The following is a 55,125-nucleotide window of genomic DNA, read 5'->3' on the forward strand; positions in this document are numbered from 1 at the left end:
CGGGCAATCCAACAAGCCATGACTAAAAGAGTCTTGCTCGGCAGATTGTTCATGCCCTAACACACCGGGTACAAATCTTGAAACTGCATCCATTAAGACCATCGCAGGGAGTTCGCCGCCACTTAACACGTAATCACCAATTGACCATTCCTCGTCAACCTGTGTTTGTATTACCCGTTCATCGATACCTTCATACCGACCGGCTACTAGGATCAAACTTTCATTTTCAGAAAGCTGTTTCACCCCTGCCTGATCCAGCTTTTTCCCTTGGGGAGAAAGGTAAACCACTTTTGTTTTTCTTCGGCCAGCTGCTTTAGCTGCCAGAATAGCGTCTTTTAATGGCTGAACCATCATCAGCATGCCAGGTCCACCACCGTATGGCCGGTCGTCAACAGTGCGATGTTTGTCGAAAGTAAAGTCTCTTGGATTAAAACACTCTACTTGTAACAACCCGGTTTTCACCGCTCGCCCTACTACTCCCTGCTGGGTAAAAGTCTCAAACATTTCTGGAAAAAGACTAATAACACCATACCAACGACTCGGTTCCCGACTAGGTTCTTGCATTAAAATGCAGGATCCCAATCCACTGTGACCGTCTTCGCCTGCCGGTCCACTTGTTTAATCACTTGATCTAACAAATAAGGAACCATGCGTTCTTTTTGACCAAAAGCATCATTCAAGTTGGCTTTCACTAACAACACATCGTTAGCGCCGGTTTCGAATAACTCTTTAATCACACCCAAGTTGTAACCTTTATCGGTAACGACTTGCATGCCGACTAACTCACGCCAATAAACATCGCTGTCATCTAATTCAGGTAGCATTGCTGCTTTAATGGAAATCTCAAGATTTTTGATACCTTCGGCATCGTCTCGATTATCCACCCCAACCAGTTTGGCAACTAAACCTTTATTGTGGGTTCGCCACTGGTCTACGACATACTCTTTGCCTTCTTGCACTTGACCTAAAAGCCAAGGAGTGTAAGCAAACACGCCGTCTAAATCGTGGGTATAAGAGGTGATTTTGACCCAACCCTTCACACCGTAAGGTGCTCCGATAATGCCAATCACTAATGTGTCAGACGCAAGACTCATTTCTTAAACCTTTTTTTGCAACTGCAATTAAGCTGCTGCTTTTTGTGCATCTTTTACCAAGCGTGCAACACGGTCAGATAAGCCAGCGCCTACCCCAACCCAATGCTCAACACGGCCCAAATCCAAGCGTAAACGCTCTTCTTGACCCATTGCAGTTGGATTGAAAAAACCAATGTTTTCAATAAAACGGCCATCGCGTGAACGACGACTGTCTGCAACCACTACTTGATAAAATGGACGCTTTTTAGCGCCACCACGCTGTAAACGAATAGTAACCATATATGCCTCAGACTCGTTGTAGCGTTTTCGTTAACTTAATTTACCTTTAGTTCTGACAGTTTTTAGCCAGATAAAAGGCCGCCGTATTTTACGGGTTTGGAGCAGTTATGCAAGTATAATTAGCAGAAGAGGTAATATTATCGAGTCTGAATGACAGATATTGTTTTACAGCTTAATCTTGATAGGCACATTTTATGTTTTATCAAGAAAACCAGTAGATTATTAATAAGAAAAACCAAAATATAAGTTAAGGCATCCCCATAGATTTACGCAGCTAACAGCCTCCCACCCAAGGATTTAAAGCTTGGCTAAAAACAGCTCCGTGGATATAATATTCAAATTTTCAAGGGATCGTCACTCCAATTTTCTGCTCAGTAAGTTCAACTCCATATTAAATATTAAGGCAATTTTGCCTATCTTCAATACCCAACATACCTCACCAGAAAACAAAAACTGATCAACATTGTGTTGGGCTATAAACACATAATTTAATCAAGTTTATGCCCTGTAGTGGCATACTTCATTGTGTGAATGAAAGACACCAACCTGCTAGGCTATAAATGTTGTATTCAGACAAAAATATAAATGCAGTATAACTAACAGCAGTTAGGTATCAGGAGTACTGCCCCTCACAAATAGTGTTTTCAATAACCTGCCTCCTCATGACCATCATTCGCTGCAAAAACCTGTACCATAAATTAACAACCCTAAATAATTTAGAGATTGAGTAACCTTAGCTACTCAATATTTTAAGGGGTAATGACAAAGCACTTTATCTGTCTGTCCCACAAACCAAATAATGTCACTTAAGCCACCCAAAGTGATTACGTACCACAACATAGAAATAACTTGTGCATAAAGATTAAGGGGCAATAACTCACTTAGGTGCCTGCGTTTATATTCAAAGAATATTTCCACACTACCTATGGCAAGTAAAAAACCTAACAAAGCTAAACCAAAGTGATAACTGATATACACACCTAACATGGCTCCCAATGCGCAGGCGACGATACCCACTCGAGAGTTAATTGAAAAAGCGATACTTTTAAGCACATGGCCACCATCTAGAGGCAATACAGGTAACATATTAAATAAATTGAGCAGCGCATTAAATACCGCTAAACCTGCAAGTACTTCTATATCGGTAAGCCAATATCCCACTAAACAAACAATAGACAATATTAAGCCAAAAAATGGCCCCATAATTGAAATGACAATATCTTGCCAGCGTGTATTAATTTTGTCGTCGCTGAGAGCCAAACCACCCACAAAGGGAATAAGGTAAATACCTTTTGTTTTCAAACCAAAGTACTTCATCGCCTTGATATGACCATATTCATGAAACACCAAACACAATATAAGGGCTATGGCAAACTGAATAGAAAACAACCAACTATAAGCGGCTAAACTGCCTGCAGCAAATAACACTTTAATCACCTTGGCACTTTTAAAAAGTTTTAAACCCAGCCCCCCCATGCCAATAAAACTAAATTTCATCGGTTGCTTTTTACCTTGAATGACTTGCCTTTGCTCTATGTCTTTTTCGGTCAGTGTATTTTCATCTATGAGTTCATCATTCACTAAAAGTTGGAATTGCAGTTCAAAAGGCTGCCATTGCAAAGCGCCTTTTAGCAACACTTGAACGTCGCCCTGCTCACTTTGCAGGGAAAACTGATGTGAAAAATGTTCATTGTCGGCACTGGCACTCACTTGCGAAACGCATTGTTCCCCCCAGAACAATTGTTGCCACCCAGCCATTGAACCTTCTAACTTAAGTGTTTTACCTAAACACTCTATTGCTAATAATTGCACTCTATGAACTCAAAAAATAAAACCTAGCCTGATTATTGCTATATTTTTTGATGGGACAAGGTTTATCGACGATAAAGGTTAAAAAGCAGATAAATGCAGTGGATAGCTAAAAGCAAAAAATATTGAACCCCAGAGAAAATTGAGAGCACGGAGTAAGAATCAAGAGCTGAAATGTCTGGTTAATTTATCTTAATTTGGACTAGGCTACATTCAGTAAAAATAAATTACCGAAAGATTGAACTAAACCCGTTATTACTTCTCTGATTATATAGTTTATGTGTGTGTTCTCTTTTTAAGCCTGATGATTTATCAGGCTTTTTTTTGCCTACTATTTAACTGCCCTTAATCAGTAGTGACCATCACGTGAAATGTAGTGGTCAGCTATTGCATTGAATAGCTAAAGATGTTGAACCACAGTGCACACCAAGATCACTGATAAATAATCAACACAATACGATGACTATCCTGTTAGTTTTTGATGGATGCAGTGAATAGTAGATCGTAAGCGTCCGGTGATCCACGCCTAGCAGTCATCCATTATTCATTCGAAAATACTTCCTCACTGTAATGGGAGGTATTATGAAGCATAAAACACTAGATGAATGGCAGAAATTGATAAGCCAACAACAAACGAGTGGGTTAGCCATTGTTGATTTCTGTAAAGAGCACAGAGTTAGCACATCAAGTTTTTATAAATTTCGTGGGCGATTACAACAGCAAGTTAACCCGCCTCGTTTTGTAAAAGCTAGCAAGTCTGCTATCGACGCGACTATTCAACCATCAGTATCTGTCAGATTGGGCGAGGTTTCGTTATCTTTTTCGACGTCTTGCGAGCCTGTTTGGTTGGCAAGTTTCGTTAAGGCACTGCAATCATGAGAATGTTCGTTGAGCCAGATGACATTTATTTGCACCTTGAGCATGTTGATTTTAGAAAGTCGATTAATGGCTTGCTGGCGATTATCGAAAGTGAATTAACATTAAACGCATTCTCCGGTGCATTATTTATCTTCTGTAACAAAAAACAAGACAAACTCAAACTCTTATACTGGGATAAAACCGGGTTTGCATTATGGTACAAACGGTTGGAGAAACAACGCTTCAAATGGCCTAAGTGTGGCCAACTCAAACACACTAATTTGAGTGAGCAGCAGTTAACATGGTTGCTCGGTGGCTATGATGTCGTTGGACATCGCAGCTTGGATTACACGGCCTCTGGGTTATAACGTACGATCATAAGTAGCATTTAACGATCACGTTTTAATCTAATTGAAAACAGTCACTTAGGGTTATAATAAGTGACATGAATAAAGCCCAACTACGCCAACAAATAGCCGAGCTTAGCAAGCAAGTTGAACGATTAGAAAGTCGCAATCAGTTTCTTGAAGAGCAGTTTCGTCTTGCCCAACAAAAACAATTTGGGGCGAGTAGCGAAGGTCACCCTGGTCAAGGTGAATTGTTTAATGAAGCAGAAGAGCTGGTTGCTGAAACACCTGTCGAAAAAGAAGACATCAGCTACACACGCAATAAACCTAAGCGTAAACCATTACCAAAAACATTACCTCGTGAAGTGGTTATCCATGATATTGCACAGGAAGATAAAGTCTGTGCTTGCTGTAACAATGAATTGCACAAGATAGGTGAAGACAAGACTGAAAAGCTTGAATTCATCCCTGCTCAAGTTAAAGTGATAGAGCATGTTCGTCCTAAGTATGCGTGTCGTGTATGTGAAAAGGACGGCATTAGCAATCACATCAAACAAGCACCGGTGCCACCTTCAGTTATCCCTAAAGGTTATGCGACACCAAGCTTACTTAGTCAGGTAATCACCAGTAAATATCAATTTGGGTTGCCACTGTATCGTCAAGAAGCGATGTTCAAACAATACGGTATTGAACTGAGCCGCAAAACTATGGCCGATTGGATGTTGAGGTGCGCTGACTTGCTCACACCGCTATATGACCATTTACACGAATTGATACTTAAGCAAGGCGTCATTGCCGCTGATGAAACCACCTTAAAAGTCGTCAGCGAAGATAAAGCGAAATGCTATATGTGGGTGTATACCTCAGGCGCCGACTCACCTGAAGGGAAATTACCCAATACTGACATCCCAAATATCGTGCTGTACGACTATCAATCGAGTCGCGCGGGTCAATGTGCCGTGGATTATTTACAGGGTTACAACGGGTATCTACAAGTGGATGGCTATGCGGGTTACCACAAAACCCAAGCGACACTCGCAGGCTGTTGGGCCCATGCGAGACGTAAATTCGTTGAAGCCAAAACCGCACAGGGCAAAAAATCTAGCGGCAGAGCCGATTGGGCACTTAACCATATTCAAAAGCTGTATCGTATTGAAACGCAAATAAAAGCGAGTGCACCTGATAACAGGCGGAAAGTAAGGCAGGAAAAGAGCACTATATTGCTCAAACAGTTCGAAGCGTGGCTGATAAAATCAGAGTCGCAGGTATTGGCAAAAAGCAAATTAGGCGAAGCCATCACCTACTGCTTAAATCAGTGGAGTAAACTCAACACTTACACCCAATATGGTCACCTGAACATCGATAATAACCGCGCTGAGCGCGCGATAAAACCCTTCGTCATAGGCAGAAAGAACTGGTTGTTTAGTCAAACGGCCAAAGGCGCTAAGGCCAGTGCCATACTGTACAGCATTATAGAAACTGCAAAGGCAAACGGACTAACGCCGTTCGACTATATGATGCATTTACTTGAACAAGTCTCGGTTCAAAACACCGATATCGAGCCACTGCTACCATGGCGATTTGCTAAAGACTAGGTGGGATTGCCGGACGCTTACCTCACAGCGGCCTGATTCAATTCCCAAATGACTGCTTAGCCTAAGTAAACGGACTGTGGTGAAATACAATTTTTTGGTAATCTATCGCAGTAATATGGACATTAACGCTGCGCTCACCGGCAAGCTTTAAGCGCAGCGAGGAGCTTGTCCGAGTGAAGCGCCTTGTTAAATTTTCCATGACCCTTTATAAACTCATACATGACAATCTCTTCGGCTAAATATTGTCGAAGTTGTTTTTCGAGTTCATGGTCTAAAGAAGTAGAAAACTTAGGTGATATATTTTCATGTGGTATCTCGATTTCTCGCCCTATTTTTTTAGATAGAAAGTCAGCGACTAAGTCTAGCCTATTCATTGGCATTATATGATCTACGCCAATCTCCACCATTAGTCATAGTTAGGAAGTCGTATTGACTTGCCAAATTTGCAAATGGCTTCCTTTTTCCTTCAGAAATATATTCTTTGATATATTCATTGTAACTCATGCCACCGGTGTAATTTCGATGATTTGGATGATTCGGGTTTTTTAATTTCATCTCTAGTTTTATAGCGATACCTGCTTTCCATCCTTTCTAAAGGATCTCTTATCAAACTGAAAGATTCTATCTCTACATTTGGAAGCAGTTTCTTGTGCGCAGAAAATATTGTTTCAGAGAATAATTGAGCATTAATGTGTTTTAATTTGGGATGTCCCGAAAAATTTATATTGCAAAATGGTTGTATAGCCTTTTCAATAGATGTTGATGCACACTTTCGGCATGCACAAAAAAGCAATACCATACTTAGTAGACATCTGCATAACACGTATCCTGTAATTTAAACGCTTATTATCGAGCATGTCGTATATGTAACTCTCGATTTGATTTTTATTTTCGTCAATTTCAGTACTTACCTATTAATTTTTATGTGATATTTTTCACTTTCATGCCAGCAAGACCGCAAAGAATTGAAAAGCAAAAGGAGACCTGACTTTAACGCGACTTTTCTGCTTCCTATTAAAAACTATGTGAATAATATTTTCCATAATTAAATGAATAACTTAGCGTATTTTTGAAAAAACAAAACGAGACCTAAGGAATTTACATAATAGGAAGCAATCTTGGCATTATTTTAAAATATGCATTATATCTGTATATAAAAACAGTATGATTTGCAGAGGGTAATATTATGTCAAAGTCACCTTTTATAGAATATGTTTCGAACTATTTTGCGAACCAAAAGGTATAGCATAAAAACTGAAAAGGCCTACCTTCATTGGATTAGGCGATTTATTTATTTCAAACGGCAAGCGTCACCCTAAAGATATGTAAGCGTCCGGTGATCCACGCCTAGCAGTCATCCATTATTCATTCGAAAATACTTCCTCACTGTAATGGGAGGTATTATGAAGCATAAAACACTAGATGAATGGCAGAAATTGATAAGCCAACAACAAACGAGTGGGTTAGCCATTGTTGATTTCTGTAAAGAGCACAGAGTTAGCACATCAAGTTTTTATAAATTTCGTGGGCGATTACAACAGCAAGTTAACCCGCCTCGTTTTGTAAAAGCTAGCAAGTCTGCTATCGACGCGACTATTCAACCATCAGTATCTGTCAGATTGGGCGAGGTTTCGTTATCTTTTTCGACGTCTTGCGAGCCTGTTTGGTTGGCAAGTTTCGTTAAGGCACTGCAATCATGAGAATGTTCGTTGAGCCAGATGACATTTATTTGCACCTTGAGCATGTTGATTTTAGAAAGTCGATTAATGGCTTGCTGGCGATTATCGAAAGTGAATTAACATTAAACGCATTCTCCGGTGCATTATTTATCTTCTGTAACAAAAAACAAGACAAACTCAAACTCTTATACTGGGATAAAACCGGGTTTGCATTATGGTACAAACGGTTGGAGAAACAACGCTTCAAATGGCCTAAGTGTGGCCAACTCAAACACACTAATTTGAGTGAGCAGCAGTTAACATGGTTGCTCGGTGGCTATGATGTCGTTGGACATCGCAGCTTGGATTACACGGCCTCTGGGTTATAACGTACGATCATAAGTAGCATTTAACGATCACGTTTTAATCTAATTGAAAACAGTCACTTAGGGTTATAATAAGTGACATGAATAAAGCCCAACTACGCCAACAAATAGCCGAGCTTAGCAAGCAAGTTGAACGATTAGAAAGTCGCAATCAGTTTCTTGAAGAGCAGTTTCGTCTTGCCCAACAAAAACAATTTGGGGCGAGTAGCGAAGGTCACCCTGGTCAAGGTGAATTGTTTAATGAAGCAGAAGAGCTGGTTGCTGAAACACCTGTCGAAAAAGAAGACATCAGCTACACACGCAATAAACCTAAGCGTAAACCATTACCAAAAACATTACCTCGTGAAGTGGTTATCCATGATATTGCACAGGAAGATAAAGTCTGTGCTTGCTGTAACAATGAATTGCACAAGATAGGTGAAGACAAGACTGAAAAGCTTGAATTCATCCCTGCTCAAGTTAAAGTGATAGAGCATGTTCGTCCTAAGTATGCGTGTCGTGTATGTGAAAAGGACGGCATTAGCAATCACATCAAACAAGCACCGGTGCCACCTTCAGTTATCCCTAAAGGTTATGCGACACCAAGCTTACTTAGTCAGGTAATCACCAGTAAATATCAATTTGGGTTGCCACTGTATCGTCAAGAAGCGATGTTCAAACAATACGGTATTGAACTGAGCCGCAAAACTATGGCCGATTGGATGTTGAGGTGCGCTGACTTGCTCACACCGCTATATGACCATTTACACGAATTGATACTTAAGCAAGGCGTCATTGCCGCTGATGAAACCACCTTAAAAGTCGTCAGCGAAGATAAAGCGAAATGCTATATGTGGGTGTATACCTCAGGCGCCGACTCACCTGAAGGGAAATTACCCAATACTGACATCCCAAATATCGTGCTGTACGACTATCAATCGAGTCGCGCGGGTCAATGTGCCGTGGATTATTTACAGGGTTACAACGGGTATCTACAAGTGGATGGCTATGCGGGTTACCACAAAACCCAAGCGACACTCGCAGGCTGTTGGGCCCATGCGAGACGTAAATTCGTTGAAGCCAAAACCGCACAGGGCAAAAAATCTAGCGGCAGAGCCGATTGGGCACTTAACCATATTCAAAAGCTGTATCGTATTGAAACGCAAATAAAAGCGAGTGCACCTGATAACAGGCGGAAAGTAAGGCAGGAAAAGAGCACTATATTGCTCAAACAGTTCGAAGCGTGGCTGATAAAATCAGAGTCGCAGGTATTGGCAAAAAGCAAATTAGGCGAAGCCATCACCTACTGCTTAAATCAGTGGAGTAAACTCAACACTTACACCCAATATGGTCACCTGAACATCGATAATAACCGCGCTGAGCGCGCGATAAAACCCTTCGTCATAGGCAGAAAGAACTGGTTGTTTAGTCAAACGGCCAAAGGCGCTAAGGCCAGTGCCATACTGTACAGCATTATAGAAACTGCAAAGGCAAACGGACTAACGCCGTTCGACTATATGATGCATTTACTTGAACAAGTCTCGGTTCAAAACACCGATATCGAGCCACTGCTACCATGGCGATTTGCTAAAGACTAGGTGGGATTGCCGGACGCTTACATTCTAACGGCAGATAGAGTAACTGTTTTTTTGTGGCAGACAACGCGGAGCGCACAATGGCTAAATCCTCATCCGTAACCTCAGGACGATAAACATTGATCTGTTTTGAGGTTGGAGCAGATGTATCTACGCCCACACCATCGCGGCATTGATTGCTACCCTGGCCCCGCGCGCGGCTCATAACTCGCGGACAGTTGCTCAATACATCAGGGGAACCGTTTGCATCCACGGCAACCACCTCTTCAAAAATAATCCGCCCCCCATAATAGGCTTGCCCAGCATTAAGATATATAGGTGCAATCTTATCGCTAAGCAGATCATGTACTTTTGCATCATCTTTATTCATGCAGGTTACATCACCAAAAGTATAAGACCCTGAAGGCATCTCAACTGCGGCAAAGGCGCTTGAGCCATATCTGATGTGTTGGCGGGTATCATCTGCCTGTGAAATGAGCTCAATGTCTAGGGTTTCGCAACTTAAATTGCTGGAGACCTGTAAAATATAGGTCGCCGGAAAGGAATTTGCAGAAATAGCTACAATCGGAACGGTTCCAAGAAAAAAAATGATAGAAAACAAAACTAAACGGTCCATGTGAATACCTAATGTTTATACTGGGGTAATTTTTAACATAGTGATGCAGCAAATACTAGCTACACCCCATTAAAATAGCCATCGATGGTAGAAAACGTTTCATACCAAAAATGGACTCTAGTTCTTTAGATGAAGTTTTTTCCATGCCCTTACACACAATTATTAAGTCGACAACACCATCATCTTTTCGCCTTCCAGACTATTTAATTCTAAAGCCCAAATATCTTCGGGTCAGGTTCATTGAAAATCAGCATAGCTGATGCTTTTAAGCTATTGAGTTACCCTTAACGTATTATCTTGGCTATCCAGTTAATTTCACATGAGGGCAATTAAATGGACATCCATCTTAGGAGAGAAAGGTAATCGGTTTTTCGATATCCGTTCTAGTGGTTCCGCCACCACTTTACCGGACTTTAAAGAATCAACACAAAAAAGGTCTTGGGTTATACCAAGACCTTTTTTAATAATTGGTGCGGATGGAGAGACTCGAACTCTCACGGCCTAAGCCACAGCCCCCTCAAGGCTGCGTGTCTACCAATTCCACCACATCCGCAATTTAACGTTTAACTAATTTGGTACATCGTCTTCTTTAGGGACTTCTGCGACAGGTACATCGGCATCGGAAGAAACCGGAATTGACTGCTCAGTCGCTGGCACATCAGAATCAATAGTTTGATCAGCCACAGGTACTTCTAGGTTCTGCCATTCATCTACAGATTTTTCTTTATCTGCTGTTTGATTTCCCAAAATCAGACTAATAACAAAAAATAACGTCGCAAGTATAGCAGTTGTTCTAGTTAAAAAGTTGCCAGATCCTGTTGAACCAAATACAGTATTTGATCCACCGCTACCAAAAGATGCACCCATACCGGCACCTTTTCCTTGTTGTATCAGTACAAAACCAATCAACATAACCGCTACGATCAAATAAACGATAACTAATATTTCATAAAAAACCATGTGCTGCCTCTACTGATTTGCCGCTTGACAAATACTTAAAAAATCTTCTGGATTTAAACTGGCACCGCCAATTAAACCACCGTCTACATCTGCCTGAGAAAATAACTCTTGGGCATTGTTACCTTTAACGCTGCCGCCATACAAAATAACTATGTTGGCAGCAATATTGTCGTCTTGTTTTGCTAAATGCCCGCGGATAAAAGCATGCACTTCTTGCGCTTGCGCCGGACTTGCTGTTTTACCTGTGCCTATAGCCCATATAGGTTCATAAGCCAAAACCACATCGGAAAATTGGCTGATGCCAATTTTCAGCAATACTGCATCTAACTGCGCGGCGATATAATCGAATAATGTGCCGTCTTCTCGGACATTTTCAGGTTCGCCTACACATAAAATAGGGGTTAAGTGAGCTTTTAATGCCTGTTCAACTTTTAGCGCTACTAATGCGTTAGATTCATTGTTATCTGCACGTCGTTCAGAATGACCAATAATAACATATTGGCAGTTAAACTCATTAAGCATGGCAACAGATACTTCACCAGTGTGCGCACCAGAGTCAAATTGGCTGATATTTTGCGAACCCAATTTCACTTTGCCATCAAAAAGTCCCAAATACGGAAAAGGCGGACAAATCACAACATCCATATTTTTAAGACTGGCACTAGCAAATTGTTCCTGCATTTGCTTAACCAATGCTTTATCGCCATTCATCTTCCAATTACCAGCGACTAACTGTCTACGACTATTTAATTGCACGTTATGCTCCGTCATGTTCTACATCACACCAATAAAAAAGCGCGCGAGATATTAACTAACCCTATGACAATATACAAGTAGCTGAAACTAATATTGCCCTGTAAACCTGACTAATCGGTTACTTTACGCACAGCATCAGCGATATGTTCGGCCCAAGTACTGGAGTCTTGTGCATCATTCGCTTCTACCATCACTCTAACCAGCGGTTCAGTACCACTTTTACGTAACAATACTCGCCCTCTGTCGCCTAAAGCTTTTTCTGCCTCTAACACTGCAAGAGTGACAACTTTGTCTTGAAGTGGCTTGGTACCTTCAGAAAATCTCACATTGATAAGTGTCTGCGGATATTTAGTCATACCTCGACTCAATTCATTCAAGGTAAGATCCGCGTGTAACATAGCAGCTAAAACTTGCAACCCAGCCACAATTCCATCACCTGTAGAAGCTGCGGTCAAGTTCAATACATGGCCTGATCCTTCTCCTCCAATTGTCCATCCTTTCTTTTTAAGAAGCTCCATTACGTAGCGGTCGCCTACGTTACTACGTAAAAATGGCACACCTAAAGCGCCTAGAGCCACTTCCAAGCCCAAATTACTCATCACTGTGCCTACTACCCCACCTTGTAAACGCCCCCTTTTAAGAGCATCTCTGGCAATAATATAGACAATTTGGTCGCCATCAATCACGTTTCCTTTGTGATCAACTAACATGATGCGGTCACCATCGCCGTCAAGGGCAAAGCCTAAATCAGCCTTATTTCTGAGCACACTTTCAGTTACCGCCTTCATTGACGTCGCGCCTACTTTACGGTTGATATTCACACCGTCTGGCTCTGTGCCAATCTCTATGACCTCTGCACCTAGTTCACTAAGCACATTTGGCGCAATGTGGTAGGTTGCACCATTAGCGCAATCGACAACTATTTTTAACCCTTTAAGTGATAATGAAGAAGGAAAATTGCCTTTACAAAATTCAATATAACGACCCGCAGCGTCTCCAATACGTGTAGCTTTACCCAATTTATCTGACGCAACACACTCCATGGGTTTGTCCATTTTCTCCTCTATGGCAATCTCGATGGCGTCATCTAACTTCATACCATCGGCAGAAAAAAACTTGATGCCGTTATCGTAATAGGGGTTATGAGATGCACTGATCACTATACCCGCCTCAGAACGGAATGTTTTAGTTAAATATGCTATTGCCGGAGTGGGCATAGGTCCAAGCAAAACTATATTAATACCAGCTGCTGACAAACCAGCTTCTAATGCAGACTCCAACATATAACCAGAAATGCGAGTGTCTTTGCCAATCAATACTTTATTGGTGCCTTGGCCGGCTAAAACCTTACCTGCAGCCCAACCAAGTTTCATCACAAATTCAGGGTTAATGAGGTTTTCACCGACTTTTCCACGGATACCATCTGTTCCAAAATATTTTTTATCGCTCATTATTATTCCTGCAAGCATTAATTGTATTAATTATTTTAACAGCATCTGTTGTTTCTTTAACATCATGAACTCTTATTATTTGCGCACCTTTTTGAGCAGCTATGGTCGCAACTGCAACATTACCAGCTAAGCGTTGACCCATTTCTCGCTGTAACAAATTTCCAATCATTGACTTACGAGACATACCTGCCAAAACAGGTACATTTAATGTTTGAAACTCTTCAAGGTTGGCTAACATATGGTAATTGTGTTCAAGTGATTTGCCAAAACCAAACCCTGGATCAACAAGTATTTGTTCGTCAGCAATTCCAGCTTTGCGACAAATAGAGATACGTTGCTGTAAAAATGCTATCACATCCTTAACAACATCGACATAATAAGGGTTTTGCTGCATCACTCTAGGTTGCCCTTGCATGTGCATTAAGCATACAGGTACTTTGGCTGCAACAGCAGCATCTAACGCACCTTTTTCCTGTAGCGCACGCACATCGTTGATGAAGCTTGCGCCTGCATTAACTGCTTCAGTCATCACCTGAGCTTTACTGGTATCTATAGAGATAATGGTATCAAAACGCTGACATATTAACTCAATCATTGGGATAACACGATCCAGCTCTTGTTGTATAGAAACGTTTTGAGCACCAGGTCTAGTGGACTCACCTCCTATATCAATAATATCAGCACCTTCACTTAACATTATGCCTGCTTGAACAAGCCCGTCTTCGAGCATATTAAACACACCACCATCAGAAAATGAATCTGGTGTGACGTTCAATATTCCCATCACTTTTGGTGTAGATAAATCTAAAAACTTATCTTTGCATTGCATAAACGCTCAACTTTTTATTCCCCGGGGCAACAGCCCTCATAAAAAAACGCCCTGCTGAATAAACAACAAAGCGTTTTAATTATACCCATTATTCTTAGTTAGTTGCGTCGCCTGGGTTACCTACATTAGGCTGAACTGGCTTTTCATCTTTTGTGTTTGTATCTACTACAGGGGCTCCGCCCGAAGGTTTGCCGCTGTCGTCTTTTTTGTCACGCACCCAATCTGCAGGAGGTCTTGGTTCTATTCGTGCCATTAGGTCATCAATTTGTTTGGCGTCGATAGTTTCATATTTCATCAAACAATCTTTCATTGTTTCCAAAACGTCTCGGTTTTCAACCAGTATCTTTTCTGCACGCTCATAGTTACGGTCAATGATAGATTTAATTTCAGCATCGATAGCTCGGGCGGTATCATCAGACATATTCTGAGATTTTGACATACTGCGCCCCATGAATACTTCACCTTCTTCTTCAGCATATAACATGGGCCCCATTTTCGAAGATAAACCCCATTGAGTAACCATTTTGCGAGCGATATCGGTAGCACGTTCAATATCGTTTGATGCACCAGTAGTTACGCCATCTTCACCTAAGGTCATTGTTTCAGCAATTCGACCGCCAAACAAACTAGAAATCATGCATTCTAGATGTTGCTTGCTGTGACTGTATCTGTCTTGTTCAGGTAAATACATAGTCACTCCCAGCGCTCTGCCTCGAGGTATTATCGATACTTTGTATACCGGATCATGTTCAGGCACCAAACGACCTACAATAGCATGGCCCGCTTCGTGGTAAGCAGTATTGGTTTTTTCAGCCTCAGACATCACCATGCCTTTGCGTTCAGAGCCCATCATGATTTTATCTTTGGCTTTATCAAACTCATCCATAGCGACCACTTTTTTGCCGGTGCGAGCTGCAAATAAAGCGGCTTCGTTGACCAAATTGGCCAAATCAGCCCCAGAGAATCCTGGAGTACCCCGGGCAATCAAACTAGCTTCAACATTTTCACCTAACGGCACTTTACGCATATGTACTTTAAGAATTTGTTCACGGCCACGAATATCAGGTAAACCCACTGTTACTTGACGGTCAAAACGACCAGGTCTCAGTAAAGCGGGGTCAAGCACGTCAGGACGGTTAGTTGCGGCGATGACAATTATACCTTCATTACCTTCAAATCCATCCATCTCAACTAACATTTGGTTTAGCGTTTGTTCTCTTTCATCGTGACCGCCGCCTACACCAGCTCCACGCTGACGGCCTACTGCATCTATTTCATCGATGAAGATAATACAAGGGGCTGACTTTTTAGCTTGATCAAACATGTCACGTACACGAGATGCCCCCACACCCACAAACATTTCAACAAAATCAGAGCCTGAGATGGTAAAGAAAGGTACTTTTGCTTCACCAGCAATGGCTTTAGCCAGTAAAGTTTTACCGGTTCCAGGAGGACCAACTAATAGAATACCTGTAGGGATCCTACCACCTAGTTTTTGAAATTTGCTTGGATCACGAAGAAAATCAACTAACTCGACGACGTCTTCTTTGGCTTCATCACAGCCTGCCACATCGGCAAACGTGGTTTTTACTTGGTCTTCTCCTAACAGACGTGCCTTGCTCTTACCAAAAGACATGGCACCTTTACCACCGCCTCCGCCTTGCATTTGGCGCATAAAAAAGATCCAAACCCCAATCAACAGCAGCATAGGAAACCAAGATATAAATATCGAGGTTAGAAGAGATGACTCTTCTGGCTCTTTACCAAAAACTGCTACATTGTTTTCAATCAACTCGTCCATCAACGCAAGATCTGTGTAAGGGATAATGGTAGTGAATGCCTCACCATTTCGTTTTACACCATTAATTTGCCCTGAATTTCTGTCGATAGTAGCGCTGCTAACCACACCATTACTGACATCGCGTAAAAACAATGTGTAATCAGTATTGGATGATTTAGAATCAGTGCCAGAAAAATTTTGGAAAACCGACATCAATACGACAGCGATAACCAGCCATAAGATTAAATTTTTTGCCATGTCGCTCAAGTTGTTAAACCTCTGTTGTTACTAGAGTCAATTCGACTCTATGAATTGCGTCTCGCGCCTTATTAGTGATTAAAGCTGAGACTACTATAATTTATATCCTGTCGCCACCAGATAAACCTCTCTGGAACGCGCCCGGGATGATTCAGGTTTTCTGGTTTTGAGCGTTTTAAACGATTTTTGCAACTCTTTCATAAATGCTTCGAACCCTTCTCCCATAAATACTTTGATCACAAAGCTGCCATTTTTTTTCAAAACTTGGTGACACATATCTAAAGCCAATTCTCCTAAATACATTGACTTGGCTTGATCTATTGCGTCGTTACCACTCATGTTTGGTGCCATATCAGACATTACTACGTCTACGTTTTTGCCACCTATTTTGTTCAATAATTCATTTAAAACATTCTCTTCACGAAAGTCACCCTGAAGAAATAATACGCCTGCCAAGGGATCCATAGGTAAAATGTCACAAGCGATGACTAAGCCATCACTGCCCACTACTTTGGTCGCGTATTGCGACCAGCCACCTGGTGCGGCGCCTAAATCAACTATTGTCATGGAGGGTTTAATCAAACCATCTTTTTGTTGAATTTCTTCTATCTTAAATCCTGCTCTGGACCTAAGACCTTGTTTTTGAGCTTGTTGCACAAATTTATCGTCAAAATGTTCTTTTAACCAACGCTGGCTACTAACAGATTGTTTATTTTTGCTCATCGCCCTGTCAAAAACACTGTATTCAAATTTGGATTAAGACAGAGATGGCGCTAGAATAGCTCTTTTCAACCAACCATCTTTAATAAATTTGTAAGAAAACTAATCAATGACTTTATCAAACAAGCAAAAGCAGTACCTAAAGGGCTTAGCCCATTCATTAAAACCAGTAGTTCAATTGGGCAACAATGGCCTTACTGAAGGGGTTTTGGCTGAAATAGACGGCGCTATCAAGCACCACGAATTAATAAAAGTAAAAATACCCACCGATGACAAAGATGAAAAAACTTTAATCATGGATGCAATAGTCAGAGAAACAGGCGCCACCAAAGTACATGCCATTGGGCATGTATTGGTCTTATTTAAACAAAGTGACGAAAAGAAAATCGAAATACCGAGAAAGTAACGTTTTACGCATAGAGTAGCCTGTACCGTCATAACTGTTGACTTAGTCACCTATTAACGACAGGCTCTATGCTAACTTATTTAATCTGCTATATGCCTGAACATTCAAATTAAACCGAAGATTTTAAGCCACAATTTTTACTGAAGAGACAACTCCAGGTTTGATATGATTGAAGGGCAACGAGCAATAACTAATGTCTTCTTGAACGTCAATCGCAACCCGTTTGACCTTATGGATTGGAAAACTATCTTCACCCACTACTACATGACTCCGACTTACTTGAAAATAATCAAGTGGTGATTCAATCCGTTTGGCCATTTCTTTTTCATTGGCTTGTATCCAAATAAGCGGTCAAATAAGCGGTAGAAGTACTAAATTGGTTATAGTTGAATACATTAAACGATTAATAGCATTATCAGAAAAAATTACCCAGCAGCTATAAATTAGAATGCACGTAAGCCATCCCAAAAATGTCTTTTTATATAGTTTTGGTAAGTGCTTAACCCACTCAATGAATGAATCATGTATTAATTCCTTAGTTTAAAGCTCTTACAAATAGTAGTGTCCTAGCACTAAAGGAAACTCGCTCATAACGGCCTAACACCATAACTGATAGTCTAATTAGCTATGGTGTTAGGCCGAATATGAACGTAAGAATGTAATTTAATTAACGCTTAGTGCTGCCAATTAGTGATGATGCCCACCTGCACCATGAGCATGGCCATGTTCAATTTCTTCATCAGTGGCCGCGCGAACGTCTTCAACCTGAAATTCAAACTGTAATGTTTTTCCAGCTAAAGGATGGTTGGTATTTATGGTCACCATAAATTTCCCGACTTTAACAATCGTCACTTCGCGCTGACCTTGCTCTGAGTGAACAACAGCTGTCATCCCTGCCTTCCATTTTGGCTTTTTATCTGCAGTTTTATCTGTACTGTGCAAATGTTTAACCGATACACGTTGTTCGCTATCTGCTTGAATTTCACCGTAGGTTTCTTTGGCTTCCAGTTCCGCTTCAAGCAAATCTCCCTTTGACATAGACTCCAAAGACTTTTCTATACCCGGCATCATATTGTTGTAACCATGCAGATAAGCAATGGCTTGTTCACTAAAATTAGACTCTAATTCTTTGCCGTCTAAATCTTTTATTCGATAGTGGAACTTTACGACTGTGCCTTTTGATATTTGCATAATATAAACTTGTAAATTTGAAATTCAGTATTAAAATCCTACCAGAATAAACTTTATTGGTTGACCTTTCCTCTCAGTACTTCATCAATCATCATCTGCACCCGCCACTATATTTGCAATGTTAAGTAAACTTGAAACTGCCATATAATTCACCGAACCTTTAGGATATCGACCTTTACTATTATGGACACCTGCCTCTTTATCCATCAATAACTCCAACGCATCATCAACAGCCTCAACCACACAAATATGAAATTTATGTGCCTTTACTGCTGCCAACACTTCTTTGTCAAGCATAAGGTTAACTTGATTAGACTTGGGAATAACCACCCCTTGCTTGCCCGTTAAACCGCGATGTTGGCAGAGTTTAAAGAACCCTTCTATTTTTTCATTTACACCGCCCACAGACTGAACTTGACCGTATTGATTAATTGAGCCTGTGATGGCTAAGTCTTGACGGACAGGCATTTTAGTTAAGGCAGAAATCAGCGCGACTAATTCTGCTAACGAAGCACTATCACCGTCGATGTGTCCGTAAGACTGTTCAATGGCAATGTTAGCAGATAACGTTAATGGGAATAATTGTGCATATTTGTGACCCAAATACCCTGTTAGTAACATCACCCCTTTAGAGTGACTGGGTTGACCAAGTTCAACTTCACGTTCGATGTCTACCACGCCATTAGAGCCTGCGTAAACTGTCGACGTAATGCGAGCAGGTGTGCCAAACATACTATCGCCAATTTCCAGTACCGTTAGGCCGTTGACTTTTCCTACATCAACACCTTGTGTAGCAATAAGAATCTGGCCCTGTTTAATATCGTCCAATACAGCTTCACTAACCCGACCAGTACGATGAGTCTTGGCTGCTAATGCATCTTCGATGTGGGTCACATCCAGTTCTTGCGTATTTTGCTTTCTGCAAAAAAAGTCAGCTTCATGCAGAAGCTCAATCACATCCGAAAAGCGCGCAGATAAGCGTTGTTGATGTTCTGCCAAGCGTAAACTGTATTCGACTAAACGATACATAGCTTTGGCCGAAATACTCTGCAAGCCCAGCTCTTTAACTTGAACTCTCACCCTGCCAACAAAATCAAATAAAGTCTTGTTATCCAGAGGTATTTCGTGATCAAAATCTACTAATACCCTGAACAATTCATAAAACTCATCGTCGTAATCTTGCAAGGTGTAATACAAGTCACGTGATCCTAACAAGACCACTTTGACATCTATGGGAATTTGTTGTGGGTTGAGCGTGATAGAATTCACCATACCCACATCATGTTGCGGCAAGTCCATTTTGAGGGAACCAAATTTTAGAACTAATTTGAGCGTTTCCCAGACATAAGGTTGATCAATGAGTTTGTCCATATCTAGCAACAAATAGCCACCATTTGCTCGATGCATAGCACCGGGGCGTATCATTCGATAGTTGGTAAAAACTGAACCTTGAATGTTGGTATATTCAACCTGACCAAACAAATTTTGATGAGTGGGATTGGGTTCATATATAACTGGAGAGCCACTATTTAATTCATGTGAAACTATAACATTGGGTAAATATTGCTCTTCTAAAATGGCCCGTTTATCATACTCGTCATGTTTATCGTCTTTTTTATCGTCAGCTAATACTTCAACTACTGTTTCTACCAAATGTGATTTTAGTTGTCTTAAAAATTTTAAAATAGCCAAGTCAGATGAATATTTGTGCTCTAAATCTTTTAGTAAAGGCCTAATTCCCTGCTCTGCGGTTTCTTTTTTTAACGCTCTGAGTTTTTCAGCCGTGGCACGTTTCCATTTTGGCAATTCGATTAACGCTTCACTTAATTTGTCCTCAAGCTCATCAATTAAATGATAATAATGTTGTCGCTGTTCATCTGACGCCTTAGCAAAATCATCGTCGGTGACAGGTTTACCATCTACAATGGGCGAAAAAGTGATAGTACCGCCGTCTTCATACAAGGCCACACTTTGTCGTTGTGCTTGTTTTTCCACTTCATCAATGGCTTTGTCATATCCATGATCAAATTCGCGGGTGATGGCCGCCTTTTTGCGCTGATAACCAGGATTATCGAACGCCGCCGGAAAGGTATCTAATAATTCATCAATCAAATTTCCCATGTCTTTGAGCAGCTTTTTACTTTCTCCTGCCACCAATTTTAAAGAGAAGGGTTCACGCTCGTCTTCAAAATTATTGATATAACACCAATCATCAGGTGTGACTGTCTTATTCACGTATTTATCAATAAATTCATGTACTAAGGTAAAGCGCCCAGTGGCTTGTTCACCCATTATATAAAGATTATACCCTCGCGCTTCTATTCCTAAACCAAAAGATAAAGCGTCTCGCGCCCTATCCTGACCGATAAAAGTGGAGTTCAGGGCTTGTTGATCTTTCAGCGCTTGATTAATCAATCGCCTGCTAGGCTTTGCAGTCAACTGCTGCAGATCTAAGGCATATTTACTTTGCATGTTTAAAGACTTAATTACTACAAATTAGGAATATGCCAATTAGTGAAACCTGTAAACAGCAGACTGTCAAACGTATACGAAAAGAATATTCATAACTGACTACATTTAATACAAATAAAGTGGAACAACAATGCATAGATTGAATTTTTATGAGTTAAAATTCAACCTTTACGATCTAAATCACTGAATACTTCTAAAAACTTTAAAATAAGCTCAATAAATCACGTATTTACTATTGTTAGCAAGGGATACGCTAAGGTATTCTAGCCAGCTAACTTTTATATGATTGTTTAAGGTCTTTTCACCTTATCCCATTAGTCACGGAAATCTTTTTTAATGACCGAAAAACAGTATCAACCTCAAGAAATCGAAAAAGAGGTTCAAGCCTATTGGGAAATTCAGCAAACCTTTAAAGCATTTGAAGATGCTGACAAAGAAAAATTTTATTGCCTTTCTATGTTCCCTTATCCAAGTGGACGTTTGCATATGGGTCATGTTCGTAATTACACCATTGGTGATGTGATTAGTCGTTATCAAAGAATGTTAGGTAAGAATGTACTTCAGCCAATGGGTTGGGATGCATTTGGATTGCCTGCTGAAAACGCAGCCCTTAACAATAATACTGCACCAGCCAAATGGACCTACTCGAATATTGAGTATATGAAAACCCAATTAAAAACCTTGGGGTTTGGATACGATTGGGACCGGGAAATAGCCACCTGTAAAAAAGATTATTACCGTTGGGAGCAATGGTTTTTTACACGTTTGTTCGAGAAAGGTTTAGTGTATAAAAAGAACGCAACGGTAAACTGGGATCCAGTTGACCATACAGTTCTTGCTAATGAACAAGTGATTGATGGTCGCGGTTGGCGGTCTGGTGCCATAGTTGAACAAAAAGAAATTCCTCAATGGTTTCTAAAGATCACCGACTACGCAGAAGAACTGATCAACGATTTAGAACAATTAGAAGAATGGCCAGAACAGGTCCGCGCCATGCAAAAAAACTGGATTGGCCGTTCAGAAGGGGTAGAAATCACTTTTGAACTGGCACAATCTGTCGCACAACTTACCAGTTTCGATGTGTACACCACACGCCCAGATACTTTATTAGGGGTGACATATGTTGCCGTTGCAGCGCAACATCCCATGGCATTAGAGGCAGCCAAAACGCACAGTGATTTAGCTGTATTTATTGAGGAATGTAAAAATACTAAAGTAGCTGAAGCAGATATGGCCACCATGGAAAAGAAAGGTTGCGCCACAGGATATCACGCTATTCATCCGTTAACCGGAGACAAAGTACCTGTTTGGGTAGCCAACTTTGTATTAATGGGTTACGGCTCAGGTGCAGTGATGGCTGTGCCAGGACACGATCAACGCGACTGGGAATTTGCCACCAAATATGATCTAGAAATAAAACAAGTTATTCAAGGCGATATTCAAAGTACTGTTGAGTGTGATGTAAACCAAAGGGCGTTTACCGAAAAAGGCCTATTGGTTAACTCTGGCGAATACGATGGTCTCACATCAATGGAAGCCTTTGATAAAATTGCACAAACTCTTAGTGATCAAAATAAGGGGAAAAAGAAAGTCAATTATCGTTTGAGAGATTGGGGTGTGTCACGACAGCGTTACTGGGGCACACCGATCCCTATGTTAAATTTAGAAAATGGTGAATCGGTTCCTGTACCCAGTGAACAATTGCCAGTCGAATTGCCTGAAGATGTGCATATGAATGGGGTTACGTCTCCAATCAAAGCAGACCCTGAGTGGGCAAAAACCCAATACAACGGTCAACCGGCATTAAGAGAAACCGATACCTTTGATACCTTTATGGAATCATCATGGTATTACGCCCGTTATTGCAGTGCGCAAAACGACCAAGCCATGTTAGACCCAGAACAAGCCAACTATTGGTTACCTGTTGATCAATATGTGGGGGGAATAGAACACGCTATTTTACATTTACTATACTCACGTTTTTTCCACAAACTTTTGCGTGACGAAGGTTTAGTTGAATCTGACGAACCTTATAAGCGTTTATTGTGTCAAGGTATGGTGTTAGCAGATTCGTTTTATCGTGAAGATGAAACAGGTAAAAAAGAGTGGTTTTCCCCTGCTGATGTGAACAGTGAAAAAGATGAGAAAGGCAGGATCATCAAATCAGTACTTGAGTCTGACGGCAAGGAAGTCATTCACCACGGCATGATCAAAATGTCCAAGTCGAAAAATAATGGCATCGACCCCCAAAAAGTAATTGATGTGTATGGTGCTGATACTATTCGAGTTTTTACTATGTTTGCTGCGCCTCCTGAACAAACATTGGAATGGATTGACTCTGGTGTTGAAGGTGCACATAGGTTTGTAAAACGCTTGTGGACCTTAGTTCAAGAACACATCGAATCAGGTAAAATAACAAATTTAGACAAAGCTAGTTTGTCTGGTGCCCAGAAAAGCCTTAGACGTTTAATACATAAAACAATTGAAAAAGTCAGTGATGATATTGGTCGACGCCAAACATTCAACACCGCGGTTGCCGCCATTATGGAATTGCTCAATCATTTACAAAAAGCGCCTAAAACATCTATGCAAGACTTAGCTGTAATGCGCGAAGGTATCAACGCAATAGTTTTATTGCTGGCTCCTATCGCACCGCATATTTGTCATGTGATGTATAGAGATCTTGGTCATACAAATGCAGTAGAAACCGCGCCATGGCCGATAGCCGAAGCTGACGCAATGGTTGAAGATGAAAAACTGATAGTGCTTCAAGTCAATGGTAAAGTCAGAGCTAAAATTACCATAGCAGCAGATGCCACAAAAGAACAAGTTGAGGCTATGGGATTCGCCGAACAAAATGTGCAGCAACATACAGATGGCAAAATAATCCGAAAAGTCATCTATATACCCGGTAGATTACTCAACATTGTGGCAAATTAAGGTGCTACAGCGCATAGGCTTAAATATTTGTATCCTCACTATCATATTAACAACAGTAGGATGCGGCTTTAAGTTACGTGGTGATTTCGGGCTGCCCACAGGTATTCAGCAACTGCAATTATTAACGGTACAGAAAAACACGCCAATGCAAAGGATACTCAGGAAACAGCTACAAGGGTTTAACATAGAAGTTTGGGATAACACGGTCAGTCCTAGTCAAGTTGTTGAACAAGCAGATGCTGTTGTTTATTTAACATCCGACCAACTTGAAAGACGATTATTGTCCCTTTTTTCAACCGGACAAGTAGCAGAGTACGAACTAGTATATACCATTAGATATCAGCTTCAATTTCCAGCACAAGATGCACAAGAGATAGAATTCGATGTCACTAGGGAATACCAAGACGATCCTGATGCAGTGTTAGCAAAATCTCGTGAGCTGGATTTGATCCAAAATGAAATGCGCCGTGAAGCAGCTAATCGCATCATCCGCCAAATTGCCAGTTCATATACTAATTGGCAACAGATTACGGGTAGCTAATGCAGGTTTATCCAAACCGTTTTAATCTTAATGCCGCCTCAGAGCTAAAACCTTTTTATCTGATTTTTGGTGATGAGCCGCAACAAAAACTCGAATGTATCGAGTTAATTCGCGGTGCAGCTTTAGCTCAAGGGTTTGACGAGCGCCAATCTTTAGTGGCAGACGGTCAATTTAGCTGGGATACACTGGTGGAGGCAACACAAACCTTATCATTGTTTTCTACCAAACAAATCATTGAACTCGAATTACCTACAGGGAAACCTGGAGCAGAAGGTAGCAAAGTGTTAACTAGCTTAGCGCATCAAGTTAATCCTGATGTACTGATTGTCATACATGGTAGTAAAATTGGCAAGGACGTACAAAATACAAAATGGTTTAAGGCAGTAGACAAACACGCTATTTTCATACCTTGTTATCCTCTTGAAGGCAATGCTTTATATCAATGGTTAAATAACCAAATGCGTATAGCAGGTATGCAGCCATCCCAGCAAATTTCCCAGTTGTTGGTTGATTACTGTGAAGGGAATTTACTGGCTGCCAAACAAGAAATTCAAAAGTTAATGCTGCTTTATCCCCAAGGCAACCCAAATTTTGAACAGGTAGAACAAGCAGTAGTCGATCAGTCCAGATTTACAGTGTTTCATTTAGTTGATGTTTTACTGAGCGGAGATGCACAAAAAGCCGTAAAAATGCTCTACCGCCTAGAAAGTGAAGGTGTTGAACCCAATATTATTGTTTGGGCTTTGACTCGGGAGTGGCAAACCTTGCAGGCATTATTGTTTGATAAACAGCAAGGAAAAACGATTAACTGGAATCAGCACCGCATATGGAAAAGTCGTCAACCTTTATATCAATCAGCGTTGCAACGTTTATCGTTAGAACATATGCGATCGCTACAACACAAGCTGACGGAGTTTGATAACGCCATCAAGCAATCATACGTTGTTCGTCCTTATGTAGAGTTATGCCATTTATGTTTGCTATTTGTTCCTTATTCACTGAATTGTATGCCTTTAGACTATGGCATTTTAAATTAGGAGTGGTTTAATTATATGAAACCTGCTCCTCCTTTAGGTATTTTTGGTGGCACCTTTGACCCTATTCATAATGGACATATTTACCCAGTGATGGAAGGTGCAGAAAAGGCTAATATCAGAAAAGTGGCCTTGATGCCTTGTTATATTCCCAGCCATAAGAATCCAGCCGCTGCGTCAAGCGAAGACAGACTTAAAATGGTAGAACTAGTTTGTGCTGATCATGTTTTATTTTACCCTGACTCCAGAGATATTGATCGGGGAAAACCCACGTTTAGTGTCGACTCATTAACAGAAATACGTACAGCAAAACCCAATACACCCCTGTGTTTTTTCATCGGCACCGACTCCTTGAAGAATCTAATGACATGGCACAAATGGCCTACCCTCTTCGAACTTTGTCATTTTGTGGTGTGCGAAAGAAAAGCAGAGTCAGTAAAAACACTAAAAAACCATGCTGATAATTCGTTAAAACAGTATGTGCCACAACTGCAAGCACTGCTAAAAACAAGGCAGACTTTTAATCCAATGGATCTGCATAATAGTCTCGCTGGACGTATATATGTGGCCAATACTCAAACATTAACAGTGTCATCCAGCAAAATTAGACAACTACTGACTAACAATCAATCAGTTGCTAATTTTTTACCGCCAAAGATATTAGATTATATTCAACAGCATAATCTCTATCAGACAAGTGCTGATTTCTGTTAAACTAAGTAAAATTAAATTGTATGAAATTCAACCGTAAGGAAAGTCTTTGGACCACCAACAGTTAAAAGCCTTTATAATAGAAAAAGTCGAAGACTTAAAAGGTCGTGACATTATTGATTTAGATGTTGCAGAAAAATCTTCCATTACCGAAACCATGTTAATCTGCTCAGGTAATTCTAAACGTCATGTTATTTCAATTGCCGAAAACGTGGTTGTTGAAGCTAAACAAGCTGGCACAGCCCCTTTAAGTATTGAAGGGCGCGAAACCGGTGATTGGGTTTTAGTCGACCTAGGTGACGTGGTCTTGCACGTGATGCAAGACGAAGCCCGAGATTTCTATCAGTTAGAAAAACTCTGGGGCTAAATTAACCAGTGCGGATACAAATGATTGCAGTGGGTATGAAAATGCCCGCTTGGGTTGAGCAAGGCTTTTCGGAATACAGCAGACGATTCCCAGCGGATATGCCTTTGCAGCTCAGCGAAATAGTTGCCGGTAAACGTGGCAAAAATGCTGATATCAAACGTATCTTGCAAAGAGAAGGAGAATTGACCTTAGCAGCTATTCCCAAAGGTAATAGAGTCGTCACCTTAGAAGTAACAGGTTCACCTTGGGACACTCACAAATTGGCTAAAACTATGGAAGGTTGGAAAATGGATGGCCGAGATGTCAGTTTATTGATAGGTGGGCCAGAAGGTTTAGCCCCTGAATGTATAAATATTTCGGAACAAAAGTGGTCATTGTCGAGTCTAACTCTACCACACCCCTTAGTGCGTATAATTGTAGCTGAGAGCTTGTACCGAGCTTGGTCAATTAATAATAACCATCCTTATCATAGAGAGTAAATTTGCCTTCACCGCGTATCCTTATTAAAGACCATTCAGCGGAAACCAACCTTTTTGCTAGGCGCACTTTTATTGGGTTATTTGTGGTTTTTGTAATGATGGGCATGGTGCTATCTAATTTATATTATTTACAGATAAGTCGATTCGAAGATTACCAAACACGTGCAGATGGCAACCGAATAAAATTATTACCCGTAGCACCCAACCGTGGATTGATTTATGACCGCAATGGTATATTACTAGCTGAAAACCGTCCGGTATTTAGTCTTCAATTGATCCCAGAAGACATTGAAAATCTTGAATTAACTATCAATAACTTAGGCATGTTATTAGATATTGACAAAGAAGATGTCATTGACTTTTATCGAGACTTAAAAGGTACTCGGCGCTTCAAACCTGTTATGCTGATCAACCGTTTAAAACCCAAAGAGGTCGCACTTTTTTCTGTACAACAACATAAGTATCCTGGCGTATCTGTCGAAGCTAGGCTCGCTCGACATTATCCTTATGGTAGTGCCCTCACCCATGTAATAGGTTATGTGGCTAAGATTAACAAGAAGGACCTACAAAAACTCAACGAGGCTGGGTATGAAGCAAACTATGCGGCAAGCTATGATATTGGTAAAAGAGGTATCGAAAAATACCACGAAGAAATGCTCCACGGTAAAGTCGGATTTCAAGAAGTAGAGGTTAATAATCAGGGCCGAATTATCCGTATTTTGGACTTTAATCCGCCTGTTCCCGGTAAAGATATCGTATTAAATATTGATATAAATTTACAACTTGAAGCAAAAAAGGCTTTTGCTGGTAAGAAAGGTTCGCTAGTCGCCATCGATCCTCGAGATGGAGGAGTACTTGCGTTATACAGTAGTCCAAGTTACGACCCCAACCTGTTTGTTCATGGTATTAGCAGTAAAAATTATAAGAAATTACTTACCTCAGACAGGCCTTTGTTTAATCGCGCGACACAGGGGCAATATCCACCAGCATCAACAGTAAAACCTCTTTTGGCATTGGCGGGGCTCGAGGAAAAAGTGATTACGCCTAAAAGCCGGATTTATGATGAGGGTAAATATCAATTAAAAAATGTTGAACGTGTATGGCGAGACCATACACCATGGGGTCATGGATGGGTGGATGTAACTAAAGCAATAGAAGTGTCCTGTGATATTTTCTTTTACGATCTAGCTTATAAATTAGGTATAGACCGTATCAGTGAAAGTATGTACGAATTTGGATTTGGTGATTATACAGGCATCGATCTTCATGAAGAAGCCGATGGTATTATGCCAAGCAGGGGCATTGTAAAAGCATTATTTAACAGCCCTTGGTATATAGGCGACACTATCAACGTAGGTATTGGGCAAAGCTACTGGACAGCAACACCGGTTCAACTTACCCAGTCAATAACAATCTTAGTCAACAAAGGCAGGCGTATTATTCCACAAATTATTCGTGGTAATATCCAAAAAAATGCAGTTATGATGCAGGCCATTAAAGAAAGACGCCCAATCGCTATAAAAGATGAACACAACTGGGATGTAATATTGGATGGCATGTATGGTACGGTGAATCGAAAAGGCTCTGCACATACAGCATTTAAAGGGTCTCATTATATATCCGCAGGTAAAACAGGCACGGCACAATTAGTTTCTATCGCTCAAGACGAAGATTATGATGCATCAAAGCTATCCAAGAAAAACCACGATAACGCTATGTATGTCGGCTATGCTCCCTACGACAAACCACAAATGACGCTCTCTGTTGTATTAGAAAATGCCGGACATGGCGGTGCTCAAGCAGCACCTATCGCCCGTAAAATAATGGATAACTACTTTAAAGATCAAACATTTCCTGAACACAAAGTTATCGAATATTTAGCACAAGAAGCACAGGGAATTGCACTGACACAAACCGAACTTAAACCAGTCAAGGCACAACCCTGATGCTTAGAACTAAACTAAATTCTAGTAATCATTCTTTTTGGAACAGAATTCATTGTGATGGCATATTATTGTTTGGGTTAATTGTGTTAATGGCAGTAGGTTTAGTCACCATTTATTCAGCCGGGGGACAAGACATAGGTCTGATCCAAAGACAATTAACACGTCTTGCACTGGCTTTAGGTGTGATGTTAGTTGTGGCGCAAATCCCCCCCTTGGCTTATCAGAAATTATCTGTTTATTTTTACGTAATTGGTATTGCTATGTTAATCGCCGTTTGGGTCGTAGGTGTTTCCAGTAAAGGGGCTCAACGCTGGTTAGATTTAGGGTTCTTTCGCTTTCAACCCTCTGAAATCATGAAACTAGCTGTACCTATGATGGTGGCTTGGTATATTAGCCGATTTAATTTGCCCCCCAAAACTTGGCATATACTGATTGGGTTTGTCTTAGTGGCTATACCCACATTATTGATCGCTCGCCAGCCGGATTTAGGTACCTCACTTCTGATAGCTAGCTCCGGTGTTTTTGCATTGTTTTTAGCTGGCATGAGTTGGCGCTTTATATCCTTTGTTGCTGTCGCAGCTTCTGCTTTCACTCCTGTTATGTGGATATTTTTGATGCAAGGTTATCAAAAACAAAGAGTACTGACATTTCTTAATCCTGAAAGTGATCCCCTAGGGTCGGGTTATCATATTATCCAATCCAAGATTGCCATTGGATCAGGTGGTGCACAAGGTAAAGGGTGGTTACAAGGTACCCAATCTCAGTTAGAATTTTTACCTGAACGTCACACCGACTTTATCTTTGCGGTCTTCAGTGAAGAATTTGGATTTTGGGGCGTAATAGGACTCTTAGCTATCTACGCCTTTATTGTTATTCGGGGCATGTTGATAGCGGTGAAAGCGCAAGGTGCATTTAGTAAAATTTTAGCAGGTAGCATTACCCTCACCTTCTTTGTGTATGTGTTTGTGAATATTGGCATGGTTTCAGGAATTTTGCCTGTAGTTGGCGTACCTTTACCCTTAATTAGCTATGGTGGTACTTCTATGGTGACACTGCTCGCAGGTTTTGGTATTTTGATGGCGATCAGTACTCAAAAAAGGATCATGTCGCGAGAATAGTAAGATCTATTCCCCCAAAATTTTAATTAAGTAAAATTACTTCGCTTTCAAGGAAAAACCATGAAGTTGTTTAAATCATTTTTAGTGTTAGGCCTGTGTATCTCAAGCTCGAATATTCAAGCCTCCCCCCGAGAACTGCAAGAGCAGTTTGTCGACATGATGGTAGATGAACATCAGTTTGACCGAAAAGTGGTTGAATCGACGTTGCAAAAAGCGACTAAAAATGAGGCTGTCTTGCAATCGATTGCCAAGCCATGGGAAGCTAAACCTTGGCATCAGTATCACCCTATTTTTCTGACTAAAAAGCGCTTAATAAAAGGTTTGACTTTCTGGCATACCCATAAAGAAACCTTAGCGCGTGCAGAAAAAGAAACCGGTGTACCCACTGAGATCATCGTAGCCATCATTGGTGTTGAGACTTTTTATGGCGCGTATCTAGGTAAGTATTCGGTACTCGATGCGCTTGTCACCTTAGGTTTTCATTACCCGCCTAGAGCAAAGTTTTTTCGTAGCGAATTAGCACAATTATTTTTATTAGCCAAAGAGGAAAACTTTGATATCACCCAACTCAAAGGATCCTATGCTGGAGCAATGGGCTGGGGGCAATTTATCTCATCTAGTTACCGCCATTATGCAGTGGACTTTGACGGTGACGGTGTGAGGGACTTATTAAACAATCCTGAAGACGCTATAGGTAGTGTCGCAAACTACTTTAAAAAACATCACTGGAAGGCTAACGCTGATATTGCGTATAAGGCGCAAGTAAGTGGCACTCAATACCCAGTATTATTATCAAAATCGCTTAAATATTCTCATCAGTGGTCTCAATTACAAACCGCAGGGGTCACTATTACCGAGTCCAAACTAAGTAAAGAAATAAGCGTCAAATTATTTGAATTTGAACAAGCAGATAAAAAAGAATATTGGATAGGCTTACCCAATTTTTATGTTATCACTCGCTATAACCACAGTCCTTTATATGCCATGGTAGTATTTCAATTCAGCCAACAACTCAAACAAGGTTTTAACACTTTAACCACTGCCACAGTTGGTCATTAAAACGGCTATGAAAAACTATTGTCGTTGCATAGGTCTAACTTTTTTTGTATTAATGGTGGTAAGTTGTGCTCCCAAAGGACGCTACTACCAACATCATGACTCGGCGCCCAAAAACATTCCTCAACATGTGACCACAACAGACATAGTGGCTAAATATGAAGCCTACGCGCCATCTAACATGCGTCCTTATACCATCAGAGGAATAAGATACCAGCCTCTCACAACAGGTAAAGGTTTCAGCGATAAAGGCTACGCTAGTTGGTATGGACAAAAGTTTCACGGTCACTTAACCGCTAATGGTGAAGTATATGATATGTACGAAATGTCTGCCGCACACAAAACCTTGCCATTACCCTCTTTTGTGCGTGTGACCAACTTAAAAAATGACAAACAGGTAGTCGTTAGAGTGAATGATAGAGGACCGTTTCATAGTGGTCGGGTGATAGACTTATCCTATGCTGCAGCATTAAAGCTCGACGTATTAAAAACCGGGATTACCGATGTACAGTTGGACGTTATCCATGTGGATAAAGCGGGTAAGATCACAGTAGGACGCTTCCCTACTATCAGTAATAAAGACACTAATATTTCTAACCAACGGTTCTATATACAAGTGGTTGCATTGCAAAACAAAACTCAAATAGACAAATTAGCAAGTGCCTTAAAAATATTATATCAACGCCCCTTCGAAACAAGATTCGAGCAGGGTATTTACAAATTACATCTTGGCCCAATAAAAAACGAACATGAGGCAGATAATTTGCTGAATGAACTTAAAAATAATGACTATCCTGACGCTTATAAAGTGTACTCAGATTAGCATCACCTTATGCTTAAACATATCGACAAACTTACGAACCTAATTAAACTTTTTATAATAATGTGAGTCTCACAAATTTAGACTAATCCAAAACCCTATGTTATTTTGGATTAGTTTTTAGTTGAGCAGCAATTTAACCCTCAAAGTGCTATATTGCGCAGCTTAAGTTGAGGTCTTTATTTTATGTCTAATAAAACGTCTCTATTCTTACAACATTTCAAAAAACGGTAGTTTAATGCTTAAACCAAAAACGTATTTCAGCTCTCTTGTAAATAGTATAGTCCTGTGGTCATTTATCTTTTCAGCCACTGCCGCTGTGGTTATCCCTCCTGCGCCTAGTGTTACAGCTAAAGGCTTCATATTGATGGATTTCCAAACGGGTAACGTTATCGCAGAGCAAAATGCTGATATTCAGATCCCTCCCGCTAGCTTAACCAAAATGATGACAAGCTATGTGATTGGTATAGAACTCCTAAACGGTAATATTAAAGACACAGATATGGTGACTATTTCTGAAAATGCCTGGGCTAAAAACTTTCCAGATTCGTCGAAGATGTTTATCGAAGTAGGCAAACAAGTATCCGTAGCAGATCTGAATCGAGGCATTATCGTGCAGTCTGGAAATGATGCGTGTGTGGCAATGGCAGAACATATTGCCGGTAGTGAAGATGCCTTTGCCAGTATGATGAATATGCATGCAGAAAAATTAGGCATGGCCTCCACTTATTTTGTAAACAGTCATGGATTACATGATGCCCAGCACTTCACCACGCCCAGGGATATGGCGATTTTATCAGCTGCTCTGATTCGTGACGTGCCAGAGGAGTATGCTATCTATGCTGAAAAAGAATTTACCTTTAACGACATCAAACAATATAACCGCAACGGCTTACTGTGGGATAAAAGCCTAAATGTTGATGGCATAAAAACCGGCCACACATCGGATGCAGGTTATAGCCTGATTACTTCGGCTTACCAAGGGGATATGCGTTTAATCTCCGTTGTAATGGGCACCGATAGTGAGCGTTCGCGTAAAGTTGAAAACAAGAAATTACTCAAATATGGATTCCGTTTTTATGAAACGATTACTCCATATAAAGCGGGTGACAGCTTTGTTTCCCAACGCATTTTTATGGGTGACAAAGAAACCGTCGACCTAGGTATATTACAAGGTACCCCCATTAACATTCCACGCGGCCAAAGCAAAAATTTGAAAGCTAATTTTAAGTTAGACAAAGATTTACAAGCGCCTATCGCTAAAGGCGAAGTAGTAGGCAAGTTATATCTGCAAATTGAAGGCGTAGATATTGCTGAATATCCCTTAGTTACGTTACAAGAAGTCAAAGAAGGAGGGTTGATCGACCGCATGGTTGATTTCGTCAAATTAAGCCTTGGCTTTGATAGTTAATACCCTACACTTTTATTAAATATTCGAGAAGATGATGGATACTAATTTTGATCAACTGTTGGAATTCCCATGCCAGCAAACGTTTAAAATCATGGGCATTGCCCATGAGCGTTTACCGCAAGATGTTATATCGTGCTTGCAGGTTCATGCGCCAGGTGATTATGTACCCAAGGTAAAGCCCAGTTCAAAAGGGACTTACCACTCCATATCACTTAGCATAACGGTTACCAGCAAAGCACATATGGAAACCCTTTATATTGAACTGGCTAAATTAGAGCTTGTGAAAGTGGTTTTGTAGCGAGTCGTTTGTTAAAGAGTACTTGTGTAAATAATGCCCACTAAATTAATCATCAGACAGTTAGGACTACAAACCTACTTGCCTATTTGGCAAGCCATGCAAGATTTCACTGATAATAGAGATGCTGAAACAGCCGACGAAATATGGCTGGTAGAACATCAAGCCGTATTCACCCAGGGCCAGGCAGGTAAAGAAGAACATATTCTGATGCCAGGTAGTATTCCTGTGGTTAAAGTCGATAGAGGTGGTCAAGTCACGTACCATGGACCCGGCCAACAAATGATGTATGTACTACTGAATCTAAAACGTAATAAGTTAGGTGTGAGAACCTTAGTGACAGCCTTAGAACAATGTGTGGTTAACTCACTACAAGAATATGCAATTAATGCCTACCCCAAAGCAGATGCTCCTGGCGTGTATGTAAATGCTAAAAAAGTTTGCTCTATAGGCCTAAGGATACGTAAAGGATGCTCTTTTCACGGCTTAGCTTTGAACGTCAACATGGACTTAAGTCCATTTCAACGCATAAATCCATGTGGTTATGCCGGACTGGAAATGATAGATTGCGCACAACTTGATGGTCCTAATACGCTTGCTGAAGTAGGTACAAAATTGACTGATCATTTATCAGCCTTATTAGGTATAAAAAACAAAGAATATAGAGAAGGCTTTAATGACTAACGCACGCCCGCAAGCCGGAGTTAAACTTCGGGATGACGAAAAAGTTAAACATATCCCTATCACCATCATGCCTACAGAAAAGGCAGAGATGTTACGTAAACCCGCGTGGATAAAAATCAAACTGCCCCGTAATACAGACAAAATTGACCATATCAAAAAAACCTTACGTAAAAATAATTTACATTCAGTATGTGAAGAAGCCAGTTGCCCTAACTTAGCTGAGTGTTTTAATCACGGCACCGCCACTTTTATGATCTTGGGTGATATCTGTACTCGCAGGTGCCCATTTTGTGATGTAGGACACGGTAAGCCTTTGCCTCCTAGTGCAGAAGAGCCCATTAAGTTAGCTAAAACCATCGCTGAAATGAAGTTAAAGTATGTAGTGATAACATCTGTAGACAGAGATGACTTACGCGATGGTGGTGCGCAGCACTTTGTTGATTGTATTAGCGCTATTCGCGAACACAGTCCTGCTACCAAGATAGAAGTGTTAGTGCCCGACTTTAGAGGCCGTATGGACAGAGCCCTTGAAATACTCAAGCAAAGTCCGCCTGACGTATTTAACCACAACCTTGAGACTATTCCTCGTTTGTACCGGGAATGTCGACCAGGGGCCAACTATCAATGGTCGTTAGACTTACTGAAAAAATTCAAACAGCAGCACCCTGATATCCCTACCAAATCAGGCTTAATGATGGGTATGGGCGAAGACAAACACGAAATAACCGAAGTATTAAAAGACTTACGCACCCACAATGTGGAGATGCTGACCTTGGGCCAATATTTACAACCCAGTAAACATCACTTCCCATTAAAGCGCTACGTGCACCCAGATGAATTTGACGAACTAGGTGAAATTGCCAAAGAATTAGGCTTTAGTCATGCCGCTAGTGGCCCTATGGTGCGTTCGAGTTACCATGCAGATAAACAAGCTGCTGGTGAAGAAGTGAAATAAGCTTCGGTTTGATATACCTAAGAAACTAAAACCAAAAATCCCAGTCAATAGCTTGAGTTTTTGGTTTTTTAATATGACTATTTACTTTAGCTAAGTTAACAACTAGGCAGTTTTTTTGCATAAATGCAATATCAGTTCTTGATTCAACGTTTAATATAACTACTTGTTCGGTATTAGATTGACGCAAATTAAAGCGTCAATTTTCAAACTCCAAGCCAATACCATCGGTGTAATCTTCCACTGTTGCACTGGCTTCATATTTTTCCAGTGCAGCTTTAATAGAGGCATCAGGATCGGCCAGTGAACTGTTAATTTGGCCTGAGGATGGGAAGGCAGCAATACGCTCTTTAACTAACTACGATATAGGTTTTTGTGCGGTATACAACAATTCTGTGACCAATAGGCATGGGTTCATGCCTAAATCACAACAATCAAAATCTCGAAAATAATGGTGGTCACTAACCAGCATGTTGATTTTTCTAAAAACTCATCGAAAAAATAGACATTTTTTATGTATTGTTATGCTAAGGGAAAATTATTTACTATAACTAAATCAGTGGATGTTATTCATTACAATGCAAAACAAAAATCAGCCAACCTCAATTTTAATTATTTCAATACTGATGTTTTTTTGTAGTCATGCTTTTTCTCAGTCAGCACTAGATTACGAAAAAGCCCTTAAGAGTTTTAATCAAGAAAACTTCGACGACGCCTATATTTACTTAAAAAATGCGCTGCAAGATAAGCCGTCTCATTTGCAGTCTAAATTAATGATGGCTGATATATTGTTACGCAGAAACCAAACTCGCGCGGCCATTATAGAATATCAGGAGTCACTACTTTTAGGCGCTGATTTAGATATTGCTTACCTCCCTCTTGCGCAAGCATACTCCCGTATTATGGAATATGAGAAGGTAATCAGATTGTTGACCAATAAACTTAGCGCAAACAATAATTTTGAAATATCCATTTTACAAGCCATTGCCTATGAAAACCTTGAGCGGTTCAATAAAGCCCTTGAAAAATATGAAAATGCCCTCGAATTACAACCTAAGAACATAACGGCACTCAATAATTTAGCTAGCTTTTATTTGAGACAAGACAACATAGTTCAATCAAAAATATTTATTATCAAAGCTTTAAATGTAAATCCCCGTAACCCATTTACTTTGCACATAAAAGGTCAAATTAATGAAAAAGAAGGGCATATTCAAAAGGCGTTAGCGTTATTTAAGGAGGCGTACATTATATTGCCTACTGCGCCATTTATAAGCCGTTCATTGGCTAACACTTATGTAAGCCTTAAACAACTCGACAAAGCGAGGGATGTGGTAGACAAAATTTTAATTATCACGCCAGACGAACCTTTTATCATGTTACTCAGCGCAAGGCTTTATGGCATGAATGATAATAATGAACTTGCAGTAAAAGCCTACGAAGAAATCACAAAAAAAATGGCTTTAATACCCAATGAACAATTATTAAAACAATCTGAATTATTATTGGTATCCGGGTTAGCGTTATATATGACCGGCAACTATGAAACCGCCAGAAGTAAGTTGAGCAACTATGTTTCCCAGAATCCCGAAAGCCTCTATGCAATTGGGATACTTGTTGATACTCACATTAGGCTAGATGAGTCCAAAGTGGCATTAAAAATAATGGAAACCCACTACGACATTATAAAAAACAACTTATCGTTATCATTAGTATTGTGTGATTTATATATCCAAACTAATAAGATTCATCAATGCCAACGTTTTATCACAGAGTTAAGAAAAAACCATAATGCCAAACGTGTATTTGACCTGATGCAAGTAAAAATATTACAAGCAAGAAATAAACATCAAAAGGCACTGAGTTATTTCGAACAACACTTTACAAACGCAACTGGCCAAGAAGTAAAGAAAGTTGCGGTCATGCTTTATCTTCAAAACGGTCAAAAAAAACGCGCGTTAGGTTTAGTGAATGAATTAATTGAACTTGTGCCAGGCAATTTGGCTTACCAACTATTAAAAGTCGAAGTGCTCATAAGGTTACAACAATTTCAAGATGCGCAAAAAATTAACAGCATAGTATTAGCGGCTAACTTAGATATATTTTCTGCCAAATATAACCAAGCAAATCTGTATTATTTAAAAAAAGAATACCAACAAGCACATACCTATGCTGAAAACCTTCTTAAAGAAAATGCTTATAGTTTTAGGCTATATGTATTGCAGGGAAATATTTTACTAAGCTTGGGAAAACTTGAAAAAGCAAAAGACAAATTTACTTCGGCTAAGTTATTCAACAGAGAAAATGTTATTCCTTATGAAAAAATAATCAGCATTTATCAGACATTGAAAGATTTCCCTTCTGCTCTAAAAGAATTAGACCGCTTGCAAAAAAGTCATTTTTTAGATCCTAAATATATTCTATTAAGAGCCAACATATACATTCAACAACATGCCCTAGAGCAAGCCGCAGAACAATATGTAAAGCTATATATTATTTGGAGTAAGGCTAAGGATCATCAACAGTTACTTTATCTAGGGCAACAACAACGCATTGCTAAAATTTATGATGATGCTGAAACAACCCTTTTACGGGCATTAGAATTGTTACCCAATTATCTCTATGCAAAAATCGAGTTAATGCGTTTGTATATCAATATAGGGGAAATAACCAAGGCTGAAGCGATAATATCAAGCCTTCCTCAAAAAATTCAGAAAAACTCTAACATACAAGTTATTTTAGGGGATGTTGCGCAAACAAAAAACCAATTAGAATCAGCCCAGATTCACTACCTTACAGCTCTAAACTCAAACAATAACTATCGAGTAGCAGTTATTAAGCTTTATAACTTAGCAAAAGACAAAAACATGGGTACTGATAAATTTGTTAGCACCCTAGAAGGCATCATCGACAAATATCCTACAGCATATTTTCATCGGCATATTTTAGCGGACTTTTTTTATTACCAAGGAGACACTTTACCTCGCTAAACAACACTACTTAGTCCTAGAAAAAGTAGCACAACTGCCTCGAATTGAATATATCTACAATAATTTGGCCAGTATGTTGACTCTCAGTGACCCAAACACAGCGATGAGTTTTATAAACAACGCCCTAGAAATTAATCAATCTAATCCAATATTTATTGATACAAAAGGATGGATATTGACGCAGCAAGGTCAATACATAGAAGGCTTAGATTTATTGAGAGAGGCGTTTTCCATGAACTCTAATCACCCTAGTATTCAATATCATATTGCTTACAACCTAGTTAAATCAGGACAACTTGAAGCCGCAAGACAGGAGCTTAAAAAAGTACTGACTACCGAGTTACCTTTTGCTGAAAAAGACTTAGCACAAGCATTAATGAATTCAATATAAGCAACGGATATTGAAACTATCATTTGGCATTAATTTATTAAAACAACACAAATGATAACTTTACAACATCAGGTAAAAAAACACTCAGACCGTCGGTTTTTTTTACACTTAATGTAGATTGCAATAAAAAAATGATTAAATACAAGTAGTTAAATAATGGTATTTTTTTTGCATTCACAGTGTAAGTTAGATTTTATTTAGTAATTTAATATTTGGTGAGTAGTATAATGTTAAAGAAAAAATTATTGGTTACCGCAGTAGCGGGGTTATGTAGCTTATCAACACAGGCGGCGACCGAGTTCAGCTATGATGGTCTCTATGTGGAGAGCGAATATGACATAGCCTTTGCTATTGATTATGATCTAGGCAACGTAAAAAAAGCTGAAGGGGGCACATTAGCGTTTTCAACTCACAATGGTAAACAATACCTGTATATTGCTCATCCGTTAGGTTTTAAAGATTTGTCTTATGCAGAGAGCGCTAAGTCAGGTGACTGTAGTAAAACATGTGAACAGGAAGCCAAAACAGCTAAAAAAGAGGCCGAGAGTCAATATAAAGATGCTAACAGCGTTGACGGCAAATGCAAAAATTCATGTGAAGATGGAAAGAAAGCGGCAGGTAAAGCAGCCGAGCAAGCAATCAAAGATAGTTTATACGACAGATTCTGGTTCTGGTGATGCTAATGATTATTTAGTCGGCTGGGAAGGCTCAAAACAAGAAAACGCAGAAAAAGCGATGAAAAGTGAATACTTCACCCTGTCATTTGCAAGTGACAATGGTGTCCAAAAGCTAACGTTTGACCCAAAAATACCAGGTCTTACCGACTCAGATAAAATTGAAAGAGAGAGAAAGGGAGTTGAAGAGAATAAAGTCAACGATGTTAAGCTTTCCTTAAACACTGATACCTCCCCCCCCAATCAAATCGCAGTTACCGACAACGGCCTATCAATTTCTTTTTTATCTTCCTTAAACTATAACGCCAGTTTATTAAACGATGGAGATTTTTTTGGTTCGCTAGGAGACTTTTATGACCGGTCACCTAAAACAGTGAAATGTGGTAATGGGTCTACCAGCGATGAGGACTAGTAGTGCAGAGGCATGCTATGAACTTGCTGTTGAATCAAGAAACGATATTTTTACCGACGAAAAGACTTGGGATTTCAACTTCGGAATTGAAGTAGAAATTTCCGGTAACTTATTTGGTGATGGATTTGATATTACGAGTCTATTACCCAAAAATTTTGGGGTTAACAATGATGTAGATACCCCTGAAGCTGGTAATGGTTTCGTGCTGGTATCATTAGATGACTTACACGCTTCAAATCCTAAGGTCCCTTGTAATGATGATGGGGACGGTATAGGAGGCAATGAAAAGACGCCTTGTAACGTGACTATCACCAAAAAACCACCTGGGAGTGGTACTACCCCCCGTCCCTGAACCTTCAGCATTAGCCTTAATAGGCCTAGGAATAATGGGTATTTGGTATAGACGTAGAAAAACAGCTTAATGGCAATTAACACCTAAATAATAAACTCGGCAATTGGCGAGTTTATTAGCTTTGTACACCAATCAAAAGAAACATATAAAAGGTTATTTCAGCAGTGCCAATAATTCCTTGGTTTTCTGTTCCATTAAAACAATATCGGCTCTGGACTCAACGTTAAGTCTAACCACTGGTTCGGTGTTCGATTTGCGTAAGTTAAAGCGCCAATTTTCAAACTCCAAGCCAATACCATCGGTGTAATCCACCAAAGTTGCACTGGATTCATATTTATCCAGTACAGCTTTAATGGACGCGTCAGGGTCCACCAGAGTACTGTTGATTTCACCTGAAGAGGGAAAAGCAGCAATACGCTCTTTAACTAACTGGGATAAAGGTTTTTGTGTGGTACACAACAATTCTGTCACTAATAACCATGGGATCATGCCAGAATCACAATAAGCAAAATCACGGAAATAATGGTGCGCACTCATTTCCCCCCCATAAATCGCATCATCTGCGCGCATACGCTCTTTGATAAAAGCATGACCGGTTTTACTTTTTATGGGGATACCGCCCGCTTTTAGAACAATATCTTCGGTATTCCAATACACCCTTGGGTCATAAATGATTTTTGAGCCGGGTTTTTTATCTAAAAAGGCTTTCGCTAATAAACCCACAATATAATAACCTTCGACAAAATCCCCTTTTTCGTCGAACAAGAAACAACGATCGAAATCCCCATCCCACGCAATACCCATATTCGCTGAATGTGCAACCACCGCATTCGCGGTATCTGCCCTACTCTCTAATAGTAAAGGATTAGGAATACCGTTTGGAAAGGTGCCATCGGGTTGATGATGCACCTTAATAAATTCAACTGGCACATTGGCCGTTTCTAATGCACTTTGGATGGCATCTAATGCGTCACCTGCAGCACCGTTACCGGCATTAACAACCAACTTTATGGGAGTAATGTTAGCTGTATCAACATAAGACAGCATATGCGCCACATAAGGCTGCATATTGTCTAGTAGGCTATATTGCCCAGTGGCCTTGAGTTTATTGGTGTCAACTGATGCCTGACCTTGAATAAAGGCTTGTTCACTGACCAGACCATTGGAATAAAATTCAAGCCTAGTTTGAACGTCATCTTGTGCATAAGTTTCGGCCAAATCACGAATAGCAAACAACCCCGTATCGCCACTGACGGGCCTAGAGTCAGTTTTAACTAATTTCATGCCATTATAATCAATGGGATTATGGCTAGCGGTGACTTCAATACCACCATCCATCCCCAGGTATTTAGTGCCAAAATAAATCTCTTCAGTGCCTGTCATGCCTAAATCGGTCACTGTCGCACCTCCGTCGATTAGCCCTGATGCTAGCGCCAGTTTAAGCGGCTGGGAGGTTAATCTCACATCGCCCCCTACTACGACCGTTTTAGCAAGCATATATTCTGCAAAGGCACGTCCAATTCGATAGGCCACTTGTTCGTCGAGTTGTTCGATTAATTTACCGCGTATGTCGTACGCTTTAAAACATGTGATTTTCATACATTCTCTTATTTTAAATTCAATATTAACTGCGCCTATTTAGCCTCTACACGCCCGTAACGGTCTGAAAAACGTACAATATCATCTTCACCTAAATAGGAGCCTGATTGGACTTCAATCAGTTCCAGCGGAATACGACCGGGATTTTCAAGCGCATGTATCACACCTATTGGAATATACGTTGATTGATTCTCTGATAACAACAAAGTCTGTTCACCATTGGTGACTTTTGCCGTGCCTGAGACCACTATCCAATGCTCAGCTCTATGGTGATGCATTTGCACTGAAAGTTTTTCACCCGGTTTTACCGTGATGCGTTTGACTTGAAAACGCTCGCCGTTATCAATAGAGTCATAACTGCCCCAAGGTCTGAATACTTCGCAGTGGAACTCCCACTCAGGGCGATGTTCTGCTTTAAGTTGATTCACCACATTTTTGATATTTTGCACTTTGTCTTTGTGTGCCACCAGCACTGCATCTTTGGTTTCAACAACCACAACATCATCTAATCCCACTACAGAGATAAGGCGTTGTTCTGAATTGATATAACTATTAGTGACTCCATCAAGAATAGCATCGCCAATGACCACGTTATTTTGTGCATCTTTATGCTTGGCCGTTTCCCATAGTGAAGACCAACTGCCTACATCATTCCAACCTGCGTCAAGCGGCACGACACAGGCAGAATCTGTTTTTTCCATGACGGCATAATCGATAGAATCATCAGGGCAAGTGACGAATACTTTGGCATCTACTCGTACAAATTCCAAATCAGTGGATTCAGAAGCGATGGCTTTTTTACAGATGGCCAACATGTCAGGTGCATATTTTTCAAGTTCTTGTAGGTAACGACTGGCTTTAAACATAAACATGCCGCTGTTCCAATAAAACTCACCAGAGTCGACATATTGTTGTGCGGTAACTAAATCTGGCTTTTCGACAAAGCTCGCCACATCAAAACCTACATCTTCACTGGCAACCTTGTCACCACGTTTAATGTAACCGTAACCCGTATGCGCCGCATCTGGCACAATACCAAAAGTGACCAGTTTACCTTGTTTGGCTAACACTTCTGCCTGAGTGATGACTTTATGAAATTCAGGTGCATCATTAATTAGATGGTCAGCAGCTAAAATAAGTAGAATAGGGTCTTCACCATTTAGGGATGCATGCAAAGCAGCCAAAGCAATAGCAGGTGCGGTATTACGCCCCATAGGTTCGAGTAATATACCGCCGTGTTGTATATCTTGTTGACGAAGCTGCTCTGCCACTAAAAAACGATGAGCATCATTACAAATAACTATTGGCTGGTCAGCATTTGTGCCTTCTAATCTTGCAATGGTGTCTTGCAACATAGTCAAGTCACTGGTCAGACTTAAAAACTGCTTTGGTAAAGCTGCTCTCGATTTAGGCCATAAACGGCTACCACTTCCACCGGCTAAAACAACAGGTTTCATCACACCTTCCTTTTTGATTATGCTGAAATTATAACATCATAAAAATTGCTGCGAGTATATGTGGCTTAATAGTATTAAAGCTTAGTTAGTTATTCAATCAAGAACATCAAAGAACTCCTATATCCTAATAATTCAATTAAATAAAAGTATGACTGAAAAAGATACGTTTATGCATTGGGATATAAGCCATGCCACTGATATAATCCTTTTGAAAATTATATTGATGTGAGTTTATGGATCAGAAACAAGTAACAGATCAACGCTTTGGTGGCACCCAACGCCTGTATGGAATGTCAGGGACAGATGTTTTACGCCAATCACATGTATGTGTGGTTGGTATTGGAGGCGTAGGTTCTTGGGTGGCCGAAGGGTTAGCAAGAACGGCACTTGGCCAAATAACTCTGATTGACTTGGATGACATCTGTATCACTAATACCAACAGACAAATCCATGCGCTTCAAGATACGGTAGGTGTAGCAAAAATCGCAGCTATGGCTCAGAGAGTTATGCAAATAAATCCAGTCTGTCAGGTCCGTCAGATTGAGGACTTTGTGACGCCAGATAACGTTTCAGAATTACTAAATTCAACATATGATTACGTTGTGGACGCCACTGATAGTATAAAAGCTAAAGCGGCCATGGTAGCCCATTGTAAACGTAATAAGATCCCTATCATTACTATTGGAGGAGCGGGCGGGCAGATTGATCCCACCCAAGTTGCAGTGACTGATCTCAGTAAAACTATCCAAGACCCTTTGGCGGCAAAGTTACGTTCCGAACTGAGAAGGTTTTATAATTTTAGTACTAACACCAAACGACGTTTTGGCATTGATTGTGTTTACTCCACCGAACAAATTCTTTACCCACAAGCTGATGGTAGCGTTTGTTCGAAAAAAAATCTGACAGATGGTAGTGTCAAGTTAGACTGTAATAATGGTTTGGGGGCAGCAGTAGCGGTGACAGCAACCTTTGGTTTTGTGGCTTGCGCAAGAGTAATACAAAAGTTAATCAGTAAATATAATAATCAAGTTAAAGATTCGAGATCGTCGCTCTAAAATTTTTATAATCGATAAACAACGCTATACCCAACCAAACACTGACAGCTATTGCTAAAAACCAGGTGTTTTCTGCCATCTGCATAACTTGCTCACTTAATACTGACGTTCCCCAGATAAGTAATAAATAATAAGGTAAATTGAGCAGACCCGCCCACAATACGACCTTTGATGATTTGTGATTTACGCCTTGGCTAAACATATAAAATGCCAAAGAATTGATGTGTATCATAGCCACTAATAAACTTTTTACTGATAGATTAGGTTGATGTTTCTTGACATCACCAAAGTTTCTGCCTAAAAAGTAGTTAACGCATGATCCTAATGTCGCTGCTACCACCATTGCTAAAGTTAAAAAAAGTATATCATGGGGCTGGGGTTTAGATAAAACAACCAACACCACAGCAAAAAACTGTCCTGGGAAGTAGAAACCAACATAAACAATAGATTCTAACAAAATGATGAATAAAATAAGTAAATAGAAGTAGCTATCAAAACGTGTTTGCAAGCTCTTCAATAGCTCTAAACCTGAAGGGATCACCTCATATGTTACTAAAAAAGATAACAGACACAACGCAATGAGTGCCGAAAGTGGCAAAATGAAAGAATACTTCAAAAGTAGAACACCTATATTTATGTTGACTTATATTTACGAAAACAACAGCCATCAGATCAACTAAAATAATCAAGGTTACTTCAACAAAATTATTTCTAATCGACAAATCACTTAATAAGCAACACAATTGATCCCTCAAAGGCTATGGGAGACAGTATATGCAAATGACATCAGCAGAACTGACAGATTTAATGATAGACAGCTCACAGAACGCGGTAACCACCACCAAAGAAGAGTTCAATCTTACCTTGGATGGCTCTGAGCAAAGCATTGATCTGGTGGATGATGTTATTTTAAGCTGGTTAGGCCGATATAAAGATCAGGCATTAGAAGAAAGCGCTGTGTTTACCATTTGTAATATATATGGTGCTTACATAGGTGAGATTTTTCGCAATAAAGTAGGTGGCAACTGGGCTTATGATGATTCCGACCCTAGTGCACCTTATGTAGTATTGAATTATGCAGGCAACACTTATGCATTTGCTGGTATTTGTTACCAACGTTTAGTCAATGATAGCAAAATCAGTGTCAAAGTTATTTCGAACAAGCACTAGCCAACAATCTGCATTAAGCGCTAAGCCCTGATATTTTATGGTAATGGTTTGGCTTTTGGCCCTATATGAGAAGGTTTTTTCCAATCCATTAACATCATTTGAGTGTGTTTATCTTTAACCAAAAAATACAAAGTTAGTAAATCAAGAAACAATGTAAAAGCAATTAACCATGAGAATTGCCAATACCCTATTTTCGCCAACATAATATGTAAGCCTAAATCAGCTAATACAGAAAAAATTAATAATGGTTTGATACAAGAAAATATCCAACACCTATCTGCTTTCCAAATTTCTTCTCTAAATCCCAAAAGAAGCAACGCCAGAAAAGCGGGAAAGGCAATGGCGAGGCTAATATAAAGGTATTGTTTTTCAGGGTAAAATAGTGCCAACATTTGGTCACTATTTTCTCTCACTGAAACCGAGCCAATTAATATCATCAAACTTCTGGATAAAAATGCGATACACACATATAAAGCTACAGCAGGCTTTACTCTTCCAGCATCATCGTAATATTTAAGAGGAAGTAACAGTTTCATTGTGAGAGGTTTATAAACTCATTGATGGCAGAAATAAAATTTATCATGCTTTACGCAAAACACTCCGAATTTCAGCTAAAACATCATCGACATCAGATAGACTGTTAGCTGAACGGTATACATGCATACTAGAGTGAATTTCAACCGTTTTTTCACTGTTTACCCTTAACCTTAAATCGTCTAGAGCTCTTTGAAATCTTGATAATAGTTCATTGGCTACCAACTCTTCAATATTCACCAAACAAACTATAAATTGATCGGCACCAACACGCCCAACGATATCTTTTTCTCTGGTTACCTGCTTTAGACAATCAGCGACTTGTTTCAGAGCTAGTTCACCCGCCTTGTGACCATATTTAACATTAACGGAAGTAAAGTTATTAACATCGAATAATGCCAGTAAGTTAACCTTGGTATCTTTGGGTACTTTTACCTTTTTAATTATTGCTAATACCGAGGGTTCATTAGACAGCCCTGTAATAGGGTCAGAGGCTAACTTGCGAAGATAACCTCTGACCCAAAATAGATATCCCAGAACTATTAAACCTAAAATGATGATACATGCTAATAAAATGACTTGTAAACGCTGCTCTTTAGCGTTGGCTGAACTGGTTTCTAAGCCCATAATCTCATTGTTAAAATTGGCCACCCCCAGAACACGGGCTGATGCCTGTTGTTTTTTTATCTTCTCTAACGAGATGGAAGAGTAGTTGTCAAAACTAATTTGCGCCGCTTCAATATTTCCCAAAAACAAGTTAGCTTTCACTAAAAAAGCAATATAATAAAGATGTTTAGACAACCTAGCAGGCATAGCTGAAGTTGAAGCATTTTGTTTTTGTAAAAAGTCATTAACACATGCTTTGTCTTCATCATATAAACACAGCGAAGCAACATACAATTCATATAAAATCTGCATAGTCTGGTTAGACGTTTGCTTTAGGAATACATCCCAACTCCGCAAACTCTTACGTAAAGACTCATAATCGTTTGTACGATATGCTTGGCGACTTTGGGCAAAATGAAACAAGCTATTACTCAAGGGTGTGTTAACTGTCAAGTTACGCTTACCTAACTCATCAATCATCAATTTTGCTTTCTCATAATCACCACCGCCAGAATGAGCGGTAATAATACTGATTAAGGTATTAAGTTGATGCTTCTCATCATATACATTTAAACCAATCTGGTAAGATTTTTGATACGCATCTGCAGCAAGTGACCGTTGACCAATAGAACTATATAATAAGCCAATATTATTATGAATATGCGCCAGCGCCTTCTGATCATCCTTCAATAAGTTGGATTTGAGTAATAAAAATAAACGCCCAAGTTTGACGCCAACATTATCAACATTCTCACAAACATTGATAATGCCTAACTGAGAGCTTAAATAAATATCATTAAATTTATTCTTAGCCAGTTGCTCAGACTTGCGATAAAAGTCACATTTTTCTGGCTTTTCTTGCACATCAAAAATAAAGCCTAATTGGTAATGCACATTGGCATAGCTCTGAGAGTTTTTGTCCATCAGAGGATCTGACAGCAGGTTTTCAAGTATAATTTGCGCTTCATCATTCTTACCAACACAGATCAACCAATGCGATTTGTGCACTGTAAACTTGATAAGCTGTTCCTGTAAAACACTTCGCGACCTTAAGTATTCATTGACTTGTCGCATAAATTTATCATCGGGACAGTCATAAGTCGCCACTTGGATACTTTGAATAAAATCGTCGATATTGTCCGCTAAAACACGTTGTGAATAACTAATAAATAAAAAGACAAAAAACAAAGTTTTCAAAATAAGGGGCATAGGAAATTTTGTATCTACTCTATATTTCTTTACAATAATTGTTTCCGATGTTTCTTTCTAGTTAAATTTGTCTAGAAATGAACAAAAACAGAATAACGATTACCCCCCACCCCACCCAAAAAAGAGTTCAGGAGTATTCCCTGAGCAATAATTAACGTGTTGATGTTTCATTAAACACAAGACCACTTTCTAACGCCTTATCTTCATGACAATGTAAAATCAAGCTGGAATTTTAGATGCATCAACATTTGTTAACGTGTTTTGCAAAAGCAAATCACCCGACATGAAAAAATGACAAAATCAATCCAAAATATCTTTTTGTTAGACATATCCTTCCCCCTTAAATAAATAGAACATAAAGCCAAAATTAATTGTCAATATTATCAATAGCTGATGTATAAAATCACTTTTTTATAGGAATACAAATGCCAATCATTGATTAATCTAATCAACCCTATCGGTGGTAGCCATATCTGCATGACAAAAATAATAGTTCATTTAAGGTGCTAGAACACAATTGATTTTCCACGACCATTTGCCTCTGAAGCGGCATCAATTTTACCGTCTATATTCACAATAACCTGCATATCACCAAAACGGACGCTACTCATGGTGTAACCCATTTTTTCTAATTCAGAAATCACAGCAAGATCGATTCCGTCATGGTAACGAATTACATTTTTTGGCAAGAGTTGATGATGGAACCGAGGTGTGTTGACTACATCTTCTGCACTCATAGAAAACTCCAAGGCATTTAGAATAGACAGATACACTGAGCTTATAATAGTGGTTCCACCAGGCGAGCCAGTTATAAAGGTTACCTCACCATTTTTTAAGACCATGCTTGGCGTCATAGAAGACAACATACGCTTTTTGGGTTGAATTTCGTTGGCTTGACCACCTACGGCACCAAATACGTTGGCAACCCCCGGTTTAGAACTAAAGTCATCCATTTCATCGTTTAATAAAAATCCTGCCCCCTGCACTACCACACTGCTGCCATATCCAAGATTAATAGTGGTGGTGTTCGATACTGCATTGCCCCATTTATCCATAATAGAAAAATGCGTGGTTTCTTCGCTTTCTTTTAGCCCTGGTTTAACCCATTCCGTCACTGAAATCTTATCTCTGGATACCGTTTGACTGCGCATCGCGATATATTCATCACCAATTAAACTATCAACGGGAACGTCGACAAAGTCGGGATCACCAAGGTATTCGGCACGATCAGCAAATACTCGCTTACCAATTTCTGATAATAAATGCAGGTACGGGGCAGAGTTGTGGGTAAGTTTTTCTTGATCTCGAGTTAATAGATCATACATTTTTAACCATTGTATAATAGCAATGCCTCCAGAACTGGGTGGCGGTGAAGTGAGTAATTGATATTCTCGCCATTTAGCACTCAGAGGTTCTCGTGACTTCGCTTCATAAGATAATAAATCTTGTTCAGTCACCAAGCCGTTTTTCTGACGCATAAAATCGCTGATTATTTTTGCTGTTTGACCTTTATAAAAACCGTCTCGCCCTTGATCACGAATACGTTTTAGGGTGTCGGCCAATTCTAATTGTTGAAATACCTCATTTGCTTTTGCTGCAGCGAAATAATCTTTGAAATTCACGTCAAAACCACGTTTTTCTAATTTAGCTATATGCCTTTCAATGGATTGTGCAAGTTTGGGGTGAACCTTAAATCCTTTCTCTGCTAGATTAAAAGCTGGCTGGACCAGTTCTTTCCATGGCAAAGTGCCATATTTTTCATGGGCTAACCACATACCTGCTACAGTGCCAGGCACGCCAGATGACAAAACACCTATTAACGACTGATAAGGGATAACGTCACCGTTTTTGTCCAAATACATATCCCTATGAGCTGATAAGGGCGCTTGTTCGCGGTAATCAATAAAGTCACTTTTTTTGTCTTTATATACCAGCATAAAACCACCCCCACCAATATTACCTGCTTCAGGTAAGGTCACAGCTAAGACAAATTGCGCAGCAATAGCAGCATCTACCGCGTTACCCCCTCTTTGTAAAATATCTTTGGCTATGTCTGCGCTGAAACTATCAGGCATCGCCACCGCTGCTTGTTTGAACACGGGTGTGGATGAAAGGGGTGCAAGGGGTGCAAGGGAGGTAAATTGTGCTTCATCAACCTGCTCAGAGCATGCAAAAAGAGTTACACTCATTAGTGTAAGAAGAACGTGGCCCATAATTCTTCTTGATGTTGTTTCAATAGGCATCATTGTTTCCTTAAAGTTTAAATCATTATTAAACTAGCGATAAAATATCCAACAAAAGCTAAAACGCCACCAAACAGCGCATAAGGCATTTGGGTGCGTACATGGGTCAATAAGTCACAACCTGAAGCGATTGAAGATACCGCAGTGGTGTCAGAAATAGGAGAACAATGGTCACCAAAGACTCCCCCTCCTAAAATAGCAGCTATTACCAGTGAGGGCGGCAATCCAAGTGTTTGGATCAATGGCACCCCTATTGGAATAAGTATCGCAAAAGTGCCCCAAGAAGTCCCTGTACTAAAAGACATCATGGCTCCTGCTAAAAAAAGCACCGGCACTATCAAACTGATAGGTAAATAATCTCCCACCATCCCGGCCACAAACCCCCCCGTACCGAGTTCTTTTAAACTCGCCCCTAGTGTTAACGAAAACAAGACTATCGTCACCAATGGTAATATTTCACCCATACCTTTGAAACCCGTATCGACTAATTCTTTATGAGTGTATTGTTTTGAACTTAACAATAAAATATAAGCAACAAAACACGCCAACAAGGTTGCGTAAAGTACAGATTTACTACCATTTCCATCTGCCAGATCACCGTTTCCTGTCCATAACATAAAACCAATCATGGATAAAATCATACTTGCCAGAGGCAATATCATAAAACGCGCCTTGCTAGCTGGGATAACAATCTGCTCCCCTTCCAACTTGACTAAGTTTTTTTCCGCCTCTTTCATAGGCCCATGAACTTTGTCGGCCAATATCGTATATAACACTAGAGCCAAGGCAATAATCGCATAAAAATTTAGGGGTACTGTGCCCCATAAAACGGACACTGCGCTTTGCTCAAATTCATAGTTGCTCAGCAGAGCAAGGATAAATGCGCCCCAGCCATTGAGCAAAATCAGGATACAAATAGGGGCACTAGTACTGTCGATAATATAAGCCAACCTTGCGCGGCTCATGTTAAACTTATCGAATAATCCTCGGGCTAAAATACCTGAGGCCAGCACACTGAGGTTCGATTCAATAAACACCACAATACCGGTAAACATGGTGAGTAAACCTACCTGCTTTTTACTTTTAGCCACGCCTTTGTTGATCAACATTTCGACTGTGGCAGCTACTCCACCTGAATAACGCATATAAGCTAGCATCGCCCCAATCAAGACGCTAAATAACAAAATACGACTATTCCCCGCAGAGGTAACAATTTCAATCACCCGCTCTACCGAGCCAATGGTACCGGTAAAGAATATTTCGGTTTTATTTTGATAAGCGAGCAAATACTCAGCTGACAGGATAGCCGCCAATAAAGCCAAAATGACTTCTTTACGCCAAAAGGCAATAATAATGGCAATAATAGGAGGTAAAATAGAATACCAATGCATACACGAACCTTATTTTGATGACACGTTTTTTATTAGGTTTTAAATAGGCTTTAAACAGGTTTAAGCCTATACGAGAAACACTATACAGGTAAAGCAGTCGTGTACTTAATTTGTTCAAAAGCTAATCGTGATGCAATATTAGATAAATCTACACCATTAACTAATTTTATAAATATATCAGAGGCTTGCATGTCTGCCACTACTACTTTGAACAGATAGTCATATTCACCGCTGATTCGATAAAATTCAACAATTGGTTTAATGTTTGAGCCTTCTTCATAAATTTTATAGTCAAACAGATTTATTTTATCCACTTTAATAAGCAAAAAAATATCATACCTAAGCCACTTTTTTCAGGAATAAGTAAATCCAGGTAGGCAATTTAATAGTTATGTACAAAAAGTATGGCTAGAGTTGGTTGGCAAGGCCAATCAAGACAATTTCTTAAAAGTGAGATGCAAACACATGGTGAATTTTTCGCTGAGCGTTGGAGCTTAAAAACGTTTGCATGCGGCGAAATAAATCCACGAGCTCAGCACCATGTTGGGCAACAAAGTTTGAGTTATTTATGGCAATCTCAGTTTCGTTGGCGGCGATAAGTTCACATAAATTTTGCAACATCTCAAAGGATACAGCTGATTTTTTAGATGTTATGTGGTTATAAAATACAGGTGTGTCGACCAGCCCAAACTGAGCAAAAAAAGCATGTCTGTCACAAGCACAGTAATGGTAAACGATATTTTCGGCATCATTACCAATTACCACTGCCACTTCTTCTCTTTTTGATAACTCAAATACGTTTTGTGCAAAAGCAGATGTGCCATAAGCAGCATGATATAACCCAGCATCTTGTAACACTTTGGATGCATTCCAAGCCTTCAAAAGACACCTTGTACCTTCAAGATGAGCAATGAGCAGACCATTTACGTGTTCAAATTCTCCAGCACTGAGTTCGATCAATTGCCGAAATTTTGCATCCATTTTTAATCCTTTTCCAACTTATCTAACCCAAACAAAATTTATACTCACTCATATAAGTCACGAGTGCAACAATGACAGTCACGTTACGTCGCGTTTCGTTACGTTACGTTACGTTACGTCAGCCAGTCTCTATTGTGAATTGGCATTTGCCAAATTGAATATGTTAGGCTTCTTATTTTGGGTGACTTATTATAAATAAACGTCTCAGTACTAATATTGAACATTAGTACAAAGTGTCAATAGCCAATAAGGCTTAAAATTCATAAATTTTTAATGGTAAAAAATAGTCAACATCAACACAATATTTGGAGTGAAAAATGCTCGGTAATTTGTATTTAAACGGTAACCTAACTCTTAGACTTGACTTTGAAAGTAGATCGAAAAAGTTAGCCGCAACATTACAAACACAAGGCATTGGTCAAGGTGATACTGTTGCTGTTTTAATGCGTAACGATGTTAAATACCTTGAAGTCATTCAAGCTTGTCGATACTTAGGCAGCTACTTTGTGCCTCTGAACTGGCATTCTGTTGCCACTGAAATTGAACACATTATTGAAGACTCTGGTGCAAAAGTATTGATTGCACATAAAGATCTAGCTCACCAGCTTAATGAAAAAAATTTGCCAAAGGTATTGCTTACCACTTTTCCCACACCACCAGAAGTTGCAGAAAGTTATCAAATTGATGTTAACGCACGCAGCAGTGCATCTGACATAGCCTTGGATCTTGAGTTAGCATTGCAAGCAGCCGTGCAAATTGATACTCAACCTAAACCCTTTAAAGGTATGTTCGCCTATACATCTGGCAGTACTGGTAGACCCAAAGGCATTAAACGCAGGGCACAAGACGGCGATACTGATAAATATATTGTGTACCAAGGCCTATCACGTTCCTTAATGCAATTAACCAAAAATGACCGATTTTATCTTGCTGCGCCTATTTACCATAGTGCTCCAAATACATTAACCCTCTGCAGCCTAGCAGCATCAGACGTGGATATTTATATTTCGACTAAATTTGATCCTGAACACTTTCTGGCCGCAATAGACAAATACAACATCACACATATTTATATCGTACCTACTATGATGATTAGATTATTAAAATTACCGCAAACTATTCGTGAACAATATAACTTGGGCTCACTAAAATATGCACTTTCCACTGGTTCACCTTGTCCGGCAGATATAAAAAAAGCCATGATAGAGTGGTTTGGTCCAATATTTTATGAGTCATACGGGGCGAGCGAAATTGGGTTCATGACCTTAATATCATCCTCTGAGGCATTAGAGAAACCCGGGTCAGTAGGTAAGGTAGTTGCAGGTGGCGCAATCAAAATATTGAATGAAAATAAACAAGAATTAGGCACACAACAATCAGGATTAATATATGTCGACTTACCTATGTTTGGTAAATTTGATTACACCAATTTTGACGGTGATAGCAGCGAATATACTTATCAAAACTATATTTCGGTAGGTGATATTGGTTTTTTAGATGAGGAGGGATATTTATTTATTAATGACCGTCAAAAAGACATGATTATCTCAGGTGGCGCGAATATCTTTCCACTCGAAATAGAGTCCGTATTAATCCAAATGAATGACATAGTCGACTGTGCTATCTATGGGTCACCCCATCCTGAGTTCGGAGAGATGGTTGTGGCTGCTGTACAATGTCAACCAGGAAAAATAATCACACTTGAGCAAATGCATGAATATTTAGATAGCAAACTGGCTCGTTTTAAATTTCCTAGAAAGCTCGATATACATCAGAAACTCCCAAGGGAAGACAGTGGCAAAATTTTTAAACAGAAGTTACGAGAGTCTTAATCTAGGTTCAACAGCCTTTTTAAACAGCCTCACTGAATCACTATTTTTTTTGTAGCTCACTTTCTCAACATCCATGACTTCAACAGATAGTGAAAGAGGTCGTGCTATAATTTCACTGATTTTATCCAATACTAACTTGGTCAGGTCTTTTTTCTGTTGATGATTTCTACCCTGCAATATTTTCAATGTGATGTGAATAAAGGACGTATCGGATAAACCTGTTTGATAATAAGCAAATTCAATTGCACGCGAATTAATAGAAGCTTCTTCGAATAATCCCGATGCAAATACGCTACTGTGCACCACACGCACTCACTCACTCAGTCAGTCATTAATAGGCAAAACATTTTCTATTTTTTTAGAATATTCAATAACACAATGAGGCATTTTACTGTCCTGACTTTAGGTAAAATTATCAATAAAAATAACTGAGCATCATCTTGGTGAATAACATGAAATATGGCAACTTTTCAATCAAACCGTGCATCATGTTAATGCTCACTATCACTCTCATAAGCAATTAGACACTTGGGCACCTGCATTATTTGACAAATTCTTGTGGATTAACAAGCTAGCTATACTCAGCTCTTACGTGTACGTTAAAGAAAAAATTGTGGGTTACAGTGATTTACAACCAAGTGGTAATATCGACCATTTCTTATGCCATTACTGCTATCAGGAACAAGGTATAGGCTCAACGTTAATAGCACATAGTCTTACATAAACTGAAAAACAAAATATCACTCAATTTTCAGCTGACGTCAGTATCACTGCAAAGTCATTTTTCAAAGTGAATGGCATTAAAGTATCAAATCACCAAACAGTGCTTATCCAAA

Annotated in this window: 55 protein-coding genes, 1 tRNA gene and 2 pseudogenes (1 of these 58 cut by a window edge); 31 read left to right on the top strand and 27 right to left on the bottom strand. The window is 39.8% G+C overall.

Annotation, left to right across the window (positions count from 1 at the left end; genetic code table 11):
- The 4 genes and pseudogenes from trmD to Q0Y52_RS15795 all read right to left on the bottom strand — a co-directional run.
- Positions 1-564, bottom strand: the 5' portion of a protein-coding gene (trmD, locus tag Q0Y52_RS15780; protein ID WP_297823279.1) for a tRNA (guanosine(37)-N1)-methyltransferase TrmD. The gene continues 216 nt to the left of window position 1, outside the view; 564 of the gene's 780 nt are visible here — the first part of the coding sequence; it begins with the start codon at positions 562-564; the stop codon falls past the left edge of the window.
- Positions 564-1,094 (bottom strand): ribosome maturation factor RimM, encoded by a 531-nt coding sequence (gene rimM, locus Q0Y52_RS15785; protein WP_297823282.1) that lies wholly within the window; start codon positions 1,092-1,094, stop codon positions 564-566. Before rimM ends, trmD begins: the two co-directional genes overlap by 1 nt.
- 27 nt (positions 1,095-1,121) lie before the next feature.
- Entirely contained in the window at positions 1,122-1,373 is a 252-nt protein-coding gene (gene rpsP / locus Q0Y52_RS15790; protein WP_007639666.1) for a 30S ribosomal protein S16, read from the bottom strand.
- A gap of 733 nt (positions 1,374-2,106) precedes the next feature.
- Positions 2,107-3,185, bottom strand: a pseudogene (locus tag Q0Y52_RS15795) (site-2 protease family protein).
- 579 nt (positions 3,186-3,764) lie between these two features.
- Between Q0Y52_RS15795 and Q0Y52_RS15800 the strand changes: the two are divergent.
- The 3 genes from Q0Y52_RS15800 (at position 3,765) to Q0Y52_RS15810 (ending at position 5,982) form a co-directional block, all read left to right on the top strand.
- Positions 3,765-4,061, top strand: a complete 297-nt coding sequence (locus Q0Y52_RS15800; protein WP_297816924.1) for a hypothetical protein — start codon at positions 3,765-3,767, stop codon at positions 4,059-4,061.
- Positions 4,058-4,408: an IS66 family insertion sequence element accessory protein TnpB gene (gene tnpB / locus Q0Y52_RS15805; protein WP_297816922.1), complete on the top strand. Its 351-nt coding sequence runs from the start codon at positions 4,058-4,060 to the stop codon at positions 4,406-4,408. Before Q0Y52_RS15800 ends, tnpB (Q0Y52_RS15805) begins: the two co-directional genes overlap by 4 nt.
- A 77-nt stretch (positions 4,409-4,485) precedes the next feature.
- Positions 4,486-5,982: an IS66 family transposase gene (locus tag Q0Y52_RS15810; RefSeq protein ID WP_297816919.1), complete on the top strand. Its 1,497-nt coding sequence runs from the start codon at positions 4,486-4,488 to the stop codon at positions 5,980-5,982.
- 134 nt (positions 5,983-6,116) lie between these two features.
- Here Q0Y52_RS15810 and Q0Y52_RS15815 read toward each other — a convergent pair whose 3' ends face one another.
- Both Q0Y52_RS15815 and Q0Y52_RS19610 read right to left on the bottom strand, forming a co-directional pair.
- On the bottom strand, positions 6,117-6,362 hold the full coding sequence (locus Q0Y52_RS15815; protein WP_297823287.1) for a hypothetical protein: 246 nt from the start codon (positions 6,360-6,362) through the stop codon (positions 6,117-6,119).
- A 110-nt stretch (positions 6,363-6,472) separates the two neighbouring features.
- Positions 6,473-6,781, bottom strand: coding sequence for a sulfotransferase family 2 domain-containing protein (locus tag Q0Y52_RS19610; RefSeq protein WP_366939303.1), 309 nt, complete (start codon positions 6,779-6,781; stop codon positions 6,473-6,475).
- 412 nt (positions 6,782-7,193) lie between these two features.
- Here Q0Y52_RS19610 and Q0Y52_RS15820 point away from each other — a divergent pair, with 412 nt between their 5' ends.
- The 4 genes from Q0Y52_RS15820 to Q0Y52_RS15835 all read left to right on the top strand — a co-directional run bounded on the left by Q0Y52_RS15820 (position 7,194) and on the right by Q0Y52_RS15835 (position 9,603).
- Positions 7,194-7,301 carry a phage integrase N-terminal SAM-like domain-containing protein gene (locus tag Q0Y52_RS15820; RefSeq protein ID WP_297823290.1) on the top strand — a complete coding sequence of 36 codons (108 nt, stop codon included), beginning with the start codon at positions 7,194-7,196 and terminating at the stop codon, positions 7,299-7,301.
- Positions 7,302-7,385: 84 nt separating this feature from the next.
- Positions 7,386-7,682 carry a hypothetical protein gene (locus tag Q0Y52_RS15825; RefSeq protein WP_297816924.1) on the top strand — a complete coding sequence of 99 codons (297 nt, stop codon included), beginning with the start codon at positions 7,386-7,388 and terminating at the stop codon, positions 7,680-7,682.
- Positions 7,679-8,029 (top strand): IS66 family insertion sequence element accessory protein TnpB, encoded by a 351-nt coding sequence (gene tnpB / locus Q0Y52_RS15830; protein ID WP_297816922.1) that lies wholly within the window; start codon positions 7,679-7,681, stop codon positions 8,027-8,029. Before Q0Y52_RS15825 ends, tnpB (Q0Y52_RS15830) begins: the two co-directional genes overlap by 4 nt.
- Positions 8,030-8,106: 77 nt before the next feature.
- A complete protein-coding gene (locus Q0Y52_RS15835; protein WP_297816919.1) occupies positions 8,107-9,603 on the top strand; it encodes an IS66 family transposase in 1,497 nt (498 codons plus the stop codon).
- On the opposite strand, the gene Q0Y52_RS15840 is transcribed toward Q0Y52_RS15835, so the two are convergent.
- The 8 genes from Q0Y52_RS15840 to rlmE form a co-directional block, all read right to left on the bottom strand.
- Entirely contained in the window at positions 9,593-10,216 is a 624-nt protein-coding gene (locus Q0Y52_RS15840) for a hypothetical protein (protein ID WP_297823293.1), read from the bottom strand. The two genes, Q0Y52_RS15835 and Q0Y52_RS15840, sit on opposite strands and share 11 nt — an antisense overlap.
- Positions 10,217-10,684: 468 nt before the next feature.
- Positions 10,685-10,769 (bottom strand) — tRNA-Leu (locus tag Q0Y52_RS15845).
- A 14-nt stretch (positions 10,770-10,783) separates the two neighbouring features.
- Positions 10,784-11,176 (bottom strand): preprotein translocase subunit SecG, encoded by a 393-nt coding sequence (gene secG / locus Q0Y52_RS15850; RefSeq protein ID WP_297823295.1) that lies wholly within the window; start codon positions 11,174-11,176, stop codon positions 10,784-10,786.
- A 9-nt stretch (positions 11,177-11,185) separates the two neighbouring features.
- Positions 11,186-11,932, bottom strand: coding sequence for a triose-phosphate isomerase (tpiA, locus tag Q0Y52_RS15855; protein WP_297823382.1), 747 nt, complete (start codon positions 11,930-11,932; stop codon positions 11,186-11,188).
- Positions 11,933-12,042: 110 nt separating this feature from the next.
- The gene (gene glmM, locus Q0Y52_RS15860; protein WP_297823297.1) at positions 12,043-13,383 is read right to left on the bottom strand and encodes a phosphoglucosamine mutase; all 1,341 of its coding nucleotides are present in this window, start codon (positions 13,381-13,383) and stop codon (positions 12,043-12,045) included.
- The gene (folP, locus tag Q0Y52_RS15865) at positions 13,373-14,212 is read right to left on the bottom strand and encodes a dihydropteroate synthase (RefSeq protein WP_297823299.1); all 840 of its coding nucleotides are present in this window, start codon (positions 14,210-14,212) and stop codon (positions 13,373-13,375) included. The genes glmM and folP overlap by 11 nt, the downstream gene beginning before the upstream one ends.
- Before the next feature lie 94 nt (positions 14,213-14,306).
- On the bottom strand, positions 14,307-16,259 hold the full coding sequence (gene ftsH, locus Q0Y52_RS15870; protein ID WP_297823301.1) for an ATP-dependent zinc metalloprotease FtsH: 1,953 nt from the start codon (positions 16,257-16,259) through the stop codon (positions 14,307-14,309).
- Between the two features lie 84 nt (positions 16,260-16,343).
- The gene (gene rlmE, locus Q0Y52_RS15875; protein ID WP_297823303.1) at positions 16,344-16,973 is read right to left on the bottom strand and encodes a 23S rRNA (uridine(2552)-2'-O)-methyltransferase RlmE; all 630 of its coding nucleotides are present in this window, start codon (positions 16,971-16,973) and stop codon (positions 16,344-16,346) included.
- A gap of 106 nt (positions 16,974-17,079) precedes the next feature.
- On the opposite strand from rlmE, the gene yhbY reads away from it, so the two are divergent.
- Positions 17,080-17,376: a ribosome assembly RNA-binding protein YhbY gene (yhbY, locus tag Q0Y52_RS15880; RefSeq protein ID WP_297823305.1), complete on the top strand. Its 297-nt coding sequence runs from the start codon at positions 17,080-17,082 to the stop codon at positions 17,374-17,376.
- A 123-nt stretch (positions 17,377-17,499) separates the two neighbouring features.
- Here the strand turns inward: yhbY and Q0Y52_RS15885 are convergent, their stop codons facing one another.
- The 3 genes from Q0Y52_RS15885 to Q0Y52_RS15895 form a co-directional block, all read right to left on the bottom strand.
- A complete protein-coding gene (locus Q0Y52_RS15885) occupies positions 17,500-17,694 on the bottom strand; it encodes a hypothetical protein (RefSeq protein WP_297823307.1) in 195 nt (64 codons plus the stop codon).
- Between the two features lie 369 nt (positions 17,695-18,063).
- A complete protein-coding gene (locus tag Q0Y52_RS15890) occupies positions 18,064-18,567 on the bottom strand; it encodes an FKBP-type peptidyl-prolyl cis-trans isomerase (RefSeq protein WP_297823309.1) in 504 nt (167 codons plus the stop codon).
- Positions 18,568-18,651: 84 nt separating this feature from the next.
- A complete protein-coding gene (locus tag Q0Y52_RS15895) occupies positions 18,652-21,039 on the bottom strand; it encodes an AAA family ATPase (RefSeq protein WP_297823311.1) in 2,388 nt (795 codons plus the stop codon).
- A 336-nt stretch (positions 21,040-21,375) separates the two neighbouring features.
- Here Q0Y52_RS15895 and leuS point away from each other — a divergent pair, with 336 nt between their 5' ends.
- The 20 genes from leuS to Q0Y52_RS19615 all read left to right on the top strand — a co-directional run bounded on the left by leuS (position 21,376) and on the right by Q0Y52_RS19615 (position 40,282).
- Positions 21,376-23,979, top strand: a complete 2,604-nt coding sequence (leuS, locus tag Q0Y52_RS15900) for a leucine--tRNA ligase (protein WP_297823313.1) — start codon at positions 21,376-21,378, stop codon at positions 23,977-23,979.
- Between the two features lies 1 nt (position 23,980).
- A complete protein-coding gene (gene lptE, locus Q0Y52_RS15905; protein WP_297823384.1) occupies positions 23,981-24,520 on the top strand; it encodes an LPS assembly lipoprotein LptE in 540 nt (179 codons plus the stop codon).
- Positions 24,520-25,557, top strand: a complete 1,038-nt coding sequence (holA, locus tag Q0Y52_RS15910; RefSeq protein ID WP_297823315.1) for a DNA polymerase III subunit delta — start codon at positions 24,520-24,522, stop codon at positions 25,555-25,557. Before lptE ends, holA begins: the two co-directional genes overlap by 1 nt.
- 15 nt (positions 25,558-25,572) lie before the next feature.
- The gene (gene nadD, locus Q0Y52_RS15915; RefSeq protein WP_297823318.1) at positions 25,573-26,268 is read left to right on the top strand and encodes a nicotinate-nucleotide adenylyltransferase; all 696 of its coding nucleotides are present in this window, start codon (positions 25,573-25,575) and stop codon (positions 26,266-26,268) included.
- Positions 26,269-26,314: 46 nt separating this feature from the next.
- On the top strand, positions 26,315-26,632 hold the full coding sequence (gene rsfS / locus Q0Y52_RS15920; RefSeq protein ID WP_297823320.1) for a ribosome silencing factor: 318 nt from the start codon (positions 26,315-26,317) through the stop codon (positions 26,630-26,632).
- Positions 26,633-26,640: 8 nt separating this feature from the next.
- Positions 26,641-27,111, top strand: coding sequence for a 23S rRNA (pseudouridine(1915)-N(3))-methyltransferase RlmH (rlmH, locus tag Q0Y52_RS15925; protein ID WP_297823323.1), 471 nt, complete (start codon positions 26,641-26,643; stop codon positions 27,109-27,111).
- Positions 27,112-27,113: 2 nt separating this feature from the next.
- The gene (mrdA, locus tag Q0Y52_RS15930) at positions 27,114-29,057 is read left to right on the top strand and encodes a penicillin-binding protein 2 (protein ID WP_297823326.1); all 1,944 of its coding nucleotides are present in this window, start codon (positions 27,114-27,116) and stop codon (positions 29,055-29,057) included.
- Positions 29,057-30,175 carry a rod shape-determining protein RodA gene (rodA, locus tag Q0Y52_RS15935; protein WP_297823330.1) on the top strand — a complete coding sequence of 373 codons (1,119 nt, stop codon included), beginning with the start codon at positions 29,057-29,059 and terminating at the stop codon, positions 30,173-30,175. Before mrdA ends, rodA begins: the two co-directional genes overlap by 1 nt.
- Before the next feature lie 60 nt (positions 30,176-30,235).
- Positions 30,236-31,234, top strand: coding sequence for a lytic murein transglycosylase B (gene mltB, locus Q0Y52_RS15940; RefSeq protein WP_297823333.1), 999 nt, complete (start codon positions 30,236-30,238; stop codon positions 31,232-31,234).
- Between the two features lie 7 nt (positions 31,235-31,241).
- Positions 31,242-32,054 (top strand): septal ring lytic transglycosylase RlpA family protein, encoded by an 813-nt coding sequence (locus Q0Y52_RS15945; RefSeq protein ID WP_297823336.1) that lies wholly within the window; start codon positions 31,242-31,244, stop codon positions 32,052-32,054.
- A 235-nt stretch (positions 32,055-32,289) separates the two neighbouring features.
- On the top strand, positions 32,290-33,462 hold the full coding sequence (locus Q0Y52_RS15950) for a serine hydrolase (RefSeq protein WP_297823338.1): 1,173 nt from the start codon (positions 32,290-32,292) through the stop codon (positions 33,460-33,462).
- A gap of 34 nt (positions 33,463-33,496) precedes the next feature.
- Positions 33,497-33,760, top strand: a complete 264-nt coding sequence (ybeD, locus tag Q0Y52_RS15955; RefSeq protein ID WP_297823340.1) for a DUF493 family protein YbeD — start codon at positions 33,497-33,499, stop codon at positions 33,758-33,760.
- 33 nt (positions 33,761-33,793) lie between these two features.
- The gene (gene lipB, locus Q0Y52_RS15960; protein ID WP_297823342.1) at positions 33,794-34,441 is read left to right on the top strand and encodes a lipoyl(octanoyl) transferase LipB; all 648 of its coding nucleotides are present in this window, start codon (positions 33,794-33,796) and stop codon (positions 34,439-34,441) included.
- Entirely contained in the window at positions 34,434-35,396 is a 963-nt protein-coding gene (lipA, locus tag Q0Y52_RS15965; RefSeq protein WP_297823344.1) for a lipoyl synthase, read from the top strand. The genes lipB and lipA overlap by 8 nt, the downstream gene beginning before the upstream one ends.
- Before the next feature lie 575 nt (positions 35,397-35,971).
- Entirely contained in the window at positions 35,972-38,383 is a 2,412-nt protein-coding gene (locus Q0Y52_RS15970; RefSeq protein WP_297823346.1) for a tetratricopeptide repeat protein, read from the top strand.
- Positions 38,384-38,486: 103 nt separating this feature from the next.
- The gene (locus tag Q0Y52_RS15975; RefSeq protein ID WP_297823348.1) at positions 38,487-38,774 is read left to right on the top strand and encodes a tetratricopeptide repeat protein; all 288 of its coding nucleotides are present in this window, start codon (positions 38,487-38,489) and stop codon (positions 38,772-38,774) included.
- A gap of 227 nt (positions 38,775-39,001) precedes the next feature.
- Positions 39,002-39,451, top strand: a complete 450-nt coding sequence (locus tag Q0Y52_RS15980) for a hypothetical protein (protein WP_297823350.1) — start codon at positions 39,002-39,004, stop codon at positions 39,449-39,451.
- The gene (locus Q0Y52_RS15985) at positions 39,345-39,860 is read left to right on the top strand and encodes a hypothetical protein (RefSeq protein WP_297823351.1); all 516 of its coding nucleotides are present in this window, start codon (positions 39,345-39,347) and stop codon (positions 39,858-39,860) included. Before Q0Y52_RS15980 ends, Q0Y52_RS15985 begins: the two co-directional genes overlap by 107 nt.
- The gene (locus Q0Y52_RS15990) at positions 39,850-40,212 is read left to right on the top strand and encodes a hypothetical protein (protein ID WP_297823353.1); all 363 of its coding nucleotides are present in this window, start codon (positions 39,850-39,852) and stop codon (positions 40,210-40,212) included. Before Q0Y52_RS15985 ends, Q0Y52_RS15990 begins: the two co-directional genes overlap by 11 nt.
- Complete coding sequence (locus Q0Y52_RS19615) at positions 40,190-40,282, top strand: PEP-CTERM sorting domain-containing protein (protein WP_366939304.1); 93 nt, start codon at positions 40,190-40,192, stop codon at positions 40,280-40,282. Before Q0Y52_RS15990 ends, Q0Y52_RS19615 begins: the two co-directional genes overlap by 23 nt.
- 83 nt (positions 40,283-40,365) lie before the next feature.
- On the opposite strand, the gene Q0Y52_RS15995 is transcribed toward Q0Y52_RS19615, so the two are convergent.
- Positions 40,366-41,811: a phosphomannomutase CpsG gene (locus tag Q0Y52_RS15995; RefSeq protein ID WP_297823355.1), complete on the bottom strand. Its 1,446-nt coding sequence runs from the start codon at positions 41,809-41,811 to the stop codon at positions 40,366-40,368.
- 35 nt (positions 41,812-41,846) lie between these two features.
- Positions 41,847-43,268: a mannose-1-phosphate guanylyltransferase/mannose-6-phosphate isomerase gene (locus Q0Y52_RS16000; RefSeq protein WP_297823357.1), complete on the bottom strand. Its 1,422-nt coding sequence runs from the start codon at positions 43,266-43,268 to the stop codon at positions 41,847-41,849.
- 233 nt (positions 43,269-43,501) lie between these two features.
- On the opposite strand from Q0Y52_RS16000, the gene tcdA reads away from it, so the two are divergent.
- Entirely contained in the window at positions 43,502-44,323 is an 822-nt protein-coding gene (gene tcdA / locus Q0Y52_RS16005) for a tRNA cyclic N6-threonylcarbamoyladenosine(37) synthase TcdA (protein ID WP_297823359.1), read from the top strand.
- Here tcdA and Q0Y52_RS16010 read toward each other — a convergent pair.
- The gene (locus Q0Y52_RS16010; RefSeq protein ID WP_297823361.1) at positions 44,298-44,939 is read right to left on the bottom strand and encodes a hypothetical protein; all 642 of its coding nucleotides are present in this window, start codon (positions 44,937-44,939) and stop codon (positions 44,298-44,300) included. The two genes, tcdA and Q0Y52_RS16010, sit on opposite strands and share 26 nt — an antisense overlap.
- A 158-nt stretch (positions 44,940-45,097) precedes the next feature.
- Here Q0Y52_RS16010 and Q0Y52_RS16015 point away from each other — a divergent pair.
- Positions 45,098-45,510 (top strand): annotated as a pseudogene (locus Q0Y52_RS16015) (hypothetical protein).
- An 18-nt stretch (positions 45,511-45,528) separates the two neighbouring features.
- On the opposite strand, the gene Q0Y52_RS16020 reads toward Q0Y52_RS16015, so the two are convergent.
- The 6 genes from Q0Y52_RS16020 to Q0Y52_RS16045 form a co-directional block, all read right to left on the bottom strand.
- Positions 45,529-46,029, bottom strand: a complete 501-nt coding sequence (locus Q0Y52_RS16020; RefSeq protein WP_297823363.1) for a DUF2919 family protein — start codon at positions 46,027-46,029, stop codon at positions 45,529-45,531.
- A gap of 43 nt (positions 46,030-46,072) precedes the next feature.
- Positions 46,073-47,830, bottom strand: coding sequence for a GGDEF domain-containing protein (locus Q0Y52_RS16025; protein WP_297823365.1), 1,758 nt, complete (start codon positions 47,828-47,830; stop codon positions 46,073-46,075).
- A gap of 518 nt (positions 47,831-48,348) precedes the next feature.
- Positions 48,349-50,085: a gamma-glutamyltransferase gene (gene ggt, locus Q0Y52_RS16030; RefSeq protein WP_297823367.1), complete on the bottom strand. Its 1,737-nt coding sequence runs from the start codon at positions 50,083-50,085 to the stop codon at positions 48,349-48,351.
- A 17-nt stretch (positions 50,086-50,102) separates the two neighbouring features.
- Positions 50,103-51,476, bottom strand: a complete 1,374-nt coding sequence (locus Q0Y52_RS16035; RefSeq protein ID WP_297823368.1) for a Na+/H+ antiporter NhaC family protein — start codon at positions 51,474-51,476, stop codon at positions 50,103-50,105.
- 80 nt (positions 51,477-51,556) lie between these two features.
- Positions 51,557-51,790, bottom strand: coding sequence for an Lrp/AsnC family transcriptional regulator (locus Q0Y52_RS16040; RefSeq protein ID WP_297823370.1), 234 nt, complete (start codon positions 51,788-51,790; stop codon positions 51,557-51,559).
- A gap of 130 nt (positions 51,791-51,920) precedes the next feature.
- On the bottom strand, positions 51,921-52,457 hold the full coding sequence (locus Q0Y52_RS16045; protein WP_297823371.1) for a DUF6817 domain-containing protein: 537 nt from the start codon (positions 52,455-52,457) through the stop codon (positions 51,921-51,923).
- A 317-nt stretch (positions 52,458-52,774) separates the two neighbouring features.
- Between Q0Y52_RS16045 and Q0Y52_RS16050 the strand changes: the two genes are divergently transcribed.
- On the top strand, positions 52,775-54,289 hold the full coding sequence (locus Q0Y52_RS16050; protein ID WP_297823373.1) for an AMP-binding protein: 1,515 nt from the start codon (positions 52,775-52,777) through the stop codon (positions 54,287-54,289).
- Here the strand turns inward: Q0Y52_RS16050 and Q0Y52_RS16055 are convergent.
- Positions 54,275-54,592 carry a 5-carboxymethyl-2-hydroxymuconate isomerase gene (locus Q0Y52_RS16055; protein WP_297823375.1) on the bottom strand — a complete coding sequence of 106 codons (318 nt, stop codon included), beginning with the start codon at positions 54,590-54,592 and terminating at the stop codon, positions 54,275-54,277. The genes Q0Y52_RS16050 and Q0Y52_RS16055 overlap by 15 nt on opposite strands.
- Between the last annotated feature and the right edge of the window lie 533 nt (positions 54,593-55,125).

It is taken from the genome of uncultured Paraglaciecola sp. (assembly GCF_943787955.1).
GTDB lineage: Bacteria > Pseudomonadota > Gammaproteobacteria > Enterobacterales > Alteromonadaceae > Paraglaciecola.

Bases quoted from the DNA above. Each gene is read 5' to 3' on its own strand.
- rimM (WP_297823282.1), bottom strand. From the start codon at position 1,094: ATGAGTCTTGCGTCTGACACATTAGTGATTGGCATTATCGGAGCACCT.
- rpsP (WP_007639666.1), bottom strand. From the start codon at position 1,373: ATGGTTACTATTCGTTTACAGCGTGGTGGCGCTAAAAAGCGTCCATTT.
- Q0Y52_RS15800 (WP_297816924.1), top strand. From the start codon at position 3,765: ATGAAGCATAAAACACTAGATGAATGGCAGAAATTGATAAGCCAACAA.
- tnpB (WP_297816922.1), top strand. From the start codon at position 4,058: ATGAGAATGTTCGTTGAGCCAGATGACATTTATTTGCACCTTGAGCAT.
- Q0Y52_RS15810 (WP_297816919.1), top strand. From the start codon at position 4,486: ATGAATAAAGCCCAACTACGCCAACAAATAGCCGAGCTTAGCAAGCAA.
- Q0Y52_RS15815 (WP_297823287.1), bottom strand. From the start codon at position 6,362: ATGCCAATGAATAGGCTAGACTTAGTCGCTGACTTTCTATCTAAAAAA.
- Q0Y52_RS19610 (WP_366939303.1), bottom strand. From the start codon at position 6,781: ATGGTATTGCTTTTTTGTGCATGCCGAAAGTGTGCATCAACATCTATT.
- Q0Y52_RS15820 (WP_297823290.1), top strand. From the start codon at position 7,194: ATGTTTCGAACTATTTTGCGAACCAAAAGGTATAGCATAAAAACTGAA.
- Q0Y52_RS15825 (WP_297816924.1), top strand. From the start codon at position 7,386: ATGAAGCATAAAACACTAGATGAATGGCAGAAATTGATAAGCCAACAA.
- tnpB (WP_297816922.1), top strand. From the start codon at position 7,679: ATGAGAATGTTCGTTGAGCCAGATGACATTTATTTGCACCTTGAGCAT.
- Q0Y52_RS15835 (WP_297816919.1), top strand. From the start codon at position 8,107: ATGAATAAAGCCCAACTACGCCAACAAATAGCCGAGCTTAGCAAGCAA.
- Q0Y52_RS15840 (WP_297823293.1), bottom strand. From the start codon at position 10,216: ATGGACCGTTTAGTTTTGTTTTCTATCATTTTTTTTCTTGGAACCGTT.
- secG (WP_297823295.1), bottom strand. From the start codon at position 11,176: ATGGTTTTTTATGAAATATTAGTTATCGTTTATTTGATCGTAGCGGTT.
- glmM (WP_297823297.1), bottom strand. From the start codon at position 13,383: ATGAGCGATAAAAAATATTTTGGAACAGATGGTATCCGTGGAAAAGTC.
- folP (WP_297823299.1), bottom strand. From the start codon at position 14,212: ATGCAATGCAAAGATAAGTTTTTAGATTTATCTACACCAAAAGTGATG.
- rlmE (WP_297823303.1), bottom strand. From the start codon at position 16,973: ATGAGCAAAAATAAACAATCTGTTAGTAGCCAGCGTTGGTTAAAAGAA.
- yhbY (WP_297823305.1), top strand. From the start codon at position 17,080: ATGACTTTATCAAACAAGCAAAAGCAGTACCTAAAGGGCTTAGCCCAT.
- Q0Y52_RS15885 (WP_297823307.1), bottom strand. From the start codon at position 17,694: ATGGCCAAACGGATTGAATCACCACTTGATTATTTTCAAGTAAGTCGG.
- Q0Y52_RS15890 (WP_297823309.1), bottom strand. From the start codon at position 18,567: ATGCAAATATCAAAAGGCACAGTCGTAAAGTTCCACTATCGAATAAAA.
- Q0Y52_RS15895 (WP_297823311.1), bottom strand. From the start codon at position 21,039: ATGCAAAGTAAATATGCCTTAGATCTGCAGCAGTTGACTGCAAAGCCT.
- leuS (WP_297823313.1), top strand. From the start codon at position 21,376: ATGACCGAAAAACAGTATCAACCTCAAGAAATCGAAAAAGAGGTTCAA.
- holA (WP_297823315.1), top strand. From the start codon at position 24,520: ATGCAGGTTTATCCAAACCGTTTTAATCTTAATGCCGCCTCAGAGCTA.
- nadD (WP_297823318.1), top strand. From the start codon at position 25,573: ATGAAACCTGCTCCTCCTTTAGGTATTTTTGGTGGCACCTTTGACCCT.
- rodA (WP_297823330.1), top strand. From the start codon at position 29,057: ATGCTTAGAACTAAACTAAATTCTAGTAATCATTCTTTTTGGAACAGA.
- mltB (WP_297823333.1), top strand. From the start codon at position 30,236: ATGAAGTTGTTTAAATCATTTTTAGTGTTAGGCCTGTGTATCTCAAGC.
- Q0Y52_RS15945 (WP_297823336.1), top strand. From the start codon at position 31,242: ATGAAAAACTATTGTCGTTGCATAGGTCTAACTTTTTTTGTATTAATG.
- Q0Y52_RS15950 (WP_297823338.1), top strand. From the start codon at position 32,290: ATGCTTAAACCAAAAACGTATTTCAGCTCTCTTGTAAATAGTATAGTC.
- ybeD (WP_297823340.1), top strand. From the start codon at position 33,497: ATGGATACTAATTTTGATCAACTGTTGGAATTCCCATGCCAGCAAACG.
- lipB (WP_297823342.1), top strand. From the start codon at position 33,794: ATGCCCACTAAATTAATCATCAGACAGTTAGGACTACAAACCTACTTG.
- lipA (WP_297823344.1), top strand. From the start codon at position 34,434: ATGACTAACGCACGCCCGCAAGCCGGAGTTAAACTTCGGGATGACGAA.
- Q0Y52_RS15970 (WP_297823346.1), top strand. From the start codon at position 35,972: ATGCAAAACAAAAATCAGCCAACCTCAATTTTAATTATTTCAATACTG.
- Q0Y52_RS15975 (WP_297823348.1), top strand. From the start codon at position 38,487: ATGAGTTTTATAAACAACGCCCTAGAAATTAATCAATCTAATCCAATA.
- Q0Y52_RS15980 (WP_297823350.1), top strand. From the start codon at position 39,002: ATGTTAAAGAAAAAATTATTGGTTACCGCAGTAGCGGGGTTATGTAGC.
- Q0Y52_RS15990 (WP_297823353.1), top strand. From the start codon at position 39,850: ATGAGGACTAGTAGTGCAGAGGCATGCTATGAACTTGCTGTTGAATCA.
- Q0Y52_RS15995 (WP_297823355.1), bottom strand. From the start codon at position 41,811: ATGAAAATCACATGTTTTAAAGCGTACGACATACGCGGTAAATTAATC.
- Q0Y52_RS16000 (WP_297823357.1), bottom strand. From the start codon at position 43,268: ATGAAACCTGTTGTTTTAGCCGGTGGAAGTGGTAGCCGTTTATGGCCT.
- tcdA (WP_297823359.1), top strand. From the start codon at position 43,502: ATGGATCAGAAACAAGTAACAGATCAACGCTTTGGTGGCACCCAACGC.
- Q0Y52_RS16020 (WP_297823363.1), bottom strand. From the start codon at position 46,029: ATGAAACTGTTACTTCCTCTTAAATATTACGATGATGCTGGAAGAGTA.
- ggt (WP_297823367.1), bottom strand. From the start codon at position 50,085: ATGCCTATTGAAACAACATCAAGAAGAATTATGGGCCACGTTCTTCTT.
- Q0Y52_RS16035 (WP_297823368.1), bottom strand. From the start codon at position 51,476: ATGCATTGGTATTCTATTTTACCTCCTATTATTGCCATTATTATTGCC.
- Q0Y52_RS16045 (WP_297823371.1), bottom strand. From the start codon at position 52,457: ATGGATGCAAAATTTCGGCAATTGATCGAACTCAGTGCTGGAGAATTT.
- Q0Y52_RS16050 (WP_297823373.1), top strand. From the start codon at position 52,775: ATGCTCGGTAATTTGTATTTAAACGGTAACCTAACTCTTAGACTTGAC.